Source organism: Microbispora sitophila (assembly GCF_014892245.1).
Classification (GTDB): domain Bacteria; phylum Actinomycetota; class Actinomycetes; order Streptosporangiales; family Streptosporangiaceae; genus Microbispora; species Microbispora siamensis.
Window position 1 is genome coordinate 115344 of sequence record NZ_JADBGC010000012.1, and the last position, 57671, is coordinate 173014.

Sequence of the window (57671 nt, forward strand, 5' to 3'; positions counted from 1 at the left end):
ACGCGACGGCGTGCTGTACCACGAGCACCTCGTGCTGTACCGCGAGCGGCCCACCTCCTGACGACGCCGATGAGCCGACCGGCTCAGTCGCTGTCGCGGACCTTGTCGTACAGCAGGCACAGTGCCCCGCTCGCGGCCTGCGTGATGGAGACAGGCCGCCAACTGGTGGCGGGAAGACCGTCGGCGAACAGGCGGGGCCCGTCGCCGACCAGTTCGGGCGCGAGCGTGACGCTCAGGCGGTCGAGCTCTCCGGCCCGCAGCAGGGCCTGGATGACGCTGGTGCTGGCCAGTACGACGATGTCGCCGCCGTCCTGCTGTCGCAGCTCCTTGACGACCTCGGCGGGGCCGGCGGCGACGATGCGGGAGTTCTGCCAAGGGGCCTCGGTGAGCGTGGTGGAGAAGACGACCTTCTCGACGGTGTTCAGCCACTGGGCGAAGGCCCGGTCGCGGGGGTCGGCCGACTCGTCCTCGGCCACCGCGGGCCAGAAGCCGCCGAAGCCCTGGTAGTTCTTGCGGCCCAACAGCGCGGTGGTGGCCCCGGCGGTCACCTCGACCATGTGGTCGCGGGCCACGTCGCTGACGGCGTGGGGGACGATCCAGCCCATGTCGTACTCGCCGCCGGGGCCGTGGATCCGGCCGTCGAGGGAGAGGGTGATGTTGCCGATTACGGTGCGGTTCGTTGTCATGAGGCAAGTCTTCTCGGGGCGGGAGTGGCTAACATCGGCCAGATGGCTGATATGCCAGATTCAGACCTGGCCGACAACGGCGCTCCGCCGCTGGAGCTGACCTCGTTCGTCGGCCGCCGGGCCGAGTTGCACATGATCGGGGCCGCCCTGGGCGAGGCCCGGCTGGTCACCCTGGCCGGCGCGGGAGGCTGCGGCAAGACCCGCCTGGCGGCCCGGCTCGCCAGGCGGCCGGTGCGTCCGCCGCGCGACGGCGTGTGGTGGGTGGATCTCGCGCAGGAGACCGACCCGGCGGCGGTGCCGCGCCTCGTCGCGACGGTCCTGCGCGTGCTCCTGACCGGCGACTCGGACGGGACCGCCGCCCTGTCCAGGCAGCTGCGCGAGCGCGAGCTGCTCCTGGTGCTGGACAACTGCGAGCACCTGCTGGGCGGCGTCGCCGACGTGGTGGCGAGCCTTCTGCGCCACTGTCCGCAGGTCACCGTCCTGGCCACCAGCCGGGAACCGCTCGGCCTGCCCGGCGAGCTGGTCTGGCGGGTCCCACCCCTGGACGCGAACGACGGAGTCGCCCTTTTCCTCGACCGTGGCCGCGACGTGCCGCGTACCGAGGAGGCCCTGACCGCGGTGCGCGGCATCTGTGCCCGGCTGGACGGCATCCCTCTCGCGCTGGAGCTGGCCGCCGCCTGGACCGGCACGCTGACGCCTCAGGAGATCGACGCCGAGCTGGACGACCGGTTCTCGATCCTGGTCACCGGCCACCAGGGGGCTCCGCCGCGGCACCGCACGCTGGCCGCGTCCATGGCCTGGAGCCACGACCTGCTTCAGGAGCGCGACCAGGTGCTGTTCCGCCGGCTGGGCGTGTTCGAGCCGGGCTTCACCCTCGCCGCCGCCCAGGGCGTGCTGGACGGCCATGACCGTGTGGAGCTGCTCACGGGGCTGCGCCGATTGATCGACAAGTCGCTGCTGCTGGCCGAGACCCGCGAGGGCGTCACCCGCTACCGGATGCTGTCCTCGGTCAGGCGGTACGCGTGGGAGCGGCTCGGCGAGGCGGGCGAGCTGGACGCCGTGCGCGACCGGCACCTGGCCGTCTGCCTGGCCCTGGTCCGGGAGGCCGCCCCGCTGCTGGACAGCGACAAGGACGCCTGGCGGGCCAGGATGCGCGAGGAGTACCCCAACCTGCGCGCGGCGCTCGAATGGGGCCTCGCCGGCGACCGTCCGGGCCGGGCTCGCCACATGGCGGCCGAGCTGGCCTGGCTGTGGCACCTGGATGGCCGGCTCGGCGAGGGCCTGGGACTGCTCCGGCTGGCGGCCGAGCGGGGCGCCGGCGAGCACAGCGCGCTGCAAGCCCGGGTCCTCACCGGCCTCGCGCTCGTCGCCGACACCACGCACCCGGCCGGGCTGGAGTTCGACGCGGCCCACGCCGCCCGTGTCATGGCGCTCGACCACGGCGATCTGCGGACCGCCTGCCTGGCGGGGTCGCTCAGCGCCATCGGCATGCTGCTCACCTCTCCGGACGAGGCGCGGGTCAGGGCCGCCGCCGTCGGCGAGGAGGCCGTCGCGGCCGGCGACGCCTTCGTGGCCGACGCCGCGCGCGTCCTCGTCGGCCTGGTCCACCACATGAGGGAGGAGCATCGCCAGGCGCTGGCGGAGTTGGAGACGCCGGTCCGCGGCCTGCTGCGGCGAGGCGACCGCGGTGTGGCGGCGCTGGCCCTCGGCCTGATGGCCCTCGGCAGCGCCTATCTGGGCGAGCTGCCCCGGGCCAGAACGCTGGCGGAGCAGGCGGTCGAGGTCGCCACCCCTCTCGCCGACTACCACCGTGCCGGTACGGCGCGCGCCGTCCTCGCCCGCGTGTGCCACCTGCAGGGCGACGACAAGGCCGCCGAGCTCGCCCTCGACCCGGTCATCCGGCTGGTGGACCAGGCGCCCTCGGTTCCCTTCGTGCCGAGGCTCGCGTTGACGATCGGGCAGCTCTGCCTGAGCAGGGGCGAAGCGGTGCGGGCGGCCGAATGGTTCAGGAGTGAGACGGCCTGGCGCGGCGGCGAGCAGCCGGACGAGCTGCTGACCCCGGAGACCCGCATCGCCCTGGCGGCGGCGCTGCGACAGGCCGGCGACCCGGAGGGCGCGGCCCGCGCCTGCACGGCCGGCCTCGATGCCGCCCGGACCCTGGGGATGCCGCGCCTGATCGCCGACGCTCTTGAGCAGCAGGCGTTCCTCGACGAGGCGCGGGCCGTCGCTCTGCATCTGGAGGCCCTGCGCCTGCGCGCCGCCAACGGCCTCCGCCTGGCCTGCGTGGACAGTCTCGAGGCCCTGGCAGCGCTGGCCGACGCCACCACCGGCGCCCGGATCATGGGCGCGTGCGATCGGGCCAGGGAGGAGCTCGGCTACCCCCGGCCGCACCGGCCCAGCGTCCCGGCCGCTCCGGAAGGCCACCGGATGGAGCTGGAGGAGGCCATCGCCTTCACCCACCGCGCGCACGGCGGACGCCGCCGTCCCGCCACCGGCTGGGCCAGCCTCACCCCCGCAGAGCAGGAGGTCGTACGGCTGGCCGTGGCGGGCCTGTCCAACCCCGAGATCGGCGGTCGGCTGTTCATGAGCCGCAGCACGGTCAAGACCCACCTGGCGCACGTGTACGCGAAGCTCGGCGTGGCCAACCGCACCGAGCTGGCGGCGCTGCACCGCGAACACGACCGCTGAGACACAGGCCGGCGCCGGCCCGGGAATCGGACACGCGGTCCCGGCCAGGCCGGCGCACACCATCACCCCCCGTGACCGCTCGATCTCCGCGGCATGACATGGGCGGCGGAGGTCTGGCATGCCGACGTACGCCCTGTGCACCGCAGTGTCAATTTGTCTGACTTACCGACCCAATATCACTTATTTTCTCTTTATGTCAGCAACATGACTCGAATCCTTTATGGGCGAAAAGAATTCATTGACAGGGGGTGACGGTAAACGTTTAATGTGTGCGATCTTGCGGATTTCGTACGGGAGATAACCCATGTTTAGGTTTCCCGGACTGCGGAGTTGGCGTGCGCTCACTGCCGTGGTCGTGGCGGGTGTACTGGTGGGAACCGGGGCACCCCCGGCCGCGATGGCGGCACAGGAAAGTCGGACGGGGTCCGACGCGGGCCGGCTCAGCGGCTGGCAGCAGGCGCTGAAGCGCGCTGCCGAGACCCGGGAACCGGTCGAGGTGACCGAGGCCCGGACCGAGTTCACCACCACCTATGCCAACCCGGACGGCGAGTCCTTCCGGCTGGAGCAGTCGACCACCCCCGTCCGGGTCAAGGGAGCGGACGGGGCGTGGGTGTCACCCGACGCGACGCTGCGGCGGCGCGCCGACGGAAGCGTGGGGCCGGCCGCCGCCGCCGTGGGCATCTCCTTCTCCGGAGGCGGTGACGGCGGAAACCTCGTCACGATGACCCGGGACGGCCGGACCCTCGCGCTGGGCTGGCCGGGAGCCCTGCCCGCGCCGGTGCTCGACGGCCCGAACGCCACGTACCAGAACGTGCTGCCGGACGTGGACCTCAGGATGACCGCGACGACCGAGGGGTTCCGCCAGGTCCTGATCGTCAAGACTCCGCAGGCCGCGGAGAACCCCGCGCTCGCCCGGATCCGGTACGCCGTGAGGTCGTCCGGGCTCAAGGTGGAGGAGACCGCGGACGGCGGCATGTCCGCGACCGACGGCAACGCCACCGAGGTCTTCACCTCGCCTCCCGCCGCGATGTGGGACTCCACCGGGAACCCCGCCGCCGGGCAGGTCACGGCGGCGGACGCCGCCGCGACCCCGTCCGCCTCGGTCCCGGACGCATCGGCCCCCGCGGCCAAGGGCGGCGCTCCCCAGGGCGCTCCCGCCGCGGGGGAATCAGCGGCCCCGCAGACGGCCCCCGAGACGACAGCTGAGACGGCACCGCAGGCGACGCCGGAGACGAGCGCCCCTTCGGACGAGGGTCAGGCCGCCGATGGTCCCGCCCCCGGGGCGGGGCACGCCGAGCTGCCGATCGAGGTCGGCAAGGACACGCTCACGCTCGTCCCCGACGCCGGCCTGCTGAAGCAGAAGGACGAGTCGGCCTACCCCGTCTACATCGACCCCACCGTCACGTGGGGCGAGACCGACAGGACGCTGCTGCGCTCGGACGGCTACAAGTCGTACAACTGGGGCAACGGCAGCAACAACCAGGGTGAGGGCGTCGGCCACTGCGGCACCTGGAACGGTTACTACTGCGGGCCCGGATACACCCAGCGGCTGTACTTCCAGTTCTCCCCCGCGAGCCTCAAGGGCAAGCAGGTGCTGAGCGCGGCGTTCCGCGTCACCGAGCCCTGGGCGTTCCAGTGCGACCCCCGGTGGGTCGACCTCGTCCGTACGAACAACTTCACGTCGTCCACCACCTGGTCGGGCCGCCCCAAGGAGCTCGACTGGATGGTGGACCGGTACGTGTCGGCGGGCCGCGGCTCGGCGTGCGATCCCGACCAGCCGACGGCGCCGATCGAGTTCAAGGACAACCCCGAGGAGACGAACGAGAACCTGACCCCGACCGTGAAGGACTTCGCGGCGGGCAAGTTCTCCAAGCTCACGCTGGAGCTGCGGGCGCACGACGAGGGCGACACCTCCGCCTGGAAGCGGTTCAGGAACGACGCGGTGCTCGTCGTCGACTACGTGGGTATGCCGGGGGTGCCGACCGGCGTCGGCCTGGTCACCGGCTCGGGCACCGTCTGCGAGACCAAGGAGTCGGCGCCCGCGATCGTCTCCGACCCCACGCCCACCATGGCGACCACCCCGCAGACCCTGGCGGGCGGCGAGTCCGGGGCCATGCTGCGGGGGGCGTTCTACGTGCAGAAGAAGAACGCCGACGGGACCTGGACGCAGGCCTTCTCCACCATCGAGCGGCCGACGACCGGGCACGTGGGCGACAACGTGAAAGTGACCGCCGACGCGCCGACGCTGTCCGAGGGCGTGCTCTATCGCTACGACTCGTGGACGCGGTCGTACTACAGCAACTACACCAAGTGGCTGGCGGGGACCAGCAGCTACCTGAGCGCCGGCTGGTGCTACTTCAAGGTCGACCCGACCGCGCCGAAGGCGCCGGTGGTCACGCTCGGCGCGCCGTACACCGCCTGCACCACCACGAGCTGCGCGCCGGCCGGCGGGCCCGGGCAGAGCACCACCGTCACCTTCGGCCCGGCGTCCGGTGACGCCAACAACGTCGCCTACCAGTACCGCGCGTCCACCAGCTCGACCTGGTCGCCCGACCTCGCGGGCGCCACGGCCAAGGCAGTGATCACCCCCCCGGCCGCCGGGACGTACAGCCTGTACGTCCGGGCCAAGGACAACGTCGGCAGGTATGGCGCGACCACGGTCGTCGACTTCCTCGTGGCCGCGGGCGCCGGCCCGGTCGGCAGGTGGCACTTCGACGAGGACTCCGGCGTCGCCGTCGACCGGGGCACCGGACACCACGACGCCACGCTCTCCGGCGGCGCCGTACGGGACACCCGGGGACGCCGCGGCGAGGTTTGGTACGACGACGCCGGCACGGCGCTGGACACCCCGAAGGTCGACAAGGGGCTGGGCCTGAACGGCACCTCGGCGTACGCCGCGACGTCCGGGCCCGTGCTGGAGACCCGGTCGGCCTACACGGTCGCCGCCTGGGTGCGGCTCGACAAGGTGAGCGACGACGGCATCGTGCTGTCGCAGGACGGCTCGGGCGGCTACAGCCCCTTCCTGCTGTGGCACGAGAAGGACTACGGCGCCTTCTGCTTCGGCGTCAAGGAGAAGGACGAGGCGACGGGCAAGGCCTACTACGGGGTCTGCTCGAAGAACGGCACGTCCCGGGCGAACGTCTGGACCCACCTGGCCGGCACCTACGACCCGGCGACGCAGAAGCTGAGCTTCTACGTCAACGGCGTGCCGCAGGGCACCGCCACCGTGCCCGGCATGTGGTCGGCCACAGGACCGTTCGAGATCGGCCGCTACAAGTGGGCCAACGTCTTCCAGTTCTACTTCCCCGGCTCGATCGACGAGGTCGCCGCCTGGCAGCGGATCCTGACCCCGGAGGAAGTCGCGACGGAGGCGCGGTCGGAGTCCCCCGTGTCCGGGCGCAACGACGTGGAGCTGGTAGCCGACTGGGACCCGGCGGGCGCCGCCGGGGCGCAGCTGCCCGACTCGCTGTCGGGCTACGGCCGGGCGCTGGCGCTGGCCGGCGGGGCGTCGCTGGACGGCGAGGGCCTGGTGCTGGACGGCGTTGACGACGCGGCCACCACCGCGGGCCCGGTCGTGGACGACACCGGCTCGTTCACGGTGACCGTGAAGGTCGAGCTCGACCGCGACAAGGTTCTCGCGAAGCCGATCGGGACCGTCGGCCAGGTGGCCGGGCAGCGTACGGCCGACGGCTCGTCGTGGGGCCTGTGGTTCGAGCTGACCGGCAAGGAGACGCAGCTCGACGACGACGGCAACGAGGTCAGCGTCCCGGTCGGCTTCTGGCGCTTCGGCCGGGTCAACAAGGACGGCACGAAGACCTGGGTGAGCTCCGACACCCCGGCCAGCCTGGACAGCCCGGTCCGCCTGACCGGCGTGTACGACGCGCTGGCGGCGAACGGGCGGGTGGTGCGGCTCTACGTCGGCCACGAGCAGAACGACCTCGACATGGCCTTCACCGCCGTGCCCGGGTCGGGCGACTTCGCGGCCGGCAAGGGCTTCAGCGCGACCTCCTGGGGCCACTTCCTCCCCGCGAGGATCACCGATCTGCGGCTGTGGGCGGGCGCCATGGCCGATTCCGACCAGATGGACGCCGTCATCGGCGACTGACGGCGGTGCGGGGACCGGCTCACCGGTCCCCGCACCTCCCGCATCTTCCCCCGGTTGATCCGCGGGTTCTCTCTTTCCTCTCGAGGAGGTTGGGTCATGCGTCGGCCCGGAATTCGTGCTGCCCTGATGGCCGCGTTGGCGGTGGTGATCTCGTTACCCGTCGGGGTGACGGCGGCCTCGGCCGCGGAGGGACCACCCGGCGCCCCTCCCGTGCAGAAACAACGGTCCAGCAAGGTCAGGGCCATGGACGCGAGCGGCGCGAAGGCGGCCAGGGAGCGGGTCGCCGCGTCCAGGGCGCGCAACGACGCCGCCGCCGACCGGGCCGCGAAGGAGCGCGAGGCCGCCCGGTGGCCGGGAGCCGGCGAGGCCGACGTGCCGATCGGCGGCGATCGGAGCGTCAGCGTGGGCGGGCTCCCGGTGAGCCTGAAAGCCGCCGCCCCGGCACCCGGCGCCTCCGCCTCCCCGCAAGCCCCGGACACGCAAGCCCGGGACACGCAGGCCCCGGACACGCAGGCCCCGGACACGCAGGGCGCCGCTTCGCAGACGGCCCGCGTGCGGGTGCTCGACCGCGCCGCCGCCGAGGCGGCCGGGGTGGACGGGGTGCTGCTGACCGCGTCGGCGCAGACCCCGGGCACCGCGACGCTGAGCGTCGGCTACGCCGCCTTCGCCTCCGCGTACGGCGGCGGGTGGAGCGGCCGGCTGCGCCTCGTGCGGCTGCCCGCCTGCGCCGCGACCACCCCGGAGCGGGAGGAGTGCCGCACGCGGACCCCGCTGGACACCGACAACGAGGCCGCGGCGCAGACCCTCTCGGCGCCGGTCGCGTTCGACGCCGCCCCGGCCGTGCTGGCCGTGACCGCCGACACCCCCGGTGAGGGAGGCGAGGCGGCGGACGGCAGCGGCAACTACGCGGCCACCCCGCTCTCCGCGTCGTCCACCTGGGAGGCGGGCGGCAACTCCGGCTCCTTCACCTGGTCCTACCCGATCGCCCCGGTGGAGCCGGCGGCGGGACCGGCGCCCGCGCTCGACCTGTCGTACGACTCGGGCAGCGTGGACGGGCGCACCTCCACCACCAACAACCAGGGCACCTCGATCGGCGAGGGCTTCGACACCGCCGCCACCTCCTACATCGACCGCCAGTTCGGCACCTGCCGCGAAGACGGCCACGACAAGCAGTACGACCTGTGCTGGAAGTACGACAACGCCTCGCTCGTCCTCAACGGCAAGGCCACCGAGCTCGTCAAGGACGACACCAGCGGCAAGTGGCGGCTGAAGAACGACGACGCCTCCACCGTCATCCACTCCACCGGCGCCGACAACGGCGACGACGACGGCGAGTACTGGACCGTCATCACCGGCGACGGCACCAAGTACGTCTTCGGCCTGAACAAGCTGAGCGGCGCGGGCAGCCAGCGGACCGACTCGGTGTTCACGGTCCCGGTGTACGGCGACGACTCCGGCGAGCCCGGCTACGACAAGGGCGACGCCTTCGCCGACCGTTCCGTCACGCAGGCGTGGCGGTGGAACCTCGACTACGCCGAGGACACCCACGGCAACGCCATGACGTACTGGTACACGGCGGAGACCAACTACTACCGGAAGAACAAGTCGGCCACCGCGACCACCTCCTACGTCCGCGGCGGCTACCTCGACAAGATCCTCTACGGGCAGCGGTCCGACACGCTGTTCACCGTGGACGCGCCCTACAAGGTCGCCTTCTCCTACGCCGAGCGCTGCACGGCCTCCGACTGCGGCAGCCTCACCAAGGACACCGCGGAGAACTGGCCCGACGTTCCTTTCGACGCCATCTGCAAGAAGGACGCCGACAAGGACGACTGCCACGCCGAGAGCCCGGCCTTCTTCAGCCGCAAGCGCCTGGTGAAGATCGAGACGAGCGTCCTGTCGGGCACCGCGTACAAGCCGGTCGACTCGTGGGCGTTCACGCAGAAGTACCTGGACGGCGGCGACATCGGCAGCTCTGCCGACCAGACGCTGTCGCTGATGTCGATCGTGCGGACGGGCTCGGCCGGTGACACGCCGCTGACGCTCGACCCCGTCTCGTTCACCTACGCCATGCGGCCCAACCGCGTGGCGGGCGGCACCCAGCCGGGAGGCGGCAACATCCTGCCGCTCACCAGGCCGCGCGTCGAGACGGTCACCTCGGAGACCGGCGCGATCACCACGGTCAGCTACAACGAGCCCGAGTGCGTGCGCGGCTCGAAGATGCCGAAGGCCGAGGACGACAACGCGCTGTCCTGCTATCCGCAGTTCTGGCACATCAACGGCGCCACCGACGCCTCCATCGACTGGTTCAACAAATACCGCGTGCTCGCGGTGAACCTCGCCGACCCCGCCGGGCACAACCCGCTCGTCGAGTACGCCTACGAGTACGCCACGCCCGGCTGGCGCTACAACGACAGCCCGTTCACCCCGGCCGACGAGCGCACCTGGTCGCTGTGGCGCGGCTACCAGAAGGTCACGACGTACGTCGGCGACGCCGACGGCACCCGCACCACGTCGGTCACGGTCTACCTGCAGGGCATGAACGGCGACCGGCTGCTCAAGTCCGCCGACCCGAGGACGGTCGATCCCGACAGGCGGCGCGCCGTCACCGTGCCGGGCCTCGACGTCGCCGGTCTCGACGTGCCCGACCTCACCGACTCCGAGCAGTACTCCGGCCTCACCCGCGAGGAGGTCACCTACGACGGGGCCGACCCGGTCGACGTGACGGTCAACGACCCCTGGTCGGCGAAGACCGCCACCCAGCACAAGTCGTACGCCGACACCGAGGCCTACTACGTGCGCATGGGCAAGACGTCGGAACACACCTACCTGACCGTCCCCAAGACCTGGCGCACCGTCACCACCACCACGACGTACGACTCGTACGGCATGGCGGTCCGCGAGGACAGCACGGGCGACACCGCCAAGAGCGGCGACGAGACCTGCACCCGCACCTGGTATGCCCGAGACGACGCCAAGGGCCTGAACTCGCTGGTCTCCCGCACCCGCGTGGTCGGCCGCGCCTGCTCGGTCAAGGAGGCCGACCTGTCGCTGCCCGCGGGCTCCGACACCTCGGGCGACGTGCTGTCCGACACGGCCACCGTGTACGACAACACCGCCGCGTCCGGCTGGTCGGCGAGCCAGAAGCCGGTGAAGGGCGACGCCACCTGGACGGGACGGGCCACCGGCTACCCCTCGGCCGTCACGGGCGACGACCGCCCGCCGACCGGCTGGCAGCGCACCGAGTCGACCACCTACGACACGCTGGGCAGGCCGCTGACCGTGACCGACGCGGGCGGCAACCCCGCCACCACGGCCTACACTCCAACCGGTGCCGGGGTCCTCACCAAGAAGGTGGAGACCAACGCCAAGCAGCAGAAGACGACGACGTTCCTCGACGGGACGCGCGGCCTTCCGGTGCGCACCTACGACCCCAACAACGGAAAGACCGAGCAGACCTACGACGCCCTCGGCAGGCTGACCGGCGTGTGGCTGCCGGACCGCAGCAAGGACGGCGGGCAGACCCCCACCTACGCCTACTCCTACGTGTACGAGCGGGGCAAGGCGCCCGCGATCGGCACCTCGACCGTCAAGTCGTCCACCACGGCCAGCTGGTCGTACGAGATCTTCGACTCGCTGCTGCGGCCGATGCAGACGCAGAAGCCCACCCCGAACGGCGGGCGGCTCCTGACCGACACCCGCTACGACTCGCGCGGCCTGGCCTACGAGACCTACGCCGACATCTTCGACTCCAAGCAGACGCCGAACGCCACCTACACCCGGGAGGAGTACGGCGAGGCGCCCAAGCAGACGAACATCGTCTTCGACGGCGCCGGACGGCAGATCCGCAGCACGTTCCTGTCGTACGGCGTGGAGAAGTGGACGACCACCACGACCTACACCGGTGACTCCACGGCCGTCAGCGCGCTGACCGGCGGCACGGCCACCCGGACCATCACCGACGCGCTCGACCGCACCGTCGAGCGGCGCGAGTACAACTCGCCCTCCCCCGCCGACACCCAGTACGGCGCGCTGTCCTCCAGCGGGTACACCTCCACGTCCTTCGCCTACCGGCCCGACGGCAAGGAGCTGACCGTCACCGGTCCCGACGGCGCGAAGTGGTCCTACACCTACGACCTGTTCGCGCGGCAGACCGGCATCAGCGACCCGGACAAGGGCGCGAGCACCGTCCGCTACACCGCGCTCGACAAGACCGACACGGTCACCGGCGCGAACGGCACGGTCCTGCTGTACGGCTACGACGAGCTCGGCCGCAAGACCGGGCTGTGGTCGGGGTCGCGGACCGACGCGAACAAGCTGGCCGCCTGGACCTACGACACCGTGGCCAAGGGGCAGCTCGCCTCGTCCACCAGCTACGACGGCGGCGTCTCGGGCAAGGCGTACACGAAGAAGATCCTCGCGTACGACGGCCAGTACCGCGCGACCAGCACGGAGATCGACATCGACCCGAACGACCCGATGGTCCTGTCCGGGGCGGCGAAGACCAGCTACACCTTCGGCAGCGACTACAACCTCGACGGCACGCTGAAGAACTCCACCGAGCCCGCGGCCGGCGGCCTGGCCGAGGAGAAGATCAGCCTGACCTACACGCCGACCGGGCAGGTTATCGGGGTGACCGGCACCACCGACTACCTGCAGAAGGCCGACTACAACGCGCTCGGCAAGCCCCTGCAGTTCACCCTCGGCCTGTCGGGAGCCACGGAGGCCAAGAAGACCTTCCTCAACAACAGCTACGAGGAGGGGACCGACCGGCTGAAGCGGTCCTTCGTCACCACCCAGTCCACGCCGGTCAAGCCGCAGGATCTGACCTACCGCTACGACGACGCGGGCAACGTCACCGAGATCGCCGACACCCCCACCCAGGACGGCGCGGGACAGAGTGACATCCAGTGCTTCGCCTACGACGGGCAGCGGCGGCTGACCGAGGCATGGACGCCGGCGACCGACGACTGCACAAGCAAGACGCTGGGCGGCGCGGCGCCGTACCGAACCGCCTACACCTACAACACTTCGGGCCTGCGGGCGACGGAGACGAAGTACACCGGCTCCACCGCCACCACCTCGGCGTACTGCTACGGCGACACCGCCAAGCGGCACGCCCTGACCGCGGTCGTCACGGACTCCTGCACGGGCGCGTCCGCCACCTACTCCTACGACAAGTCCGGCAACACGACCGGGCGTAACGGCCAGGTGCTGACCTGGGACGCGCAGGGCCGCATCGCGACCCTGACCCAGGGCACGCAGAAGACGGCCTACCTGTACGACGCCGACGGGGCGCTGCTGATCCGCCGGGCGGTGGGCGACGGGGAGAGCGTGCTCTACCTCGGCGCCACCGAGATCCACTCGAAGAAGACCGGAAGCACCGTCACGACCTGGGCCAGCCGCTTCTACGCCGCGGACACGCAGGTGATCGCGGTGCGCACCACGCAGGCCGGGAAGAACGCGGTCTCCTTCCTCGCCGGCGACCAGCACGGCACCTCCTCGCTGTCGGTCGACGCGGCCGGTCAGGCCATCAGCAAGCGCTTCACGACCCCGTTCGGCGCGCCGCGCGGGGACACGGTCGGCGGCGCCTGGCCCGACGACAAGGGGTTCCTCGGCAAGCCGGCCGACGCCGCCACCGGGCTCACCTACGTGGGGGCCCGCATGTACGACCCGGTCGCCGGCAGGTTCCTGAGCGTGGACCCGGTGCTGTCCACCGACCAGGCCCAGTCGCTCAACGGGTATTCGTACGGCAACAACAACCCCGTCACGTTCAGCGACCCGACGGGTGAGGAGATCGGGTCGCGGCCCAATTCCTGCCAGTACGACCTGAAGTACTGCTCGAAGGAGGAGCAGGGGAAAGTCGGGTACGACCCCAAGACCGGCAAGGTCGATCCGTACAAGCATCACAAGAAGCCCAAGAAGAGCCACCCGACGCCGCGGCCGTCCCCCGGCCCGTCGCCCAAGCCTCCGGCGGGCGGCTGCTACTGCAAGCCGGTCCACCGCGACAACGGCGTCAACCTGTTCAAGGCCCTGCTCATCCACCCGTTCCACTGGAACAACAACTTCAACGGAGCGAACGCGCTGGCGCTGACGTACGAGATCTTCGCCAGCGAGGGGTGTGAAAAGCGGGCCCTGCAGTACGTCTGCTACGGCGGCTCTCCGGGCGGCGACCAGCCGATGACGGTCGGGGACGTCCACTTCTATCCGCACTCGAAGAAGGAGTTCCAGAACCAGCTGCGAGACGAGAAGCAGCGCCGGGACGACATCGCCCGGGTGGCGGGCCGCGAGACGGCGGACAAGTACGGGCCCAACATCGAGAAGCACGAGGCGGTGCACTCCGAGCAGTGGGCACGCTACAGGAACGCCAGCGAGTTCATCGCGGCCTATGCCGGTCAGTCCTGGCGTTCGCAACACGACTGGGGCGATCCCGCTGCCGCCAACGCCTTCGAGGTGGAGGCCAACCTGTGGTGGGGAAGCTACACCGAATGGCAGCCGCTGCACTGGGGCCCGGCAAACTAGAAGTCGGATAGAAAGGACCACGATGACGCGCAGAAGAAGGCCGGGGGCCGGGTACGCGGCCGCCGCCCTGACCGCCCTGGCCTTCTTCGCCGCGGCGTGCGACAGCACGCCCGCGCCCAAGGGCGTCCTCGCCGTCGAACGCGCCGATGACGGCGGTGTCAGGCTGCTGCTCGCCGACTGCCCCGGCTACGCCGCCCGGGACTTCTCGGTCCTGGAGGACACCGAGGGCGGCGACACGGTCGCCTGGAGCGTGCACAACGGCGGCGCCGGCGCGGCGGCGCGGGACGTCCGGGCGTTTCAGGCGCCGCCCGAGGGCTGGCGGTCCACCGACGACAGCCTCACCGCGTTGCGGGATGGGGTCCCCTATGTCGCGACCGTCAACGGCTTCGTGAACGGCCGGAACCTGCGGGGCAGGGTGCCGTTCACGGCGGCGGACCTGGCGGGTCTCGGCGGCGGGCAGGTGCTGGCCTGGGCGGGAGGCGACGAGACCGTGAAGACGGGCCGGGACGCCTTCCTGCGCGCCGACCCCGACCGCTGCCGTCCGTGACCCGCGCCTGCGCCCGGCGGGACCGGGCGCAGGCGCGGGAGGCTCTCGTCAGGCGAGGGTCACAGGCCGTAGTACGGGAACAGGTCCGTGGTCGGCCAGGAGGTGACGTTGTCGGCCGCCACGTGCAACGGGTAGTCGATGTCATCGGTGAAGCTCTGGCCCAAGGCGTCGTTCCACCGGTTGAAGAGCACGACCCAGCTCAACCCGTCGAACCGCCGGACCATGAGCGTGGAGGTGCCGGGATACGTCCCGTCGTGCCAGGTGCTCAGGCCGCCGCCGATGGGGCGGACAGACCAGCCCATGCCGTAGTACCAGCCGTCCCACTCGACGTCGGGCGCGGCGAACGCCTGCGCGATCGTCGACGAGGTGAGCAGGCCGGGAGCGTCGAAGATCGTGGTGAACTTCGCCATGTCGACGGCCGAGGAGAGCCAGGCGCCGTGCGCGGCCATGTTCTCGAGGTTGAACGTCCCGTACGGCATCGGCACCTGAGCCCCGGAGTTGTCCAGCACCGTCGTATCGCTGTACTGCGAATGGTAGGGAACCTCCGAGGGCCGCCGCAGGCTCTGTGCCGTGCGGCCCTGCACCATTCGGGTGATCTTCACCGGAGCGAGCACGTTCTGCTGGACGTAGGTCGCGTACGGCAGGCCGGTGACTTTCTCGATGACCTTGCCGAGCAGCATGTAACCGTAGTTCGAGTAGGCGTACCTCGAGCCGGGGTCGACGTCCAGCCTGCGCGTCGACATGTAGTCCATGATGTTCGCCTGCGTCACCGGCAGCGGCACGTGGAGTGCGCTGCTGACAGTGAAATCCCCGCGGTACATCGGATCGAACTTGGATGCGGAGCGATCCCAGCCGCCGAGGTGTTGCAGCAGGTGAAGCACGGTGACCTTACCGAGGCGGTCGTCGGCGGCCGTGCTGAGCCCCAGCATCGGCGCCACCGTGGCCGACAGGCTGAGCCTGCCGTCCTGGACAAGCTTCATGATCGCGGTGGCCGTGACCGGCTTGCTCATGCTGGCCAGGCGGAACAACGACGTCGGCTGGGCCAGGACCGGGCCCGACGTGGAGTTGTATCCCCGCGCGAGCACCAGCTTGCCCTGCCGCACCACGGCGAGCGAAGCGTACGAGATGCTCCGCGCCTCCATGAAGCTTCTCAGCAGGTCGTCGAAGGGCTGTAGCGACGGCGAACTCGCGCCGGTGACCGTCCAGGGCGGAGGAGTGTCGGCCGCGATCGCCGAGCGGGCGGGCAGTGCGGCGGCTCCCACGACGGCGCCCGCGAGCAGGCGCAGCGAATCCCTGCGAGTCAGCATGAATCGATCCCCGTTCTCCGGTCAGATGACACTATGGACGGCAATAAAGAGCGAAGATCGGGCTTTAGTGTGACATCCACATTGAGCCTTCTCGATTGTGAGTAGCGGTCGTCTTCGATGGCCTGCAGGACGAGGACGCGTCCTCGGTGAGAAGATCTGGCCTGGTCAGGCACCGGCTGAGGTCCTGCGGTCTGCGTGAGCACTCGCGACCCCTCGGGCTCCTCGTGCCGGGACGGCGGCCTCGCGGGTCATTCGTTCTCCTCGTAGACGACGTGGTAGCGGCGGGTGTAACGGTTGAGTGCCGCGGCGTTGAAGCGGCCGCCTTGGCTCACCTCGGCGCGATGCTCGATGAGGGCCTCCACCACGCACTCCCAGCCGCCCGGCGAGGAGACCTGGATGACTTCGGGGGGCGGGGTGGAGCCGGGAACGGATCGCGTGCGGAACGCCGTGCGGCAGCAGGACGAACTGCCCCTTGCCGATCCGGTGCGTCACACCGTCGAAGTCGATCTCCAGGACGCCGTCGACCACGTAGCTGCACTCGTCGGCGACGTGGTGGGTGTGGCGCGGACGGACTGGGCGACGGTCACCTCCAGCAGGGAGATCAGGCCATCGGTGTCCTCACTGCGCGCCTTGACGCCGAACGCGGGCGGCACTGCGATGCGCCCGGGCCTCGCCTGCTCTTGTCGCAGCAGGTAGAACCGGCTCTTGTCGCCCCACTCGGCGGGGCCGTCCTGCCCGAGGTGGTAGCGCATGCCGTACGGCTTGCCCAGCTCGTTGAGCTTCTGCCAGTCGCGCTGCCCGTCGAGGAGCATCAGCCCGTCGGCCTCGCCCGCCTCGCACACGTCCTCGATGTAGCGCTCCCAGCCGCCCGGCGCGGACAGCTGCAGGGCGTGCACGGCGGATCCGTCCGGCCCGAGGTTGCGCATCGCGTGCGTGACGCCGCGCGGGACCAGCGCGAACATCCCGGCGGTGAGGTGGTGGGTGGCTCCGCCGAACTCGATGCCAGGTCACCGTCCAGCGCATACACCAGCTCATCGAAGGTGTCGTGGACGTGGTGCGAACGCTTCGCCGTGATACTCCTGGTGCGTCCTGTCCGACTTCCCCGAGGCCCGTCATTGCTGTGCACATACTGCGGGGGCGACACCGTTCCCGACTGGGTCGTCTGCCCCCTGTGCGGGGCGGAAGGAAGCGACGCGCGCCCCGCCCCGACGGCCACCGCTCCCCCACCGCTGCGTCCGGGCCGCATCGTCGACCTGGTCGTCTCTACAGGTCTGCTCGTGGGTGCCGCGGTCTTCATCGCGGGGATCGTGGCCGCTCCCCTCCTACGGGACGACTGGTACGCCGTCCTGTTCGCCTCCTCGCTGTCGCCTCTCCCCCTGGCTGCCGCGGCCGGCCTGCTGTGGTTCACCCGGACGGCGGCCACGGGAGCCGGCATCGCAGTCGCACACCTCGTCGTTGCCTTCTCGCCCAGTGCCCTGCCGGCGCTGTGGAAGCCACCGCCGAACGCGCTGATCATCGACAGTCTTCCGCTCCAGCTGGGCTGGTGGATCATGCTCGTCGTCCTGGCCGCCTCTTCTCTGGCTTGGCACCGGACCGGCCGGTTCACCTGGCGCAGGGGCGGCAGGGCCCGTGTCCTCCTCGGGGTGCTGCCGCTGGTCTACCTGGCCGGGGAATGGCTGCCGGAGACGGCCACCCCGGTCGTCGGCTTCGGCGGCCGCGACTACGCCGCCTGCTGCTTCATGTTCAACGACCCGAGCCGGGCCTTCTCCGACTGGATAGTCGTCGGGATGGCCATCGGCGCCGTGGTCATGACGGCGCTGGCCGGGCTCGTGGCGAACCGGCGCCTGGCCGGCGGTCTGATCCTCGGGGCGGTCTCGGCGGTCATGCCACCGCTTGTCGCGTCCCGAGAGGAGGGAACGATGCCGCTCCCGGGATTTTGGATCGCGCTCGCCGCCGTCGCCGCGATGACCGCCCTCGCCCTGATGCTCCTCGCCAGGAAGGAGACGGACCATCCCTCATCGCAGCCTCTCCCCGGTCACTCCCCAAGGGGGCTTTCGGACCGCGCCGTTGCGTTCTTTCTGCGGCGATAGCGTTCTTCGCACCTAGCCAGCAGTGTCGCCGCGACGGAGTCGCCGGCATCGGCCTGGGCCCGCAGCTTCGCGATCGCCGCCTCATCACCCCGCTCGGCCAGCAGCCGGGTCAACTGCTCCTCCTCTATGAACGCCCAATCCTCGGGGTCGTCGTCTTCGAGCCGTTCGTAGGCGTCCAGGCTGTCCAGGTACTCCTGACGAAGACCTTCCCGGTTCTGCCACACAGCGTCCGAAACCTGCCACGCCGACACCGCGCCTTCCAGATCACCGTCCTCGGCCTTCAACTCAGCCAACCGCTTCGTCGTGGGTGAGGAGTCGCCGTAGGCTCGAGCCCACACCCACAGCGCGCCTTCCCGATCGCCGCTCCTGGCGAGCAACTCCCCTAACCGCCCTGCCGCGTCCTGGTCGCCGGCATCAGCCCGAGCCCGCAACTCCGCGACCTCATTCGGGTCCGGCACGCTGCTTGATCGATGTTCCATTGCCGGGTCACCTCATTCGTGAGCCCGAGGAGCGCCGGTAAGGGCCACCGGCCCACTCAGGGTACGTCCGCGCGCGGGCCCCTGCCAGCGGTTGACGGCTCTGCCGAACGGCAGGGCCGATACCGGAACGAACACCAGTCTCGGCGCTCGAAATGCTCGGCGACGCTCTCGCCGGTAGTCGGCAAGGACCGTCCGGCAATACGGCAGTGCGCCGTGGCACTCGTCAAATGGACCACCTCACGCCGTGACGTGGGCGAACCCCAACGGAACGACTCCGCCGCAGCCGCCGATGTCGGAGAACGTCACCCGATGACGCACCGGAAGTCGCGCTCACGCCTGCTCCAAGCCCGTATGCCGCGCAACCTGAGCGAATGGATCGCGGCACTGTTCGTCGTGGTCATCGCCGCCGCATTGCTGGTCCAGGGAATACGCGCCCTCATCGGCGTGATTTTCGGCCATTGGTATATCGCGGCCGCCCTGGGATCGGGTCTCACAATCGCAATCGCGGCGGCACTGTGGTGGCAGGTCGCCGCCGTCCGACGGCGCGCCGCCCGGCTACGGCACCTTCGGTTGACCCTGCACGACTTGGACGCCATGAACCCGCAGGCCTTCGAGTTCGCCGTACACGATCTGATGCTGCGCGACGGCATGAACGCCAGACACGTCGGCCGCCGGGGAGACAGGACGGCCGACGTCATCGCCCTCGACGAGCGCGGGCATCGCATCGTCGTGCAGTGCAAGCACACCACGACCGGCGGCAAGGTGAGGGTCGACGTCATCTACCAGGTGAACGGGACCGCGGGGCCCGCTCATGGCGCCGACGTCGCCGTGGTCGTCACCAACGGCTCCTTCACACGCGGCGCAAGGGAGAGCGCTGCCGAGTTCCGGATCCACCTCATCGGCCGGCAGCACCTCGCCCGCTGGGCCGCGGACGGTGAGTCTCTCCAGCGTCTGCTGAGGCTGACCACCCCGCTGCGGCGACGGCGGCGCCTGCGCCACACCGCAGCCACGCGCCATCGCAACCCATCACCCCTCGGAGCAGACCCGCAGGAGGCCACGTGAGCACGAACGACGGTGGCAGGTGAGCCGCCTCGCCGCCCCCTTCCTAGTGCGGCTCGTCGAAGACCCGGCCACCTCGAACTGGCCTGGTTCCCGGCGGACGAGGCGGCCATCGCCGCGCTCCGGGAGATCCCGGCGTCCGCCGCCTGTGTAGTGGCCCGGGCGAGCGCCAACCTCACCTTCGCCCACTTCCCTGGGGCCGACCCGGACGTGGACCGGACCTGACCCGCCAGCCGGCTTCCGGCTTCTACGACGTCAGGCTCACCGCTGCCGTCGCGCCGGCCTTCAGGCCGGGCGACCACGTGCCGGAGTCCGCGGTGCAACCTCCCACCGAGGCGCGCGACCGTGCTTCCGAGATCTCCGCGGACTCCTCGCGCCGCCCTGGAACCGGTCCCTGCTCGGCTTCGCCTGGCTGGCGTTGCGCCGGATCGGGCTCGCCCCGTAGCCCGCCACTACTGGTCCTGGTTCTTCTCCGCCTGACGCTGCTGCTCAAGGTAGGCGCGGCGCTGCTCCTCGGCCCGCTCCCGGCAGCGGCGGAGGAACTCCTCATCGTCGTCGGGGTTGGAGGGGACGAACCGGCCCGGCCGGTCGTACTCCGGGAAGCGCCCGGTGTTGCCCTTGTACGGCAGCCCGCCGGGCCGCGTCACGGTCTGCGGCCGGCCCGCGACCAGCCACAGGATCGACCCGACCTCGGGGAGGAACAGGACGATCATGATCCATAGCCCCTTGGGCAGGTTGCGGCAGTCCTCCTCCGCCGTGACGATCACGTCGAACAGGCAGAAGATCCATAAGGCGAGCAGAACCAGACCGAACCCGCCGTAGATGAGGGGCATCCCGAATCCTCCCAGTTTCAGACGCGCAGAGCGTAGTGGATTCGATCTTCGCCTGACGGGACTTCCCCGGTAAGTGATCTTTCCCGATGCGCCGCCGACTCCGACGGCTCGCGGCCTGAGAGGAAAACCGCGAGGGAGAGGGGTACGCCGCGCAAGGTCCTGCGCGTTTTCGGGACCGCCGAGGCCGACGACGAATGTTAGCGTTAACAAATCGAGCTCGTCTTCGTCTTCCTCCACTTCGAGAGATCGACCGGTGGTGGTGGAGCGGAGCAAAGCCGAGGCGAGGGCACGGTGTCAAGTGACGCAGTACGTCCGGACGTGAGCACGGGAGGGTGCGAACGCAACCCAACTGCCGCATCAGGGAACTCTCCGGGCTCACCGGCGGCGACGACGGGGTGAAACGTTCATCCGATGACTACGCACCGAACGCGGCGGTTCCGCGATTACGAGGGTGATTTACGCGGCGCGGAATTTTCGCGGCGGCACCCTGCTCTTGACACATTTCGGTGAGGTTTCCACACTGAGCCCCGAGGCGGTCTCCCGCTGTCCGGTGGTGGTGCGCGGGGCGGAGGCCCGCCGTTCGCGACGCCCTCGTGGTGTGCGCTCCCTTGCCCGGGAGCACGGCGTCCAGCGCTGAATGCCCCCGCGTTTCCCCTTTTTCTGGATGCAGTCATGGAGGCTCAAGCATGGGCGTACACGCCGTTCCGCCGCCGGGAACCCGGCGGCCACCCACGGACCCGTCCGCGTCCGGGCCCGGCTCGCGGAGCCGGTCGCTCCGGCGTGCGATGGGCCGGGCGATGGCGGCGGCAGTGGCCGTCCTCGGGCTGCTCTCGGCGGCCATCGCGACTCAACCGGCGTCGGCTGCGGACAATCCCTTCCAGCGCGGGCCGAACCCCACCGTGGCGAGCGTCGCGGCCACCAGGGGGACCTTCGCGACCGCCCAGACCAGCGTGCCGGCCGGCAACGGCTTCGGTGGCGGAGTCATCTACTACCCGACCGACACCAGCCAGGGGACGTTCGGCGGGGTCGCGATCGTGCCGGGCTACTCCGCCCTGTTCGCCAACGAAGAGGCCTGGATGGGTCCCTGGCTCGCCTCGTTCGGCTTCGTGGTGATCGGCATCGAGACCAACAGCCGCACCGACAGCGCGGACGCCCGGGGGACCCAGCTGCTCGCCGCGCTGGACTACCTCACCCAGCGCAGTCCGGTACGCGACCGGGTCGACCCGGGCCGGTTGTCGGTCGTCGGCCACTCGGCGGGCGGCGCGGGGGTCCTCAGCGCGCTGCTCCGGCGGCCCTCCCTCAAGGCCGGGGTCGGGCTCGCGCCCGGCTCTCCCGTGGGCAACTACGACCTGTACAACGACCGGGTGCCGACGATGTTCATCTCCGGGCAGCGGGACACGACGGTCACGCAGTCGTACCTCAACGGGCTCTACAGCACGCTGCCGGCCACGACGCCGAGCGCGTGGGTGGAGATCACCGGGGTGGACCACCTGTTCGCGACGCGGGCCAACACGACCGAGATGCGGGTGCTGATCCCATGGCTGAAGATCTGGGTGGACAACGACACCCGGTACACCCAGTTCCTGTGCCCGCTGGCGGACTCCACCGGCATTTCGATGTACCGCAACAAGTGCCCGTACGTGCCGCCGGGCGGGTCGTCGCCGTCACCGAGCGCCTCCCCCTCTCCCAGCCCCTCCCAGTCGCCGTCACCGAGCGCCTCCCCCTCTCCCAGCCCCTCCCAGTCGCCGTCCACCAGCCCGTCGCCCCCGCCGCCGGGCGCCTGCGTGGCCGAGTACCGCACGATGAACTCGTGGCCCGGCGGCTACCAGGCAATGGTCACGGTCACGGCGGGCGGCTCGGCGGTCAACGGCTGGACCGTCAAGTGGACGCTCGGCAGCGGCCAGACGATCACCCAGCTGTGGAACGGCACGCTGAGCACGAGCGGTTCCGCCGTGACGGTGAAGAACGCCTCCTTCAACGGCTCGATTCCGGCGTCCGGCTCGGCCACCTTCGGGTTCCTCGCCACCGGCACGCCGTCGACCCCCTCGCTCACCTGCACCAGCCCGTGACCAATCGCGGCACGTCGTGCCGGTCGATGTCCCGTTGACTCCGGAGAGGGCCGCACACACGACCCTCTCCGGACTCCGGCAGGGCCTCTCACGGCGGTGGGAAACCCTGCCGGAGAACACCCCGCCCGCGCCGGCAGGTTGGACGAGATCCGCACCGTGCCCCGTCTCACCGCCCAGCCGAGCGTGATGCCGGGCGGCGCTTGTAAGCCGGCACGTCCAGAGCACTGCGAGTCACGCTGCCAATAGCTCGGCCGCAGAGCCACACACCGCAGCCCTGCACGTACGTGTCGCCGGGCTAGGAGCGGCGCGGATCATAGTTCTGGAACTCGACCAGGCGGATGTCGCTCTGCGGCAGCAGGGGCACCCCGCTGCCGGAGTCCAGCACCACCCGGCGGCCCAAGGGCTCCCGCAGCGTGACGCCGATCCGGTCCGTCTTCCCCATATCGTTGCAAACCTCCACGTTGTCGTCGCGCCGGACGTCGACGTCCACGACCACTGCCTCGGGCGTCTCGTGGACGCGCGAGCCGTACGTCGTGTCGCAAGTGCCGTGCACGTAACTCAACTGGAGCCCAGTCGGCGTGCGAACCTCGTAGGTGTGCACCTCCTGGATCCCGTCGTCCAGGGGCCGGGGCGGTCCGCCCATCACGGCCGGGTCCACCGCCACCCGCCGAAACGGTTCCGGCACGCCCTTCACGGTGAAGTCCCACGTCGGGACATGCACGTCCCCGCGGCTGCTGGGCATCGTGGCCTCGCCCCGCGCCACTGCGATCACGCGCAGTGGCCGGCAGCCCTTGGCCGGGCACTTCTCGTCGACGAAGGACTTGGGCTTGCTGAGCCCGGCGTAGGCGGCTGTGGCCGTGAGCACCGGGACGCTTAGCGTGCTCTCATCGGCCCAGCGCAGCTCGGCCGGGTCGGGCACCTCGGCCGGGAGTTCGGTCTCCAGCTTCCAAGCGCTGTTGATCACGCTTCGTCCGACCCAGCGGGGCATGTGTTTCCAATCGGGCTCCAGGGTCAGGTTCCGCAGCGGGACGAACCCCACGATCCAGGGCTCTCTCTCCGCCGAGCTCTGCCAGCGTTCGGCGACCTCATGAGCGCGGTCCGTGAACTCGTCGGCAGTGGCCGGCGCTCGGGTGGAACCGCAGGCCGTCGCGAGCACGATAAGCAGTGCGGCTGGAAGCATCCTCATGATCGGTAGACGTGCCGGGCGGCGGCGCGGTTCGCTCAGCCGCGCGTCAGGAGGCACATGAGAGCCCCACAAGTTGTGGCCCGAACTCGTCCAGGCAGATCACCGCCCATCAGCGGGCGGGTGATCGTATAACTCCAAGACGCGCTGCATCTTGGCGATGGAATAGGGGTCGGTGGAGGCTATCCACGTCGTGGTGGTCTGCCGGCTCACCCCGCCCGCGCGCAGGCTCCAGGTGGAGTGCCCGCTGATGCCTCATTCGGCGGGGCGACAAGCCACTAGTACTCCAGCCGTAGATCGTGATCTTGTGAGTGGGGGCGCCGCTGATATGGCGCGGCCACCATTGACCATCTCGACGAGACCGGCCGCGCCATCGGCGGCGTCCATCCCTCTCTGCCTACTTGAGTCCACCGAGACGAAGGGCATCCTCGATCTCGCTGAGCTTCGCGGACGGCAGGACGCCCGCCTGCCCGATCAGGTCTTCCCTGGCCAGGGTGACCAGCCAAGTGCAAGGGATGAGGTCGGGACGTGGAAGTGCGACTCTCAGGACGCCTTCGAGAGGCAGTCCTTCGGGGGCACCTACTGCCACCTCAACGGCCACGCCGCTGAGATCGGTGCCCGCGGGAGCGACGATCTGCATCGCCAAGAAACCGGACGCCTCTTCTCCCGACAGCAGTACGACTGCCCGCTGCTCGTTGAAATCTGCCCACCAGACTTCGCCACGTCGCATATGTCCTCCTGATACGGGACGGCGCGCCTGCGTCGCCCCTTCGACCGCCGCCTACTCCAGGCACAGATCGTAATGTTGGCTGGTCAGGGCCTGTGAGAAGACGGCTGCGGCCACCGATGATCATCGTGAGCTGTGTGGACAAACGAAGATCATGCGGTGGCCGCAGCTCACAGCGTAGACCCTGCCCGGTGGCAGGAGGCGTTCGAGGGTCTGATGGTCCGGATAGCGGCGAGGTTCGCGCGGGTCGAACGACGCCTTCGGGCGCGGGACTTCGGGCGCGGGACTTCGTGCGCGGGCTGCTGGCGGACCTGCCGCGGAAGAACTGCTGGACAATCGCCGAGTGGGCCGGGGAGGCGAGTCCTGATGGCATGCAGCACCTGCTGGGCCGGGCCAAGTGGGATGCCGATGCGGTACGCGATGACGTACGGGAGTACGTGGTGGAGCATCTGCACGACCCAGATGCGGTCCTGGTCGTCGACGAGACCGGGGACGTGAAGAAGGGCACGCACACCGTCGGGGTGCAGCGCCAGTACACCGGCACCGCCGGCAGGATCGAGAACTCCCAGGTCGCCGTCTATCTCGTCTACGCGGGTCGCCGCGCACGCGCGGCAGTGGACCGCGAGCTGTACATTCCGCGCTCGTGGACATGCGACCCGGACCGCTGCCGGGCTGCGGGCCTGGACGAGGACACCGTCTTCGACCAAGCCGGAGCTGGCCGCCCGCGTGATCGGCCGGTTCCTTGACTCCGGGCACCGCGCGGACTGGGTGGCGGGGGACGAGGTCTACGGCGGCAACCCGAAACTGCGGTCCGCGCTGGAAGAGCGCGGGGTCGGCTACGTGCTCGCCGTCGCCTGCTCCCACGAAGTCACCACCGCGGCCGGGAAGTTCCGAGCGGATGCCCTGGCCGCCAAGGTGCCCAAGCGGGCCTGGCAGAAGCTATCGGCAGGGGCCGGCGCCAAGGGGCACCGCTTCTACGACTGGGCCGTCATCAACCTGGCCGAACCCCGGCCCGGCAGCCACCAGCTCCTGATCCGCCGCAACCGCACCACCGGTGAACTGGCCTACCACCGCTGTTGGTCGCCCGCCCCGGCGCCCCTGACCACGCTGGTCCGCGTCGCCGGGTCAAGATGGCGGGTGGAGGAAACCTTCCAGACCGGAAAGGGCCTGGCCGGACTGGACGAGCACCAGGTTCGCCGCTTCACCTCCTGGTCCCGCTGGGTCACCCTGACCATGCTCGCTCACGCCTTCCTCGCCGTCGTCCGCGCCGACGCACACGCCCGCCATCCCGCCCCGGACGAGCTGATCCCGCTCACCTGCAACGAGATCCAGCGACCGTTCACGACGCTGATCGTCCGGCCCGTGCACGATGCAGCCCGCCGGCTCCGCTGGTCCGCCTGGCGCCGCCGCCACCAGGCCCGAGCCCAGGCCAGCCATTACCGCCGACAAGCCGCGAATCAGACATGAAGATCACGATCTACGGCTGGAGTACTAGCCGATGCCCGGCGCACCCCTACAGGAACACCGGGCGCACGACGGCGACGTGCGGCAGCACCTCCGGAAGCTGCGCGGGAGTCACGGTCAGTGTCGCCTGCATGCGTCCAAGATTCGCAAACCGCCCCGATCGGCCGCGCCTCGTCAAGACGCGTCAGCGCGGCTCCAGGGGATCCGGAGCATCCGGGACCCGCAGGGCGGCCAGCACTTCCGGCAGGGTGTGCGGGGCCGCCGACAACTCGGGGGTCCGGGTGACGTGGAGTTCGACGGCCGTGACACCGGGGTGGATATATCGGGCGATGTGGGCGCGGCACTCCTCGGGCGAGCCGTGCACCCACAGCTCGTCCACCACCGAGTCCGGCAGCGCCTCGGCCGCTGCCCGCCGATCCCCCGCGTCCCAGGCCGCCCGCGAGGCGGTTAGCGCCTCGCCCCGGCCGAGCCAGTCGTGGAACGCGCGGTAGGGCGGCTGGTTGAGTATCCAGCCGAGGAAGGCGCGCCCGGCCGCCCTGGCATGCCCGGCGTCCTCGGTCGGCGTCACGAAGATCTTGACGACGAGTTCCTGGCCCTCGGCGCGCGGCCCGGCGGCCTCGACGATCCTCGGCACCTCATGGGCGGCCAGCACATTGGTGATCGCACCGTCCCCCTCGGTGAAGGCCAGTTTCAGCATGCCGGGCCGCAGCGCGCCGACGATGACCTTCGGCCGCACCGGGGGACGCTGCCGGAGCGTGAAGTCGATGGAGAACGTCTCGTACGTCTCGGCGACGCGTTCCCCGTCGAAGGCCCGGCGCAGGAAGCGCAGCAGGTCTCGCACGTGCGCGTACGGCCGGCCGTGCGGGCGGCCGTTGAGCGCCGTGACGTGCGCCGGAACCGACGAGCCGATGCCGAGCAGCACCTCGGCCTGGCCCAGCTCGGCCATCGAGGCGGCGGTCTGCGCGAGCACCCCCGGCCCCCGGGTCTGGGCGGGCAGGATCCCGGTGCCCGCCCTCAGGCCCGGCGACCAGGCCAGCGCGGCGGTCAGCGCGGTGAGGCCGTCATAGCCGCCGCCCTCACCGGTCCACACGTCGCCGTATCCCAGCGAGGGCAGCGCCTCGACGATCTCCCTGTGCCGGTGTAGCCCGCGCCCCGCGAGCGGCAGGGTGACCCCCCAGCGCACGCCGGTGCCGGCCGCGGCGCGGCGGGTGGTCACCCGCGCTGTCCGGTCAGCGCCGCGCGCCCGTGCGGCTCGTCCCAGTCGGCCTCCCGGGGCTCGACGGCGATCCGCACCGGCCCGTCGCCCACGTAGGCGGGCCGGGCGGTGAGCCGGAAGGCGGCGAAGTCGGTCGTGTCCCGGAACGCCGGAAGCCGGTAGAGGTCGCGGGCGTACGACCAAAGGTTGGGATAGTCCGTCAGCGGCCGTTCGCCGATCCCGGCGAGCGGGTTGTGCAGCAGGTCATACCTGACGAGGACCACCCAGAGCTGCACGTCGGACTCGGTGAGGCGGTCCCCGAACAGGTAACGCCGGTCGGCCAGGCGGGCGTCGAGGCGGTCAAGCGCGGCGAGCACCTCGCCGCGCCGCCGCTCGTACTCCTCCTGCGTGGCGGCCCTGGCCACCAGGTGCACACCGTGGCCGAGGTCGCGGGCGATCTCCTCGTCCAGGGCCTCGATCTCGTCGCGCAGGTCCTCCGGATAGAGGTCCACGCCCGAGTCGGCCCACTCGGAGAACCGGGTGCCGAGGTCGACCGGGATGTCGGGGTAGTTGTTGCTCACGATCCGGTTCGTCCGCAGGTCCCACAGCACCGGCACCGAGATGTGGCCGGGATAGCCGGGCTCGGTGGCGTCGTACACCTCGGCGAGGAGCGCGAAGCCGTTCACCGGGTCGGGACCGCGCCGCTTCCGGAACGCCCAGCCGCGCGCGTCGCGCTCGTCGTCGACGTACGACAGCGAGACGACGTCCTTCAGCCCCGCCAGGTCGCGCACGATGGCCGCCCGCTGCGCCCAGGGGCACACGTACGAGACGTACAGGTGGTAGCGGCCGGGCTCGGCGGGGTATCCACCGGAACCGTCGGCGGTGATCCGGCCCCGGAACGGGTAGAGGGGTCCCGGCCGGTCGGTCCTGCCCGGCCCGTACGGGCCGAAGGCGGCGACGTCGGCGGGGCTCGCGTACGCGGGAGCGTGGATGGTCATTACGCGGTCGCCCTCCTCTCCAGCGCCGCGGCCACCTGCGCCGCGACGCGATCCGTCCAGTCGGTGAGGACCCGGTCGAGGTCGGGGATCTCGGCCTCGAGCAGCGCCAGGCCGGGGCTGGGCACGAGCGCGCCCAGCTCGACCAGCACGGGACGCAGGTGCAGCTCGACGGCCAGCGCGTGCCGGGGGGAGCCCATGACCAGCAGCGGCAGCGCCACCGTCCCGGTCAGCGCGCCGCCGGGGAGGCGGTCGAGGAACGCCTTGAGCAGGCCGGTGTAGGTGGCCTTGTACGTGGGGCTGGCCACCACGAGCACCTGCGCTCCGGCGACCAGTTCGAGCGCCACCTCCACGGTCGGCGAAGGGCCGGGGGTGAACAGGTGCGGCCCGATCGCGGACAGGTCCACGACCTCGGGCGGCGCCTCGTGCCCGATCCGGCGCCCCACCGCCTCGGCCGCCGCCACGGCCGCGAGGTGGGTCCGGGAACCGCCGCGCGGATTGCCGACCAGCACCACGAGAGAGCTCACGAGGCCACCGCCTCGTGCCGCTCGGAGTGTCCTGCCTCCGCGTCGAAGAGCTTACGAGTGGTCAACAGACGGTCCTCCAGATCGGGACGGGGTTCGTGGGGAGCGGGAGCGGGATCACGGGTGGGCGATGAACCGGCCGAAGCGGCCCTGGTGGTACAGCAGCGGACGCCCCGGCCCGCGCACCTCGGCCTGGGTGACCAGCCCCACGACGAGGACGTGGTCGCCCACGCCGACCCGCTCGTAGGGCAGGCAGATCAGATGCGCGGAGACGTCCTCGAGCAGCGGCGCCCCGAGCGGTCCCGTACGCCACCGGGTGGGCTCGGCGAACCGGTCGACGCCCTTGCGGGCGAACCGGGCGGCGAGATCGGCCTGGTCGCTTGCCAGGACGTTGACGGCGAAGTGGTCCGCCGCGCGCAGCGACGGCCAGGTGGTGGATGACTGGTCCACGTAGAAGGAGACGAGGGGCGGGTCCAGGCTGACGGAGGAGAACGAGGTCGCGGTCAACCCCACCGGGTCTCCCCCGCTCCGCGCGGTGATCACGACGACTCCCGCCGCGTGCACCGCGAGGGCGCGCTTGTAGCCCTCGGCGTCCAGCGCGCGCTTGTAGTCGTCGGCGTCGAGGTCGGGGCCGAGCAGAGTCTCCGTCATGGCAAACCTCCGGAAGGTCGCAGCTGCTCACAGGGTCGATCCCGCCCGCCGCAGGCAGCACGGCACGCGGGATCGGGGATTCGGATGGAGGCGGGACCGTACGTGACGCGGTCGCGCACGGCTCGCGAGGAGGGCGGCCAACGCTCTCGGCCGGCCCCTCATCGGCACGAAGACGACGGAAAATTCACTATCAACGACACTGCGCGCTGGCGACGTGGCCGTAGTCCACGCTCGAACGCCGGGTCAGACGAACGCCCTGGCTCATACCACCGAACGTACGATCACAGGCGAGAAAAGTCAATATTTCCTACTAGCTTTACAGGAAAATCCACGCGGCGGGGGCGCCTCTGTGGCGCCGGTCAAGTCACGACGACGGGGTGGCGCACCACCGCGTCGAAGCCGTAGCCGAGGACGTTGTACGCCGCACGGCCGGGCTGCACGGCGCCCGTCTCGTCGGCGGCCCGGGCGAGCAGCCGGAGGTTCCCCGCCTCGCGCGGCGTCCAGGGGAAGGTCCAGCGGACCCAGCCGCGCGGGTGCGGGTCGTCGCGCAGGCGGGCCGGCCGCCACGACACGCCCTCGTCGTCGCTGATCTCGACCCGGACCACGCGCCCGCCGCCCGACCACGACCGGCCGCGCAGCAGATGCTCGCGCCCCGCCTCGAGACGGGCCGGCCAGGGCAGTTCGAAGGCGCTCTTCACTCCCACCCGGGTCAGCGGCGGACCGCCCCCTGGCGGGTGGCCGGGGCCGTGCATCCGGTACAGCCGCGTGCTCCACGGCGACTCCAGCGGCTCCGCCGACACCTCGATGTCCCCCAGCCACTTGATCGAGGCGGCGCCCACCCAGCCCGGCACCACCAGGCGCGCCGGATGACCGTGGTCGGGCGGCAGCGGGCGCCCGTTCATCTCGTAGGCCACCAGCACGTCGTCCAGCGCCTTGGCCACGGGAAGCGGGCGCCGCACCCTCCCCAGGTTCTCCCCCGCCTCGACGTAGTCGGCGTCGAGCCCGCGCGGCATCAGCGCGACGGCCCTGCCGCTCATTCCCGCCCTCTCCAGGAGCGTCGCGAGGCGCACGCCCCGCCAGCGCGCCACCCCCACCGCGCCCAGCCGCCAGGGGGTGCCCGTCACCTCCTGGTTCTGCTGCTCGCCGTACAGGCGGCGTCCGTTGCCGGCGCACTCGATGAACGCGGTCACGGTCTCGGCCGGCATGCCGAGGAGGTCCCGGTAGGTGAACGCGACCGGGGCACCGCGCAGGGCGTCGCCCCACAGCGTGAGCCGCCAGGTGGCCGCGTCGATCAGCGGTGTCGCCGTGTGGTTGCGGACGAAGAAGTGGTCGTCCGGCGTCAGGTAGTCCTCGCCGCGCAGCGCCTCCCAGCGGGTCTCCGCGTTCGTGCCGTGCACGGCGAACAGGCGGGACGGCAGCGGCTTGCGGATGCCGGGCGTGGTTCCCGCCTCCGGGGCCGTACGCCGCGCTCCGAGACCGTCCTCTGTGAAAGTCATGGGCCTCCTCACCTGCCGCTGTCAGCCGGCCGGCCTCCGCAGGGCGACGGCCGGCATGGGAATGGGCGGGAAGGGGTTGTCGGGCAGCAGGATCACCCGGCGCGGCCGGTCCGCCTGTCCCGCCGCGTCCAGGTGCAGCAGGGCCGCCCCTATCCCCGCCGCCCCGGTCAGGTAGCCGGTGTCGGCCGACACCTCTCCGGGGCGCTGCCGCCGGTACGCCTGATACCAGCGGTATCCCCTGCCGTCGTAGCCGGTCGCCCGGCCGATCAGGTGGTCGGCGAGCCTGCGGGCGAACTCCAGGTGCTCCTGCTCCCCCGTCGCCGCCCACAGTCCCACGTACAGCTCGATCAGCCCGGCGGTGCCGCAGCACTGGCAGGCGACGTTCCACAGCCCCGCGGTCTGCCGGAACGGCGCGCCGGACTCCCTGACGCCCCCGGCCAGGCGCTTCACCCACGCCAGGTCATCGCCGTCACCGGTCACCCGATACAGCTCGTAGAACATGCGCGCGATCCCGGCGGAGCCCGAGCAGTAGCCCAGGTGGTCGGTGACCATCGCGCTCCGGCCGGTCAGGACGCCCGCGGCCCGGACGAGGCCCGCGCCGCGGCGTGCCGCGTCGAGGAACGCCTCCTCGCCCGTCGCGCCGTACAGCCGGGCGAGGAGGAAGGCCGTCCCGGCCGTCCCGGCCAGGAAGCCGGGCGGGGCCGCCTCCGCGGACAGGGCCGGGCACGCCGCGGGCCGCTCCCGGGGCGCGGACAGCCGCGCGATCCGCCGTCCCGCCTCGACGGCCATCTCCTCGTAGGCCGGCACGCCGAGCGCTGCCGCGGCGCGCAGCAGCCCCAGCACCACGCCGCCGTCACCGCGCAGCGTGGGATCTCCCGACCAGCCGATGCCGCCGTCGTCGAACGCGCGGGCGCTCCTGACGATCCTGTCGGCGACCGCGACGGCGGCGCTCTCGAAACGCTCCTCGCCGAGCGCCCAGCCGGCCTCGGTCAGCGCGAGGACGACGCCCGCGAGGCCGTGGTGGAGCGACACATCGGACTGCCGCTGCCACGTCGACGCGAGGTAGCGGGCGCCCGCGCGGGCGTCCTCGAGGTAGGCGTCGTGCCCGGTCCCGGCGGCGAGCTCCAGGAAGAACAGCACGATCCCGGCCGCCCCAGAGTGAAGGGACGCGGGTCCTCCGGGCGTCGCCGGCCGGCCGTACGGGTCGGGATTGGCCCGCCATCGCCTGCCGCTCTCGTCGTCGACGGCGGCCGTACGGATCCACCGTCCCGCCATGATGGCGGCCGTCAGCGGGGTCTCTGCGCGCTCACCGGATGAGCGGATCGGGTCCGGGCCCATGGACCAACTATCCCACAAACCTGGTAGGTAATAGCAACTATCTGCCGGCGCTTTCCCTGCAATCCCTATTGACTTGATGGGTATTCCCATCCCACAGTCGAGCCGAACACTCGCACTCCCGAGAAAGGCGTCCGGCGTGAGCAACGAAGACCCCCCGACCGTCGGCGAGCACACCCGTGCCGCGATCAACGAGGACTGGGCCGCCACCATCGTCGGCCTCGTCCTCCTCGTGCTGGTCATCACCGGCGTGATCCCGACGGGGCTGGTGCCGTGATGAGCAGCGAAGCGGCCGTGCCCACAGCGACGAGGGCCACGGCGTGGCAGTGGCCCGCCCTGGGCGTCCTCACCGTCCTCGTCCTCGCCGCGGGCACCAGAGCCCTGGAGAAGGGCGTGCCCGAGTGGTTCGCGGGCTCCGGCCTGGCCAAGGCGATCGAGTACCCCGTCTACGCGATCGCCCTCGGCCTGCTGGGCAACGCGGTGCTCACCGCGGCCCGGCTGCGCGACCGCCTGGCCGCCGGCTTCCGCACGGAGTTCTTCATCAAGACCGGCCTCGTGCTCCTCGGGGCGTCGATCAACCTGAAGGTGATCGTCACGGCGGCCGGTCCCGCGGTCGTCCAGGGCATCGTGCTGATCAGCGCGGTGTTCCTGTTCACCTGGTGGCTCGGCGGCCGCCTCGGGCTTGACGACAGGCTGCGGGCGCTGCTGTCGGCCGCGGTGTCCATCTGCGGCGTCAGCGCCGCGATCGCGGCGGCGGGAGCCGTACAGGCCAGGCGTGAGCAGCTCGCCTACAGCGCGAGCCTGGTGATCGCGTTCGCCCTGCCGTCCATCTTCGTCCTCCCGGCGCTGGCCTCGGCCCTGGGGCTGAGCCCGGAGGTGGCGGGCGCCTGGATCGGCGGCAACATCGACACGACGGCGGCGGTGACCGCGGCCGGCACCCTCGCGGGCGAGAACGCGCTGGCCGTCGCCACCATCGTCAAGGTCACGCAGAACGCCCTGATCGGCGTCGTGGTGGTCGCGCTGACCGCCTGGTTCGCCTTCCGGATCGAGCGCCGTCCCGGCGCCGAGCGGCCGGGCGCGGGCGAGCTGTGGCGGCGGTTCCCGAAGTTCGTGCTCGGCTTCGTGGCGGCCTCGGTGGTGACCACGTGGTACCTCACCACGGTCGGCGCGGCCGAGGGCAAGGCGGTCGTCGGCGTCGCCAACGACCTGCGCACCTGGTTCCTCATCCTGGCCTTCGTCAGCATCGGCCTGGAGTTCCGGGTGGCCTCGCTCCGGGAGGCGGGCTGGCGTCCGGTCGCCGTCTTCGCCGCCGCCACCGTGGCCAACGTGCTGCTGGCCCTGGGGCTCGCCACGGTCCTCTTCAGCGGTTTCACCGTCGCCTGAGCCGTCGGCCGAACCATCTGGACACGCCGCCCTCGTCCTCCTCCGGCGCCGCGTCGTCGTCCGGCAGGTCGTACCAGTGTGTGTCCCCCGGGAAGGGGTCCGGGGACGTGCCTGGTTCACCCGCGGAGAACCAGGCGGCGCCGGGCGGAAGACGGCCGGGCGAGCTCATGCCCGGGCCCCCGCCGGGACCGCACTCGAGCCTTCGGCCGCCTCGGCGTCCAGCGCCCTGCGGGCGTAGGCCCTGACGTCGGCGTCGGAGTCGCCGAGAGCGCCGTGCAGGGCCGCGGCGACCTCCGGCCGCGCCGCCCACCCGGACAGCGAGAGCACCGCGGCCTTGCGCACGTCGAGGTGCGGGTCGGCCAGCGCCGCCACCAGCGGTTCCACCGCCAGGGCCGGGTCGGCGGCGGCCAGTCCGCGCGCCGCCCCCACCCTCGCCTGCCAGGCCGGATCCGCCAGGGCCCGTACGGCCGTCTCCGCGAAGCCCGGCTGCTGATGCAGAGCCTGGCCGAGCCCGGCGAACGCCTCCAGGGCCGCCGCCCGGACGAGCGGGTCGGGGTCGGCGGCGAGGCGCGCGACGGCGGGGACGCCGCCCGGCAGGCCGATGACGCCGAGCCCCCTGGCCGCCCAGACGCGTACCTCGCGGTCCCGGTCGCCGGCGGCCAGCGCCACCCGCTCCGCGTCGTCGAGCGCGACCAGGCCCCTGACCGCCTCGATCCGCACCCGGGTGTCGGCGTCCGCGAGCGCCGCCTCGAACAACGCGGCGTCACCGAGGCGCAGCGCCCGCAGGACGTCGAGGACGGCGGCGCGGACGAGCGGATCCCCCGCCGCACCCCCCGCCCCATCGGCCCCGGCCCCCGCCCCATCGGCCGCGGCCTCCGCTCCGCCCGCTCCCGCGTAACCGGCGACGGCGCGGAGCGACGCGCCGAACTCGGCGGTCGCGGGCAGCACCTCGACGAGTTCGCGCAGGCCGGTGGCCGCCGCCCGCCGCACCGTGCCGTGCGGATCGGCGAGGGCCCGGGTCAGCGCGGTCTCCACACCCCGGGGCGCGGTCTCGGTCAGCGTCGCGACGGCCGCCCTGCGGACCTTGGGGTCGGCCTCCGCCAGGTAGGGAGTGATCTGGTCCAGCGCGGGCTCGCCGTCGGCGAGCCGCAGGAGTTCGAGGATGCGGGGCGAGCGCCCGATCGCCTCCACCGCGAGCCGCCCGCCCGCCCTGCGCCGCGCCGGGACCGCCGTGCCGTACGCGCCGAGCAGGACCGGCTCGGCCGGGCGGGGGGCGAAGCCCTCGACGGGCACGAGGTAGGGCTCGACCGGGCGCTTGACGAACTCCATCGCCCCTGCGGCGTTCTTGCGCAGGTTGAGGTGGTAGAGCCACTCGTCGTCGTCCCGGCGGGGCAGGTCGGCGCGGTCGTGGTAGAGGCCCCACCTGCTCTCGGTCCGGATCAGCGAGGACCTGGCGGCCATCTCGGCGCAGTCCCTGATGAACGTCACCTCGGCGCAGCGCATCAGCTCGTGCGGGGTCCTCGCGCCCATGACCGCGATCTCGTCGCGCATCCGCTCGAACGTCTCCAGCGCGATGTCCAGCTTCCTGGCGGTCTTCGGCGGGGCGACGTAGTCGTTGACGAACCTCCGCAGCTTGTACTCGACCTGCTGCTGCGGCGGGCCGTCGGGGTTGCGCAGCGGGCGGTAGATCAGCTCGTGCGCGTCGGCGATCTGGTCCTCCGGCAGGCCGTCCGGCGGGCGGTGGTGCTCGGCGGCGTGGGCGCCGGCGAGGTCGCCGAACACGAACGCCCCGATCATGTAGTTGTGCGGCACGCAGGCCAGGTCGCCCGCGGCGTACAAGCCGGGGACCGTGGTGGCGCCGTTCTCGTCCACCCAGACCCCCGACGCGGAGTGGCCGCCACACAGGCCGATCTCGGAGATGTGCATCTCGACGTCGTGGGTGCGGTAGTCGTGCCCGCGTCCCGCGTGGAAGGTGCCCCGGGTGGGGCGCTCGGTGGTGTGCAGGATGTTCTCGAGCGCGGTGAGCGTCTCGTCCGGCAGGTGGCTGACCTTGAGGTAGATCGGCCCGCGGGCCGACGCGATCTCCCCGGCCACCTCGGCCATCATCTGGCCCGACCAGTAGTCGCAGTCGACGAACCGCTCCCCCTCGGCGTTGACCTGGTAGCCCCCGAACGGGTTGGCGACGTACGCGCAGGCCGGGCCGTTGTAGTCCTTGATCAGCGGGTTGATCTGGAAGCACTCGATGCCGCTGAGCTCCGCGCCCGCGTGGTAGGCCATCGCGTAGCCGTCCCCGGCGTTGGTCGGGTTCTCGTACGTGCCGTAGAGGTAGCCGCTGGCGGGCAGGCCGAGCCGCCCGCAGGCGCCGGTGGCGAGGATCACGGCGCCGGCGGCGACCGTGACGAACCCGCCCGAGCGGGTGTCGAACCCGGCGACGCCGACGGCCCGGCCCTCGCTGGTCAGCACGCGGACCGGCATCACCCGGTTCTCGATGCGCACCTTCTCGCGGATGTCGCGGCGGCGCAGCACGCGGTAGAGGACCTTCTTGACGTCCTTGCCCTCCGGCATGGGCAGGACGTAGCTGCCCGAGCGGTGGACCCGGCGCACCGCGTACTCACCGTGCTCGTTCTTCTCGAACTTCACGCCGTAGCGCTCCAGCCGCCGGACCATGTCGTAGCCGCGCGTGGCCGTCTGGTAGATCGTGCGCTGGTTGACCACCCCGTCGTTGGCCCTGGTGATCTCGGCGACGTAGTCCTCGGGCGTGGCCTTGCCGGGGATGACCGCGTTGTTCACGCCGTCCATGCCCATCGCCAGCGCGCCGCTGTGCCGTACGTGCGCCTTCTCCAGCAGGATCACGTCGGCGCCGCGCTCGGCGGCGGTGATCGCGGCCATGGTCCCGGCGGTGCCGCCGCCGACCACCAGGACCTGGCATTCCAGATGCGTGCGGTCCGCCGGGGCAGGGATGTCCATTCAGAGCTCCTCGATGATGCGGGCGCGCAGCCCGGCGCGGTCGATGTCGGGGGTGCGCGGGTCCGGCACGCGCAGGACGCGTCCGATGCCGCCGCGGCCGAGCACGACGACCCGGTCGGCGAGCAGCAGCGCCTCGTCCACGTCGTGGGTGACGAAGACGACCGTGGCGAGGGTGTCGCGGAGCACGTCCAGCAGCAGGCGCTGCATCCCGGCCCGGGTCTGCGCGTCCAGCGCGCCGAAGGGCTCGTCCATGAGCACGGCGCGCGGCGCGCCCGCCAGGGACCTGGCGAGCTGCACCCGCTGCCGCATGCCGCCGGACAGCTCCCGGGGCAGCCGGTCCTCGCAGCCGGCGAGGCCGACGCGGGCGATCCAGCTCTCGGCGGCCGTCCTGCGCTCGCGCCTCGGCACGCCGCGGATGCGCAGCGGCAGCTCGACGTTGCGCAGGACCGTCCGCCAGGGGAGCAACGCGTCGTCCTGGAAGACCATCGCGCGGTCGGGTGAGGGCCCGGTGACCGGGACGCCCTGGGCCAGGACCCGGCCGGCGCGCGGCGCCAGCAGTCCGGCGATCGCCCGCAGGACGGTGGACTTGCCCGATCCGGACGGGCCGACGATCACCAGGACCTCGCCGGGGGCGACGTCGAGACGCAGGTCCTCCAACACGGCGTGCCGCCCGTAACCGAGGGACACGCCCTCCAGCCGGATGGCGAGCCCCGTCTCCAGGGCGGGCGCGACCGGGGCGCTCATCGGATGTCCCCTTCCGCGCTCTCGCCGGCCCCCTCATCGGCACGGGGCGAAGCCCCCTCATCAGCACTGGGCAGCCAGCGGGTGAGACGCCGGCCGAGCAGTTCGACGGAGGCCGAGGCGACCCAGCCGAGCACGCCGATCGACGCCATGCCGACGAGCACCGCCGGGTAGTCGACCACCGTGTAGGCGTGCCAGGTGCGGTAGCCGACGCCGAACTCCCCGGAGATCATCTCGGCGGAGATCACGCAGATCCAGGCGACGCCCATGCCGACGGACAGCCCGCCGAATACGCCCGGCAGCGTGCCCGGGATGACGACGTTCCACAGCACGTGCGCGCGCCCGCCACCCATCGTGCGGACCGCGTCCTCCCACAGCGTCGGCAGCGCCCGTACGGCGTGCCGCGTGCTCACCATGATCGGGAAGAACGCCGCGGCGAACGTGATGAACACGATGCCCTGCTCGTCGGTGGGGAACACCAGGATCGCGATCGGGACGAGGGCGATCGCCGGGATCGGCCGGACGACCTCGACGGGCGGCAGCAGCACGTCACGGGCCCACCGGGACCGCGCGACCAGGACGCCCAGGGCGATGCCGGCCACGGCCGCCAGCGCGAACCCGGTGAGGATGCGGATCATGCTCTGGGCCAGGTCGAGGTAGTAGATCCGGGTGCCGAGCTGCCGGCCGAACTCCGCCGCCACCTCGGCGGGCGAGGGCAGCCGGTCGAAGCGCAGTCCGGCACGGACGTCCGCGGTCGTCAGCCACTGCCACAGCGCGACGACGGCCGCCAGGGAGCCGAACCTGACCGCCCACCTGCGCAGGCCGGCCGCCGTTCTCGTCCGGCCCGTTCCCGCCGCGACCGGCTCGGAGGCCGGAGCGCCGGCGGCGAGCGCGTCCGTGGCGTCCAGCGCCGGGGTGCTCATCGCGACGCACCTCCCGCCGCGGCCTTCAACGCCTCGTCGTAGCCGACGATCCGCGCCCGGGGGTGCTCCTTCACGTACGCCTGCGCGCCATCCCCGGTGGTGAAGGGCTTGAACCGCTCCTTCTCGTCCGCCGAGGGGTCGCGCACCCAGACGGACCTGTCCGCGAACCAGTGCGTCCCGGTGGCCGCGTCGGCCACGTAGGCGGCCCGTACGGATCGGCCGCCCGAGGTGGCGGCGGCGATCTGGCGCAGCAGGCAGGTGGGGGTGGCCGCGGGACGGAGCCGGTCCTCCCCCGCGAGCCAGAGCTCGCCCGCCTTCGCCGGGTCGCTCACGGCGGTCCCGCAGGCCTCGTCGGTCCCGGTGATCCTCGCCGCGTTGACGGTGCTCGCGGCGCCGGCGTCGTAGGAGGCGCCGTACGCCTTCCTGATGTAGGAGTCGTTCGCGAACTTCGTCACGTCGACGTCGGTGAAGTCGGTGCCGATGATTTTCAGGTACTTCTCGTCGTGCTGCAGCGCGGCCAGCAGTTGCGGCTTCACGGTCACGTCGAACGAGGCGATGCCGTCGCGGCCGTTGTAGAGGTAGACCACCTCGGGCGGCAGGCCGGTGGCCTTCGCGACCGCCTCGGCGGCCTCCACGGGATGCTCGTGGAGGTAGTTCGTCGCGTCGATCTGCGCCTGGAGGAACGCCTGGAGCACGTCGGGGTGCTCCTTCGCGTACGCCTGCCGTACGACGACGCCGTGGAACGTCGGCACGCCGAGCGCCGACCCGTCGTAGACGAGCCGGGCCTGGTTCTTGAAGACGAGCAGTCCCGGCCAGGCCACGAACTGGGCGTATCCCTGCACGTTGCCCGACTGCAGCGCGGACGCGCCGACCGGCGGCTGCTGGTTCACGACCTCCACGTCCGTCGCGGGGTCGAGCCCGGCCCGCTCCAGGGCCTGGATCAGCGTGCCGTGCCCGGCCGACCCCGAGCTGGCCGAGACCTTCTTCCCCTTCAGGTCGGCCAGCGTCCGCACGTCCGACGACGGGGGCACGACGACCGAGTTCAGCCCGCCACGCAGGTTGTAGCCGGTCACCGAGACGAGCTCGGTCCGCGCGGAGGGCACGCCCTGGGTGCGGGAGGCGTTGATGAGGAGCGGGTAGTCGCCCATCGACCCGATGTCGATCTTCCCGGCCACCATCTTGGCGGTGATCGGGGCGCCGGTGTCGTAGTCCTGCCACTCGACCCGGTATCCGTCGCCGAGGCGCTTTTCGAGGTAGCCGAGGCCGCGCAGCAGCGTCCCGGCCGTCACCGTGTTGATGGTCTTCGACTGGTATCCGACGACGACCGTCTGCCTGCCGTCGTCGGCGCCGGCGGACACGGAGCACCCGGCCGCGGCCAGCAGCGCCGCGGCGGCGAAGAGCTTACGCATGGGGGTGTCCTTCTATCGGAGCAAATAGGGGATGTTCACCGTGACCGCGTCCGCGGGGCACCGGTCGGCGCAGGGGCCGCAGTACCAGCACTCGTCCACGTGCATGTACGCCTTGCCGCTGACCTCGTGGATGGCCAGCGAGTCGAGCGGGCACACGTCCACGCACAGCGTGCAGCCCTCGATGCACAGCGACTCGTCGATCGTGACGGGCACGTCGACGCGGCTATTGACCAGGGTCATCGGTGTTCCTCCAGAGATGGCCACGCATGGTGAGGCGGTCGCCGCGGAACCTGACGAACTCCAGGTCGACCGGGCGGCCGTCGGACAGGTGAGTGAGGCGCTCGACCATCAGCAGCGCCGCGCCGCGCGGCGCGTCGAGGACGGCCGCGGTGTGGGCGTCGGCGTTCACGGCCTCGATCGTCAGCTCCGCCACGCCGAGCGGCTGGCCGGCGACCCGTTCCAGCAGCACGAACACGTCGTTGTGCACGAGGTCGGCGTCGAAGAGCGGCTCCCCCACCTCGCGTACGAGGTAGGTCAGGTCGAGCGAGAGCGGCAGCCCGTTGAGCCTGCGCAGCCGCTCCACGTAGACGACGGACTCGCCGGGTGGCAGGCCGAGCCGTCCCCGGACGGCGGCCGGAGGCGGGATCAGCCCCATCGCCCGGACCTCGTTGGTGACCTCGCCGTGCTCCCGGAGGGTCTCGGCGAGGCCGAGAAGCCGGTGCAGGCCGTGCGGGTACTTCTCCGCGGCCACCGTGGTGCCGACTCCCGGGCACCGCTCGATGAGGCCCTCGTCGCGCAGCAGGTCCAGGGCGTCCCTGATCGTGTTGCGGGAGGTCCCGAACTCCCGGGCGAGGGCGGACTCGAGCGGCAGGTGACCACCGCCGAAACCGCCGTGCACGACCTCCCGCCGCAGCAGGTCGGCGACCTGGCGGGCCCTGTCCGCCCGGCGCCGTCTCGCGTCCGCCAACTCCATGAGGCCAAAGACTACCTTCCAGGTAGGAATACCTGGATAACGGCGGGATTACGCCACTCCGGAGGGTTGTTGAACGCCTCCGACCTGCGGGTTCCTGCCGACAGGGCCGACAACCGCCACCCTTGCGTACGTGCCGGCGACCCCCGGGAAGGTCAGGCGGCGAAGAACCGGTCGGCGAAGGCCTCCCACTGGGCGAGGAAGTCGATGCCGGCGTCGCGCAGCCAGTTGAGCTGCAGGCCGTCGAGGAAGGCGAGCAGGTCCACGGCCGCCGGACCGGGCTGGGGATGCCAGGCCAGCAGGTAGCGCTCCAGCATGGCGCGGCCCTCGCGGAGTCGCGTCCGGAAGTAGGCGTGCGCGGGGTGCGCGGGGTCCAGCGCCTCGGCCGACAGCACGGTGTACAGCTGCACGAGTGAGCGCTGCGCGAGGTTGCGGCGGACGAATCCCGACATGACCGCGCGGGCGGTGGCCGCGTCGGGCGCCGGTTCCAGCGTGTCGACCACGCTTGTGAGGTCGAGCGTGTCCCGGCGTTCGAGGACCGCGATGAGCAGTTCCTCCCGGGAACGGAAGTGATGCAGCAATCCCGCCTTGGTCATGCCGCAGGCCGCCGCGAACGCCTCCAGGGTGACGCCCTTGAATCCGGAGGCGGCGATCAGCTCGGTGGCCGCCTTGAGGATCTCCTCTCGGCGTTCCGCGAGCGGCAGCCGGCGCCGTCGCGGTGAGGCGGTCATGCCGTCCTGGCTCCTCCGAGGCGGGGGTTGATTTCGATCACGATACCAGCCTAGTTTATCTACCGTTTGGTAGATAGCGTGGTAGACAGCACTGTCGCGCCTGTTCAGAGAGTTGTGTGCACATGTCGACGCCCTCTTCTCCGACCGCCTTCTCCGCCGCCGTCACCGCAGTGCGTGCCGGGCGGCCCCTGGACGAGGTCGTCGACGAGCTGCTGGCGCAGCTGACCCGGGAAGAACGCCTGTGGCTGCTGGACGGAGACCTGCCGTTCTGGCCGGGCATGGCCGACATGATGACCAACGGCTACAACCTCACCCCCATCCCGATGGGCCGCGTCGAACGGCTGGGCATCCCCGGCCTGTTGTTCTCCGACGGCCCGCGCGGCGTGGTGATGGGTCAGTCGACCGCGTTCCCGGTCTCCATGGCCCGCGGCGCCACCTGGGACGTGGACCTCGAGGAGCGCGTCGGCACCGCCATCGGGCGCGAGCTGCGCGCCCAGGGCGCCAACTTCTTCGGCGGCGTGTGCGTCAACCTGCCCCGCCACCCCGCCTGGGGGCGGGCGCAGGAGACGTACGGCGAGGACCCGATCCTGCTCGGCGAGTTCGGCGCGGCGCTGACCCGGGGGGTGCAGCGCAACGCCATGGCGGTCGTCAAGCACTTCGCGCTCAACAGCATGGAGAACGCCCGCTTCACGGTCGACGTCACCGCCGACGACGCGGCCCTGCACGAGGTCTACCTGGCGCACTTCCGCCGGGTCGTGGAAGAGGGCGTGTCGGGGGTCATGACCTCCTACAACTCCGTCAACGGCGAGTGGGCCGGGCAGAACGAGCACCTGATGGAAGGCGTGCTCCGCGGGATGTGGGGCTTCGAGGGCGTCACCGTCTCCGACTTCATCTGGGGCCTGCGCGACGCCGCCGCCTCGCTGCGCGCCGGGCTGGACGTGGAGGAGCCCTTCCGCCAGCAGCGCGCCGAGCACCTGCCCGCCGACCTGGAGGCGGGCCGGGCGAGCTGGGACGACGTCGACCGGGCGGCCCGCCGCGTCCTGCGCACCCAGCTGCGCCACTACGCCGCCCTCACCGAGCCCGAGCCCTCGCTCGACGTGGTCTTCGGCCCCGAGCACCGCGCGCTGGCGCGCGAGGTCGCCGCCCGCGGCATGGTGCTGCTCAAGAACGACCCGGTCGGCGACGCGCCCCTGCTTCCCCTGCATCGGGACGCCCTCACCTCACTGGCGGTCATCGGGCGCCTTGCGGACGTGGCCAACACCGGCGACAACGGCTCCTCCGACGTGCGCGCCCCGGAGGTGATCACCGCGCTGCGGGGTCTGACCGAGGCGCTCCCGCAGGCCCGGATCACCCATGTGGCCGACGACGACCCGGCGGCGGCCGCCGCCGCGGCCGGGCAGGCCGACGTCGCCGTCGTCGTCGCCGGCTACACCGCCGCCGACGAGGGCGAGTGGGTCGGCGGAGACGTGCTGTCCAACTCCGAGCTGCTGGCGTTGTTCCCGCCTCCCGGCGACGACCCCGCCGGGCTGTCGTTCGCGTCCTTTCTGGCCGAGCCCGGCGCGGTAGACTCCATCAGCGGGGGAAGCGCCGGCGGCGACCGCGCGAGCCTGCGGCTGCGGGCCGTCGACGCCGACATCATCCGGGCCGTGGCGGCGGCCAACCCCCGCACCGTCGTGGTGATCGTCACCGCCGGGGCCGTCATCACCGAGGAGTGGCGCGACGCCGTACCCGCCGTGCTGGTCTCCTGGTACTCCGGCTGCGAGGGAGGCCGGGCCCTGGCCGACGTGCTGCTCGGCGACGCCGACGCCGCAGGACGGCTGCCGTACTCGATCCCGGCCGCCGAGGAGCACCTGCCGTACTTCGACCGCGACGCCACCGCCATCACCTACGACAAGTGGTTCGGCCAGCGACTGCTGGACCGGGACGGCCACGCACCGGCATTCCCGCTCGGCTTCGGGCTGTCCTACACAAGCTTCGCCCTCGCCGACCTCACCGTCGGCGCTCCCGACGGCGACTCCTTCACCGGCGTCGTGACCGTGACCAACACCGGCTCCCGCGCGGGCCGCCACGTCGTGCAGCTCTACGGACGGCCCACCGGCATCGACGCGGCCGCCGACGACTTCCCCACCCGGGTCCTGCTCGGCTTCGCCACCGTCGACCTCCCGGCCGGAGCATCGGCCCGGGTCACCGTGCGCGCTTCGACCCGGCCCCTGCAGAGGTGGACGCCCACCGGGTTCGTCCCCGCCGCTCCTACGGCCGTGATCGAAGCCGCTTCCCACGCCGGCGACCCCGACGCCGTCATGTCGACCGTCACGCTGTGACTGCGGTGGCCGGATCTCGTCGCGACCGACGGGTGCGACGAGATCCGGCGGTTTCCGTCACGGCCGAGGCGACAATATGGCCTAGAAATAGCCGTAGGTGATACGGACACCTGGGGGCAGCGGGCCGGAAGCCTGCCGCTTTCCCGCCGTTCAAAAGAGCGCGGTCTCGAGTTCGCGAGGCCGCCGCGGGCCGGCCGGTCGGGCGGCGCGCGACGCGCGCCGCCCCAGCCTTCTGAAGGTCCCGTCGCGGACGTCCACCTCGCAGTCAGTCGCTATGGGAGATCAGAGGCACAGCGATCAGCTGTGGAGCCGGCGCGGACGTCACGCCACCAATTCGGCCAGGCGTCCACCAGATAGACGACGAACGGGATCCACCACAATGCGAACGCGGCCGCCCTGTCCACCTACAACCTGACCATGAAATTCACCCCCCGTATCGACAGGGCGGTTACTCTCCCCAGGGGGAGGCGGCGGCGGCGAGTTCCAGGCCGGTCACACCGTCGGCCCGGCGTTCGCGCAGCAGTTCGCCGCCGATCGAGTAGCGGGGGGCCGCGGCGGCTGACCGGGCGGCTCGCTCCACAATCGCATCGACGAGCGAACGGGCCAAGGCGAGGCGGGGATAGGCGGCGTGGATCCGCTTCTCCCACCCGGAGACGATCTCCGCGTTCCACCCGAAGTCGATGGCTACGCCCTGTCGAGTGAGGTAGGCCAGCAGGCCTCGGCGCTCGGCGATGCCGGGCGAGGCGTGCAGGGCGATCGCCTCCCATACGCGGTCGATGTCTGCCTCGGCGACGCGGTGCTCCCGCAGCAGGTCCGCCGCCAGGTCCGCGCCTTCCACCTCGAAGCGGGCTTCGCCCTTGGCGAGGTCGCCGGTGCCCAGATCGTGCAGGACGGTCGCGGCGAACAGCAGGTCACGGTCGTAGGCGGGGTCTTCCAGGCATCCCTCGTGGGCGGCGAGGAGCTGGGCGAACAAGAAGCTGCGCACGCTGTGATTGGCCACCGACGGGGTCTCGGAGGTACGCACGGTGGAGAGGATGGCCTCGGCCAAGGGGCCGGTGGGCAGGTCGAGCGAGAAATCCATGTGCGCAGGCTACGAATCAGACCGCCGTCCCCGGCAGTGGCACGCGAGCCATTGATCGCTATGATCGTGCCATGTGGGAAGGAGAGGCACACCGCGTCGCGGTGCTGGCACTTCCGGGAGTCCTCCCGCTCGACCTCGGTATACCGGCGCAGGCCTTCGGGACGGACCCGCACTACCAGGTCACCGTCTGCGCCGATCCGTCGGCGGGACCGGTCCGCAGCGGCGGGTTCACCGTATCCACGCCTGCCGGGCTGGAGGCGCTGCAGGACGCCGGCACCGTCGTCGTCCCCGGCTACCAGGCTCCGGACGCCCCGCTTCCCGCCGCGGTGCTGCAGGCGATCCGCTCGGCGCATGCGCGCGGAGCGCGGCTGGTGTCGATCTGCACGGGGGCCTTCGCGCTGGCGGCTGCCGGGCTGCTGGACGGGCGGCCCGCAACGACCCACTGGCAGCAGACCGCTCTGCTCCGGCGCCTGTACCCCCGGATCGACATCCGGCCGAACCGGCTCTTTGTCGACGACGGCGACATCCTCACCTCGGCGGGAGTGACCGCGGGCGTCGACCTGTGCCTGCACATCATCCGAAGGGATCACGGTGCCGCGGCCGCCAATGCCCGCGCGCGGGCACTCGTCGCCCCGCCCCAGCGCTCCGGCGGCCAGGCGCAGTTCATCGAGCGCTTCCGGCCGGACGCCCGCGGTGAGGGCCTCGCGCCGGTCCGCAGCTGGATGCTCGGCAACCTCGCTCGCCGTCAGACCGTGGACGAGCTCGCCCACCGCGCGCACATGTCCCGCCGGACGTTCATCCGGCGCTTCCAGCAGGAGACGGGCACGTCGCCGATGGCCTGGCTGACCGCCGCCCGCATCGACTGGGCCCGCGAACTGCTGGAGACGACCACAGCCCCCGTCGAACAGATCGCCCGCCTCAGCGGTCTCGGCAGCCCAGCGGCCTTCCGGGCGGCCTTCCACCGCCACGTCGGCACCTCCCCCGCGAACTACCGAACCACCTTCCAGCGGACGACCTAGGCCGGCGAGAGAGTCGGCTCGGGCTCGGGGACGTACCCCGCCAGGTCGTCCTGCTCGATGACCTCGTCGGCGGGCGGGGCGGTGATGACGAGACGGCATCCCCAGCCGGTGTAGCGCGTGTCCGTCCGCGCGAACACCGACGTCTTCGCCGCCCCCAGGGTGTCGGTGGTGACCAGGCGCGCGACCAGGCCGTCGTGGCCGGTCCAGAGCCGCCAGGAGATCTTCCCCTTGCTCTTCCTGGCGGACAGTCCCGAGAACGGGTCGACGTAGTGGCCCTTCGTGACCCTGCCCATCTCCTTGTGACTCATCGTGCCCTGGTAGAGGCGACCGCCGGAGACCGGCGTGCTCCTCGACCGCTTCAGCACCGCCTTCAGGATGGACGGGTCGTAGACGTTGACGGGCTGCAGGCTGGCGGCCGGGGCGAGATAACGGGTCATGCCCGCCGCGTGGTTTCTCCGGATCCACTTCTTGCCGCCGGGGACCGGCCCGGGATACTGCGCGACGTCGTAGTACACGTCCTTGCCGACCCGGATGACCCGATAGGAAGGCGGCTTCTCGGACGGCTTCCCGCCCGTGCCGGTCCCAGGCTCGGGTACGTCGCGCCAGGTCAGGTCGACCGCCACCGCGCCCGAAGGGCCGAACTGCACCGTGCCGCTGATCCGGAACGCGCTCCTGGACCTCACGCCGAAGAACACGCGCGCCGTCTCCGACGTACGGACGCCGCGCTCCTTGCGGAACTGCCGCTTGAGCGCGTCCACCGGATCGGGGAGACCTCCCTGCGCGACGGCGGCGGGGCCCGCGGCGACGGATGCGGACGTGATCAGTACGGCGACTGCCAGGGCAGTCCATCGTCTCATGGGGGGTTCGTCCTTGTTGTCGAGCTACTGCGGCATCTCACGGCATAAGCGGTCCATGCATGAAGTGGTCATCTTCCCAGAAGGAAGCAGCCCTGACCACGACGGCGACGATCCCGGCCGGGAACGCGATCTGACATCCTGTGCGGATGCGACAGGTCACCGTGCTCGGCAGTTGTGGTGCCTTCCCCGAACCGGGCCGGGCCTGCAGTGGTTTCGCGGTGGACTGGGACGGCTACCGTCTGGTGCTCGACCTCGGGTACGCCACGCTGCCCCGGCTGCTCGCGCACTGGCCGGACGGTGCGGTGGACGCCGTCGCCATCACGCACGAGCACCCCGATCACTGCATCGACCTGCACGCGCTGTTCCGGATGCGGTTCTACGGCGACCCGGGTGGACCGCGGCTGCCGTTGTACTGCCCGCCGGGCGTGCTCGACCGACTCGGCGGTCTGGAACCCGACGTCGACCTTCACGCGGTCTTCGAGGTGCATCCGCTGCCCGGCGGCCACCGGGTGGGGCCCTTCGAGCTGACGGGACTGTCGCTTCCGCACTACGTGCCCAACGCGGGCGTCCGCCTGGAGGCCGACGGGATCGTCCTGGCCTACTCGGGGGACACCGGCCCGACCCCGGTACTGGCCGAACTCGGCCGCGGCGCCGACCTGTTCATCGTCGAGGCCACCGACCGCGACGGCGAGACCGGCCGCTCCACCCGCAATCTGATGACGTCCGCCGAGGCCGGTCATTGGGCCCGGCGGGCGGGCGCGCGCCGGCTGATGCTCACCCACTTCTGGCCGGGCAACGACCGGGCCGCCTCCGTGGCGGCCGCTCGGCCGGCGTTCGGCGGTGACGTGCTGGCCGCCGAGGAGGGTCTCACCGTCGAGATCGGGGACGCCACATCGTGAAGGCGTGATCGTGGAGGACGTCCCACGCGGTAGCGCGGGACTCCGGATGCCGCACGCCGGCGCCTGACGGGCCGAGCGAGCCCGGTTCAGGCCGCCGGCGTACGGCCGAGACCCCCATCCGGTTGCGCGAGTCCGCGCCGGGGTGGGTCAGTCCTCGCTGTGTCCCGGGTTCCGGCGCGCGACGTACAGGCGGTTGCCCTCGGGCCCGGTCCACTCCAGCCGTACGACACCGGGCACGGCGGCGTCCCCGATGCGCGACGGGTCGGCCCAGTAACCGAAGTTGGGGTTGCGGAAGAACGTGGCCCACAACTGGCCGCTGCGGTCCACGAAGATGTTGTTGTGGCCGGCGCCGACGCCCAGGGTCCACCGCTTGGAGTACGGCCCCTCGAACTTGTCCGCGACGGCGATGATCGCGTCGTACTGGTACTGCACGCGGCCGGCGGCGGCCGTGTCGTAGGCGTACCGCGTACTGCCGTCGGCGTTGACCGACGAGCGGTCCCACGCGGCGTGGATGAGGTAGTACTTGCCGCCGTACTTGAACACGTACGCGCCTTCGAGATACGGCTCGGGCGCGTAGGGCGTCTGCTGGAACTTCGGCAGGTTCGTCGTCGGGATGATGTCCTCCATGTCATCCCGGAACTTCGCGTACAGGTTGTTGTGCAGCACGAGCCACGCCTCGTCGCCCTCGCTGTAGAGGCCGCCGTCGATGTGGTGGTAGGCGCCGGGCTTGATGAAGGCGGGCCCGCCGATGAAGGAGTCGCCGAAGGGCTTGTCGTAGTTGCCCTGGACGAGCCGGTACGGGCCCTCCACCCCGCCCTCGCTCACGAGCATGAACGAGCCGACCTTCTGGGAGTGGTCGCCCATGCACGCGACGATGTACCACTTGCCGCGGAAGTAGTGCACCTCAGGCGCCCACGCGTTGCCGCGCTTGCCGAACTGGTCGTCGTACCAGTACTCCTGCCACGGAGCGACGACCGTGCGCCCGGGCCGGTTCTCGCCGGCGAACTCGGGCGACCACACCTTGCCCTTCTCGGCGTCCGGCCGGATGCCGGAGGTGTCGGCCAGCCGCCACGGCCCGTGCAGGGACGGGGCCGTCCACACGAAGATGCCGTCATTCCACGGGCCGGCCGCTTCGAGCCCGGGCACCCGGGTGGTGCCCGTGGCGACGTAGACCGGACGACCGCCGACGTCGAAGCAGTTGACGTAGGTGTCCCGCATCCAGACCCGGCCGAGCTCCTCGTCGCGGGGGCGCAGCTCCAGCGGGAGGATGAAGGAGTTGTCCTCACGCGGCCACAGGTCCGCCCGCGTGTCCGCGAGGCCGTAGGGCGCGAGCTCGGGCCAGTTCGACGGGTATCGCCCCTTCGGCGCGCCGCCGTTCGGCAACTCCTTCGGGTCCGCGTGCGCGGCGGCCGCGGGCAGCGCCGCCGCTCCCAGCAGCCCCGCCACACCGGCCAGCACGGACCTCCGGCCCACGGACAACCCGTTATCGGAACCAGTCATCGGTAGCGTCCTCCTTTCTCACGCAGGGCGCGGGCGCCCTGCCGGGAGGACACGGTAGTGAGACTTATTTCGACAGTGAACACACGACAAAAAGGTTCTCGACGCGCCTGCGCCGGGCCGGACGTCGCGTCCCACCGGCCGTGGAAGTCCCCCTCCGCCATTTCGGGGCCCAGGGAGGAAAGCAACCGGTGGCGAATCCGTGTGGAGCGTCAAAGGGACGCGGAATAGCCGGCGATGCCATTCCGAATCGCGCTCCACATCAATCGCGAATTCGAAATCCTCACAGGTCGATGTTGCTCATGACGTGCTTGATCCGGGTGTAGTCCTCGAATCCGTACATCGACAGGTCCTTGCCGTATCCGGAGTGCTTGAACCCCCCGTGCGGCATCTCGGCGACCAGGGGGATGTGCGTGTTCACCCACACGCACCCGAAGTCGAGATTGCGGGCCATGCGCATCGCGCGGCCGTGGTCCTTGGTCCAGACGGAGGACGCCAGTCCGTACTCCGTGGAGTTGGCGATCCTCAGGGCGTCGGCCTCGTCGGTGAACGGCTGCACGGTGATCACGGGGCCGAAGATCTCCTTGCGGACGATCTCGTCCTGCTCCCGCAGGCCTGACACCACCGTCGGGGCGTAGTAGAAGCCACGGTCGCCGACCCGGCCGCCGCCCGTCTCGACCACGGCGTGCGCCGGGAGCCGCTCGACGAACCCGGAGACGTGAGCGAGCTGGGCAGCGTTGTTCAACGGCCCGAAGTCGGGATCGGCGACGCCCGGGCCGGTGCGGTGGGCGCGCGCCTGCTCCACCAAGGCTGCCGTGAGCGCGTCGTGCACGCTCTCCGCGACCAGGACCCTGGTGGCGGCCGTGCAGTCCTGCCCCGCGTTGTAGTACGCGGCCCCGGCGATCTTCCGGGCGGCGGCCTCGATGTCGGCGTCGCCGAAGACGACGACAGGCGCCTTGCCGCCGAGTTCCAGATGCACGCGCTTGAGGTCGGCCGCGGCGCTGCCGGCCACCTGCATGCCGGCCCGGACCGAACCGGTGATGGAGACGAACTGCGGGATCTCGTGCTCCACCAGCGCGCTGCCGGTGCCGCGGTCACCGCACACGACGTTGAAGACACCCGGCGGCAGGAACTCCGCCGCGATCTCGGCCAGCAGCAGGGTCGAGGCGGGAGTGGTGTCCGACGGCTTGAGCACGACCGTGTTGCCTGCGGCGATCGCCGGAGCGAACTTCCACACCGCCATCATCATCGGGTAGTTCCACGGCGTGACCTGGGCGCACACCCCGATCGGCTCGCGCCGGATCATCGACGTGTGGCCCGGCGCGTACTCTCCGGCGGACAGTCCGGACAGGTGCCGGGCGGCGCCGGCGAAGAAGCGGACCTGGTCGGCCATCGGCGGCACCTCGCCCGACGCGGTCGCTGCACGCGGTTTACCGGTGTTGCGGCACTCCACGTCCACGAGCCGGTCGGCGTTCTCCTCGATCGCGTCGGCCAGCCGCAGCAGCGCGCGGGCGCGCTCGCCCGGGGTCGTGTCACGCCAGGTCTCGAACGCGGAGGCCGCCGCGCGCATCGCGACGTCGACGTCCTCCTTCGCGGACACGGGCGCGAGGGCGTAGGGCTCGCCGTCGCACGGATCGATCAGCTCGGAGGTGACGCCGTCGGCCGTGTCGGTGTAACGACCATCGACGAAGTTCTTCAGTACCGGCAAGTCAGACACTGGTGGAAATCTCCTGAAATTGCGCTTTGTTCGGCCGACAGGGCCGGAGAGACCAGGGGGAACGGAAGAGTCACAGACGCGTGGTCACGTACGTCTTCCGCACGGTCTCCTGGACGCGCCACTCACCCCGCCAGCCGGCCGGCATGACCAGGGTGCTGCCGGGGCCGGCCTCCTGCTCCGTCCCGTCGGCGGAGACGACGGTCACCCGCCCGGAGAGGATCTGGCAGATCTCGTGGTAACCGTCCCGTACGGCGGTGAACCTGCCGGGCGTGCACTCCCACACACCGGCGCTGGTCCTGCCGTCCTCGGAGGTCCACACCGCGAGGGTCGCCTCGCGCTGGTCGCCTTCGACGGAGGTCGGCTTGGGCGCGGCCGGGCCGAGGACGGCCGTGCTCGCGTCGGGTACGACGATGCTGGTCAATTGATCTCCTGCTGGTCCGGTGGGTGTTCGTACGAATGGGTCGCTCAGTGCCGACGGGCTCAGTGCCGGCGGGCCACGGCGTCGGCGATCCTGGCGATGGGCGACGTCGTCGTCCGGCCGCCCACGATCTCGGCCCGGTCGGCCGCGCGGTAGGCGGCGTACATCCCGCGCACGCCGATCCAGCGCAGCGGTTCCGGCTCCCACCTGCGCACCTTCCTGCCGACCCAGGGCAGCCGGGTCAGTTCGGTGTCGGCGCCGAGCACGAGGTCGCGCAGGGTCCTCCCGGCGAGGTTGGTCGTGGCGACGCCGTGGCCGACGTAGCCACCGGCCCAGCCGAGCCCGGTCCGGCGGTCCAGCGTCGCGGTCGAGCACCAGTCCCTCGGCACGCCGAGGACACCGCACCAGGCGTGCTCGACCGCGGCGTCCCGTACGGCGGGGAACAGCCGCACCAGTGCGTCACGCAGGGCGCGCACCGTCGTGGCGTGCGTGCGCCCGTCGTCGTCCGTGCGGGAACCGAACAGGTAGGGCACCCCGCGTCCGCCGATGGCGATGCGGTCGTCTGCCGTCCGCTGGGCGTAGATGTAGGCGTGGGACATGTCGCCGAGCAGTTCACGGCCCTCCCAGCCGATCCGCTCCCACACCCGGTCGGGCAGCCGCTCGGTGACGATGAGCGAGGAGTTCATCGGCAGCCAGGTCCGGCGCTCGCCGGCCAGCCCGGCGGTGAACCCCTCCGTGGCGCGCAGCACGTAGTCCGCCCGCACGGCGCCGTACGGCGTGCGCGCCTCGTGCGGCACGATCTCCGTCACGGGGGTGGACTCGTAGATGCGCACCCCGAGCCCCTCGACGACCTTCGCGAGCCCCTGCACGAGCTTGGCCGGCTGAACCCTGGCGCAGTGGGGGCTGAACGACGCGCCGAGGGCGCCGTCCACCCGGATCCTGGCCGTGGTCTGCTCGGCGTCGAGTTGCTCCACGTCGGCGTCGCCCCAGGCGCGGGCCGCGCGCACCTGGGCGGTCAGGCGCGGCAGGTGGGACGGGGCGTGCGCCACCCTGAGGATGCCGCCCTTGACGATGTCGGCGTCGATGCCCTCGGTGCGCGCCACCGCGATGACCTCGTCGACGGTCTCGTTCATCGCCCGCTGGAGGGCGTGCACGCCTTCGCCGCCGTGGGTGCGGGCGAACCTGCGGGGCGACCCCGCCAGCGCGCCGGTCAGCCAGCCGCCGTTGCGACCGGAGGCGCCGTAGCCCGCGAACTTGCGCTCGAGCACGACGACGTCCAGGCCCGGCTGCGCCTTCTTGAGGTAGTAGGCGGTCCACAGGCCGGTGTAGCCGGCCCCGACGATGCAGACGTCCGCCCCGATCGACCGGTCCAGGGGCGGGCGTCGCGCGGGCAACCCCGTCTCGCGGTACCAGAACGACACTCCGCCGTTGACGGTCACGTGAAGATCCTTTCGGTGGTGGGGTCGTCGGGCAGCAGGACGCAGTCGTCGGGATGCCAGCACAGGCGGGCGCGGTCGCCCACCCTCAGGTCGCTCGGCGTGCCCGCCTGCTCGCGTACGAGGCCGCGCCCGCCGCCGGGCAGCAGCACCTCCAGCTTGCGGGCCGACCCGAGGTAGATCTCCTCCACCACCGTGACCGGAACCGCGTTCGCGCCGGTCCCGGCGGTGCCGGGCCGGTCGGGCTCCAGGCGGAGCCGTTCCGGCCGCACGACCAGCGCGGCCGGTCCGCTGCGCACCCCGCCGGAAGCCTGCACGGCGAAGCCGTCCAGGTCGAGCCGCGAGCGGTGCCCGTCCGGCGTCGCGGTGCCGCGCAGGATCGTGGACTCGCCGAGGAACCGGGCCACGAACAGCGTGGCCGGCCGCTCGTACAGCTCCCGGGCGGTGCCGACCTGCTCGATGCGGGCGTTGTTGAACACCGCGATGCGGTCCGAGAGGATCAGCGCCTCCTCCTGGTCGTGGGTCACGAACACGAAGGTGGACCCGACCTCCCGGTGGATGCGTTTGATCTCCAGTTGCAGGAACTCCCGGAGCTTGCGGTCGAGCGCGCCGAGCGGCTCGTCCATGAGCAGGACGCGGGGGCTGAACACGATGGCCCGAGCGAGCGCGACCCGCTGCTGCTGCCCCCCGGACAGCTCTCGGGGGTAGCGGGAGGCATGACCCGGCAGCTGCACGGTTTCCAGGGCGGCGGCGACGAGGCGGTCGCGCTCGGCCCTGGGCACCTTGCGCTGCCGCAGCGGGAAGGCGACGTTCTGGGCGACCGTCATGTGCGGGAAGAGCGCGTAGTGCTGGAACACCACGCCGATGTCCCGTTTGTGCGCGGGCACGTCGCCCACCGGCCGGTCGTCGATCCGGAGGGTCCCGGCCGTGATGTCGGTGAAGCCGGCGATCATGTTGAGGGTCGTCGTCTTGCCTGAGCCGGACGGCCCCAGGAACGTCATGAACTCCCCCGGCTCCACGGTGAGCGTGACGTCGTCGACGGCGGCGGAGCCGCCGTAGCGCTTGGTCATGCCGCTCAGGTCGATGCGGGCGCCCTTGCCTGCGGGCAGGGCCGCCCCCTCGGGCCGGTCAACGGGCACGGTTCCTCCTTGCGGCCAGCGTGAGCCCTCCGCCGACCAGGACCGTGGTGAGGACCAGGATCATGGTCGCGGCGGCGGCGAGCGTGGGATCGGTCTCGCGGGTGACGCTCGAATACATCTGGACGGGCAGGGTGACGAGGGTGGGGCTCTGGATGAACAGGGAGACCACGACCTCGTCGAACGAGGTCACGAACGCGAACAGGGCGCCCGAGACCACACCCGGCATGATCAGCGGCAGGGTGACCTGCCGGAATGTCGCCCACCGCCCGGCGCCCAGGCTCACGGCCGCGGTTTCCAGCCGGACGTCGAACGTGCGCAGGGAGGCCGTCACGGAGACGACGACGAAGGGCATCGCCAGGACGGTGTGCGCGGCGACGAAACCGACGAGCGTCCCGGCGAGGCCGAGCTTCAGGAAGACGGCGTAGATCCCGATGGCCAGGATGATGCCCGGGACGATCATCGGGGCGAGCAGCAGCACGCTCGCGGCGGCCGCTCCCCTTCCGTTCGTCCAGCGGCTGAGCCCGAACGCCGCCGCTGTGCCGAGAGTGGTCGCGACGACGGCGACGAGCACGCCGACCAGCAGCGAGTTGGCCAGTGCGACGGTCCACGCCGGATCGCCGAAGAAGTTGGCGTACCACCTGGTCGACCAGCCGGTCGGCGGGAACGTCAGCGACACCTTGTCGGTGAAGCTGAGCGGGATCACCACCAGGGTGGGCGCCACCAGCCAGGCGGCGACCAGGACGCCCGCGGTCCACAGGGCGGCGCGGGCGAGCCGGGCGCTCATCGGGCGCCCGCCTTGCTCCGGCGGCCGGCCCGCATGGCCAGACCGAGCAGCCCGACCAGCAGCAGGGTGGCGGCGAACAGCACGACCGCCATCGCGCCGCCCCTGCCCCACATCAGCATTCCACTGACCTGGGTGTACATGAACTGCGAGATCAGCGCCTCACTGGGCGAGCCGAGCAGGGCCGGCGTCACGTAGAAGCCCAGCGAGGTGATGAAGACCATCGTCGCCCCGGCGGCGACTCCCGGCAGGGACAGCGGCACGAAGACGCGCAGCAGCGCGACCAGCGGTCGGGCGCCGAGGCTCTGGGCGGCGGTCAGCAGCCGCCGGTCGATGCCGCTCATCACCGAGTACAGCGGCAGCACCATGAACGGCATGAGGATCTGGACCATCCCGATGAGGACTCCGGCCTGCGTGCGGACCAGGCTCACCGGTCCCAGGCCGAGCAGCCCGAGGAACCCGTTGACGACGCCGGTGTCCTGGAGCAGCACGAGCCAGGCGAAGGTGCGGACCATGAGGCTGGTCCAGAACGGGAGCATGACGATCAGCAGCAGCGCCGCCCTGGCCCGGGGGGAGGCCACCGTCATCAGGTACGCGTAGGGATAGGCGAGGCACAGGCAGATCACGGTGGCCCACAGGGCCGTCGAGAACGTCCTGGTCAGCACGGCGACGTTGGCCGAAGAGCCGAAGAACCAGGCGAAGTTGCCGGTTCCCGGCGAGGGCGTGGTGAACGCGCTGACGAACGTCTGCGCGACCGGGTACGCGAAGACCGCGAGCAGGACCAGCAGGGCGGGGACGATCAGCAGGAACGGCCAGTTCCGCGTCCCGCGCCGGGAGCCCGCGCCCTTCTCCGCGGGCGCGGCGGCCGTCGCCGGGCCGCTCGGGGACAGCGGGCTCAGGAGAGCAGCCACTGCTGGAACCTGTCGTTGACGGAGTCGCGGTTCTTGCCCCACCACTCGTCGTTCACCTTGACCTGGGTGTCGAGGTGGGTGGTCGGGAGGTTCTCCTTCGCCGAGGGGTCGACCTTGTCCTGCGCCGCCTTGCTGACCGGTCCGTACGGCTGATACTTCGTGAACTCGGCGGTGGGGCCGGCCGAGGTCATGAAGGCGATGAGCTTCATCGCCTCGGCCTTGTTCCTGCTGCCCTTGACCACGACCCAGTACGCCTCCTGCGACAGCCAGGAGTCCCAGGCGATCGCGATGGGGGCGTTCGCCGCCGAGAGAACGGCGCGGGCGATCCACACCATGCCCATGACCGCCTCCCCGCTCTCGAGGTACTGCTGGGCCTGGGCGCCGGTCTCCCACCAGATGAGCTGGTCCTTGATCGTGGACAGCTTCTTCAGTGCCCGGTCCACGTCGATCGGGTAGAGGTCGGCCGGGGCGACGCCGTCGGCGAGCAGCGCGATCTCGAAGATGCCGCCGCCCACCGACTTCCAGGCGGTGCGCTTGCCCGGGTACTTCTTCAGGTCGAAGAAGTCCGCCCAGGGGGTGGGCGCGGCGCCACCGGTCTTGTCGGAGCGATAGGCGAGGACCGTGCCCTCGATGTCGGCGGCGACCCGGTACGTCTGCGCGTAGCCGTCGACGATGGACGACTTGTCGACGACCGAGTAGTCGATCGGCTCCAGCCACTGGGCGTCCGACTCGCTGCCGAAGTCGTTCCCGACGACCACGATGTCCCAGGACGGGTTGCCCGACTCGGCCTGCGCCTTGATCTTGGCGTTGTCCGTGGGGCCGTCCTCCTTCACGGTGATCCCGTTCTTGGCGGCGTACGGCGCCCACATGGTCTTGGCCTGCGCCTTCTGGTAGTCGCCGCCGAAGCTCACGACGGTCAGGGTCGTGCCGCCACCGCCACCGCTCGACGACGAGGCGGAGAAGCCGCCGCCGCAGGCGCTGAGCACGCCGGAGGCCGCGAGGAGGCCGAGCCCTTGGCCACCGCGAACGAGCAGAGTCCGGCGGGAGAGCATCCCGTGCGCGCCGGTGTCAGTCACTGGTTCCTCCTGAAGGAGACGGCCGCCCGGCCGCGCCGGGCGAGAGAGGGGTGAGGGGAAGGTCGCTTCCCGGCTGCCATCGGGACAGGCGGCGGCCCGCCTCGGCGCCGTGGGACAGGGCGGCGGCGGGGTCGGTCGTCCCCGCCGCGCCGCCCGCGACCGCCACGCCGCCCGGCAGGGAGTACTCCCCGTCCGCCTCGTCACGGATGACGTCGAGCGTGACGTCGCCGTGGTAGAGCCGCTGCAGGAGCAGTTCCTCGGCCGGTCGCCGTCCCGCGGCCACCACCACCGTGTCGCATGCCAGCCGCACGACCGAGCCACCCGCGAGCGGGGCGACCACCAGCCGGCGCACGCCACGATGCCCCGTGGCCTCCCGCACGGCGTGGCCGGGCAGGTACGGCACCCGCGCGGCGGCGAGCGCCGCCGGGAACGCCCCGGCCGGGATCTCCCGTTCCGGCCGGGGGTCGACGACGGCCGTGAGCGCGACGCCGACGGCGTGGAGTTGCTCGGCGAGGCCGTAGCCGTACGGCTCGGCGGCCACCACGACCGCGCGTTCGCCGGGGCGGACGTGGTCGACGTTGATCAGGCGCTGGACCGGACCGGCCAGCATCACGCCGGGGATGTCGTTGCCGGGGAACGGCATCGGGACGTCGTAGTCGCCGGTCGCGACCAGCAAGCGGTCGGGGCGCAGCACCAGCAGGCCGTCCGGGGTGTCCACCGGCAGCACCCCGCCCTCGTACCAGCCCAGTGCGGTCGACGCGGTGAGCACCGTGATCGAGGCGTGCTTCCGCGCCTGGGCCGCGAGGCCGGCCACCAGCCGGAATCCGGGGACCTCCACGCCGTCGAGGCCGCGCACGTGACGCGTCTCCGCCCGGAGCGCGCCGCCCGGCTCGTCGCCCTGGTCCACCAGGACCACCTCCAGCCCGCTCTCGGCGGCGGCCAGGGCGGCGGCCAGCCCGGCCACGCCTGCGCCGACGACGGCGAGCGGGGTCCGCCGCTCCCCCAGCCCGGGCCGGAGCGCCCGCGCGGCGACCTCGGCCGCCACCGTGCGCCCGCCGCCCGCGATCACGCCCATGAGGCGTTCCGCCAGATGGGCCAGCCGAGGTGAGCCGCGCAGCAGCCGGAACTGGAAACCCGCGGGGACGAGCGCGGAGAACCGGTCGATCGCCCCGAGCAGATCCCAGTCGACGCCGGGCCAGGCGCGCTCCCGGCGCACCGACTCGCCCCCGCGCAGCGGAGTGGCGCATCCCGGCACGCCGTAGTGACCGTCGACGGTGAGCTGGCAGCCGGGGCACGAGGGGGTGCCGCAGGTCAGCCCGATGCCGCGGGGGCGGTGGTACTTGAAGCTGCGGGAGAGCACCCGCACCCCGGCGGCGTGCAGCGCCGTGGCGACCGGCTCGCCCTCGTATCCGTGCAGGGTGCGGCCCTCGAACGTGAACG

45 protein-coding genes and 1 pseudogene (2 of these 46 cut by a window edge) are annotated in these 57671 nt (G+C 71.5%); 14 read left to right on the forward strand and 32 right to left on the reverse strand.

The window, feature by feature from the left end:
* Positions 1-61, forward strand: the end of a protein-coding gene (locus IL992_RS22830; RefSeq protein ID WP_193205407.1) for an Atu4866 domain-containing protein. The gene continues 209 nt to the left of window position 1, outside the view; the window shows 61 of its 270 coding nt (coding positions 210-270); the start codon falls outside the window, past its left edge; it ends in the stop codon at positions 59-61.
* Positions 62-83: 22 nt separating this feature from the next.
* Here the strand turns inward: IL992_RS22830 and IL992_RS22835 are convergent, their stop codons facing one another.
* Entirely contained in the window at positions 84-686 is a 603-nt protein-coding gene (locus IL992_RS22835; protein WP_193205408.1) for a dihydrofolate reductase family protein, read from the reverse strand.
* Positions 687-728: 42 nt separating this feature from the next.
* On the opposite strand from IL992_RS22835, the gene IL992_RS22840 reads away from it, so the two are divergent.
* The 4 genes from IL992_RS22840 to IL992_RS22855 all read left to right on the forward strand — a co-directional run bounded on the left by IL992_RS22840 (position 729) and on the right by IL992_RS22855 (position 14548).
* The gene (locus IL992_RS22840; RefSeq protein WP_193205409.1) at positions 729-3374 is read left to right on the forward strand and encodes a helix-turn-helix transcriptional regulator; all 2646 of its coding nucleotides are present in this window, start codon (positions 729-731) and stop codon (positions 3372-3374) included.
* A gap of 370 nt (positions 3375-3744) precedes the next feature.
* Positions 3745-7479, forward strand: coding sequence for a LamG-like jellyroll fold domain-containing protein (locus IL992_RS48460; RefSeq protein WP_319018752.1), 3735 nt, complete (start codon positions 3745-3747; stop codon positions 7477-7479).
* Between the two features lie 126 nt (positions 7480-7605).
* Positions 7606-14001, forward strand: a complete 6396-nt coding sequence (locus IL992_RS22850; RefSeq protein ID WP_193205410.1) for an RHS repeat-associated core domain-containing protein — start codon at positions 7606-7608, stop codon at positions 13999-14001.
* A gap of 22 nt (positions 14002-14023) precedes the next feature.
* Complete coding sequence (locus IL992_RS22855; protein WP_193205411.1) at positions 14024-14548, forward strand: hypothetical protein; 525 nt, start codon at positions 14024-14026, stop codon at positions 14546-14548.
* Between the two features lie 59 nt (positions 14549-14607).
* Here IL992_RS22855 and IL992_RS22860 read toward each other — a convergent pair whose 3' ends face one another.
* From IL992_RS22860 to IL992_RS46420, 3 genes are all read right to left on the reverse strand, one after another.
* Complete coding sequence (locus tag IL992_RS22860) at positions 14608-15855, reverse strand: serine hydrolase domain-containing protein (RefSeq protein ID WP_193205412.1); 1248 nt, start codon at positions 15853-15855, stop codon at positions 14608-14610.
* 165 nt (positions 15856-16020) lie between these two features.
* Positions 16021-16383, reverse strand: a complete 363-nt coding sequence (locus IL992_RS48975) for a cupin domain-containing protein (protein WP_404804781.1) — start codon at positions 16381-16383, stop codon at positions 16021-16023.
* On the reverse strand, positions 16344-16817 hold the full coding sequence (locus IL992_RS46420; protein ID WP_226873603.1) for a cupin domain-containing protein: 474 nt from the start codon (positions 16815-16817) through the stop codon (positions 16344-16346). The genes IL992_RS48975 and IL992_RS46420 overlap by 40 nt, the downstream gene beginning before the upstream one ends.
* Before the next feature lie 153 nt (positions 16818-16970).
* Between IL992_RS46420 and IL992_RS22870 the strand changes: the two genes are divergently transcribed.
* Positions 16971-17945, forward strand: coding sequence for a hypothetical protein (locus IL992_RS22870; protein ID WP_193205413.1), 975 nt, complete (start codon positions 16971-16973; stop codon positions 17943-17945).
* On the opposite strand, the gene IL992_RS22875 is transcribed toward IL992_RS22870, so the two are convergent.
* Positions 17891-18424 (reverse strand): hypothetical protein, encoded by a 534-nt coding sequence (locus IL992_RS22875; protein ID WP_193205414.1) that lies wholly within the window; start codon positions 18422-18424, stop codon positions 17891-17893. The two genes, IL992_RS22870 and IL992_RS22875, sit on opposite strands and share 55 nt — an antisense overlap.
* 309 nt (positions 18425-18733) lie before the next feature.
* Between IL992_RS22875 and IL992_RS22880 the strand changes: the two genes are divergently transcribed.
* Positions 18734-19486: a restriction endonuclease gene (locus IL992_RS22880; RefSeq protein ID WP_226873604.1), complete on the forward strand. Its 753-nt coding sequence runs from the start codon at positions 18734-18736 to the stop codon at positions 19484-19486.
* Between the two features lie 449 nt (positions 19487-19935).
* Here the strand turns inward: IL992_RS22880 and IL992_RS22885 are convergent, their stop codons facing one another.
* Positions 19936-20316, reverse strand: a complete 381-nt coding sequence (locus tag IL992_RS22885) for a PLDc N-terminal domain-containing protein (protein ID WP_193205415.1) — start codon at positions 20314-20316, stop codon at positions 19936-19938.
* Between the two features lie 797 nt (positions 20317-21113).
* Between IL992_RS22885 and IL992_RS22890 the strand changes: the two genes are divergently transcribed.
* Positions 21114-22385 (forward strand): poly(ethylene terephthalate) hydrolase family protein, encoded by a 1272-nt coding sequence (locus IL992_RS22890; RefSeq protein WP_226873605.1) that lies wholly within the window; start codon positions 21114-21116, stop codon positions 22383-22385.
* 295 nt (positions 22386-22680) lie between these two features.
* On the opposite strand, the gene IL992_RS22895 is transcribed toward IL992_RS22890, so the two are convergent.
* Together IL992_RS22895 and IL992_RS22900 are read right to left on the reverse strand one after the other, a co-directional pair.
* Positions 22681-23571: a hypothetical protein gene (locus IL992_RS22895; protein ID WP_193205416.1), complete on the reverse strand. Its 891-nt coding sequence runs from the start codon at positions 23569-23571 to the stop codon at positions 22681-22683.
* A gap of 394 nt (positions 23572-23965) precedes the next feature.
* A complete protein-coding gene (locus tag IL992_RS22900) occupies positions 23966-24298 on the reverse strand; it encodes a type II toxin-antitoxin system PemK/MazF family toxin (RefSeq protein WP_139580846.1) in 333 nt (110 codons plus the stop codon).
* Between the two features lie 213 nt (positions 24299-24511).
* Between IL992_RS22900 and IL992_RS22905 the strand changes: the two are divergent.
* A pseudogene (locus tag IL992_RS22905) lies at positions 24512-25762 on the forward strand (IS701 family transposase).
* Between the two features lie 181 nt (positions 25763-25943).
* Here IL992_RS22905 and IL992_RS22910 read toward each other — a convergent pair.
* From IL992_RS22910 to IL992_RS22935, 6 genes are all read right to left on the reverse strand, one after another.
* Positions 25944-26975, reverse strand: a complete 1032-nt coding sequence (locus tag IL992_RS22910) for an LLM class F420-dependent oxidoreductase (protein WP_193205417.1) — start codon at positions 26973-26975, stop codon at positions 25944-25946.
* Entirely contained in the window at positions 26972-27952 is a 981-nt protein-coding gene (locus tag IL992_RS22915) for a glutathione S-transferase C-terminal domain-containing protein (RefSeq protein WP_193205418.1), read from the reverse strand. Before IL992_RS22915 ends, IL992_RS22910 begins: the two co-directional genes overlap by 4 nt.
* Positions 27952-28476: an NADPH-dependent FMN reductase gene (locus tag IL992_RS22920; RefSeq protein ID WP_079312966.1), complete on the reverse strand. Its 525-nt coding sequence runs from the start codon at positions 28474-28476 to the stop codon at positions 27952-27954. The genes IL992_RS22915 and IL992_RS22920 overlap by 1 nt, the downstream gene beginning before the upstream one ends.
* 114 nt (positions 28477-28590) lie before the next feature.
* Positions 28591-29124 (reverse strand): flavin reductase family protein, encoded by a 534-nt coding sequence (locus IL992_RS22925; RefSeq protein ID WP_193205419.1) that lies wholly within the window; start codon positions 29122-29124, stop codon positions 28591-28593.
* Between the two features lie 359 nt (positions 29125-29483).
* Complete coding sequence (locus tag IL992_RS22930) at positions 29484-30620, reverse strand: sulfite oxidase (protein WP_193205420.1); 1137 nt, start codon at positions 30618-30620, stop codon at positions 29484-29486.
* A 21-nt stretch (positions 30621-30641) separates the two neighbouring features.
* The gene (locus IL992_RS22935) at positions 30642-31958 is read right to left on the reverse strand and encodes a lanthionine synthetase LanC family protein (RefSeq protein ID WP_193205421.1); all 1317 of its coding nucleotides are present in this window, start codon (positions 31956-31958) and stop codon (positions 30642-30644) included.
* 136 nt (positions 31959-32094) lie between these two features.
* Between IL992_RS22935 and IL992_RS22940 the strand changes: the two genes are divergently transcribed.
* Positions 32095-32232, forward strand: a complete 138-nt coding sequence (locus IL992_RS22940) for a hypothetical protein (protein ID WP_193205422.1) — start codon at positions 32095-32097, stop codon at positions 32230-32232.
* Entirely contained in the window at positions 32232-33338 is a 1107-nt protein-coding gene (locus IL992_RS22945) for a YeiH family protein (protein WP_193205423.1), read from the forward strand. Before IL992_RS22940 ends, IL992_RS22945 begins: the two co-directional genes overlap by 1 nt.
* Positions 33339-33503: 165 nt before the next feature.
* Here IL992_RS22945 and IL992_RS22950 read toward each other — a convergent pair whose 3' ends face one another.
* From IL992_RS22950 to IL992_RS22980, 7 genes are all read right to left on the reverse strand, one after another.
* Positions 33504-36305, reverse strand: a complete 2802-nt coding sequence (locus IL992_RS22950; RefSeq protein ID WP_193205424.1) for a fumarate reductase/succinate dehydrogenase flavoprotein subunit — start codon at positions 36303-36305, stop codon at positions 33504-33506.
* Positions 36306-37049: an ABC transporter ATP-binding protein gene (locus tag IL992_RS22955; protein WP_193205425.1), complete on the reverse strand. Its 744-nt coding sequence runs from the start codon at positions 37047-37049 to the stop codon at positions 36306-36308.
* Positions 37046-37969, reverse strand: a complete 924-nt coding sequence (locus tag IL992_RS22960) for an ABC transporter permease (protein WP_193205426.1) — start codon at positions 37967-37969, stop codon at positions 37046-37048. The genes IL992_RS22955 and IL992_RS22960 overlap by 4 nt, the downstream gene beginning before the upstream one ends.
* A complete protein-coding gene (locus IL992_RS22965) occupies positions 37966-39378 on the reverse strand; it encodes an ABC transporter substrate-binding protein (protein WP_193205427.1) in 1413 nt (470 codons plus the stop codon). The genes IL992_RS22960 and IL992_RS22965 overlap by 4 nt, the downstream gene beginning before the upstream one ends.
* A gap of 12 nt (positions 39379-39390) precedes the next feature.
* The gene (locus tag IL992_RS22970; RefSeq protein WP_079312946.1) at positions 39391-39618 is read right to left on the reverse strand and encodes an indolepyruvate ferredoxin oxidoreductase subunit alpha; all 228 of its coding nucleotides are present in this window, start codon (positions 39616-39618) and stop codon (positions 39391-39393) included.
* Positions 39602-40351, reverse strand: a complete 750-nt coding sequence (locus IL992_RS22975) for a GntR family transcriptional regulator (RefSeq protein ID WP_079312944.1) — start codon at positions 40349-40351, stop codon at positions 39602-39604. Before IL992_RS22975 ends, IL992_RS22970 begins: the two co-directional genes overlap by 17 nt.
* Before the next feature lie 152 nt (positions 40352-40503).
* Complete coding sequence (locus IL992_RS22980; protein ID WP_193205428.1) at positions 40504-41079, reverse strand: TetR/AcrR family transcriptional regulator; 576 nt, start codon at positions 41077-41079, stop codon at positions 40504-40506.
* A gap of 122 nt (positions 41080-41201) precedes the next feature.
* Between IL992_RS22980 and IL992_RS22985 the strand changes: the two genes are divergently transcribed.
* Complete coding sequence (locus tag IL992_RS22985) at positions 41202-43400, forward strand: glycoside hydrolase family 3 protein (protein ID WP_193205429.1); 2199 nt, start codon at positions 41202-41204, stop codon at positions 43398-43400.
* Positions 43401-43848: 448 nt separating this feature from the next.
* Here the strand turns inward: IL992_RS22985 and IL992_RS22990 are convergent, their stop codons facing one another.
* Positions 43849-44481, reverse strand: coding sequence for an HD domain-containing protein (locus IL992_RS22990; RefSeq protein WP_193205430.1), 633 nt, complete (start codon positions 44479-44481; stop codon positions 43849-43851).
* 71 nt (positions 44482-44552) lie between these two features.
* On the opposite strand from IL992_RS22990, the gene IL992_RS22995 reads away from it, so the two are divergent.
* Complete coding sequence (locus tag IL992_RS22995; RefSeq protein ID WP_193205431.1) at positions 44553-45500, forward strand: GlxA family transcriptional regulator; 948 nt, start codon at positions 44553-44555, stop codon at positions 45498-45500.
* On the opposite strand, the gene IL992_RS23000 is transcribed toward IL992_RS22995, so the two are convergent.
* Positions 45497-46357: a hypothetical protein gene (locus IL992_RS23000; RefSeq protein WP_193205432.1), complete on the reverse strand. Its 861-nt coding sequence runs from the start codon at positions 46355-46357 to the stop codon at positions 45497-45499. The genes IL992_RS22995 and IL992_RS23000 overlap by 4 nt on opposite strands.
* A gap of 146 nt (positions 46358-46503) precedes the next feature.
* Here IL992_RS23000 and IL992_RS23005 point away from each other — a divergent pair, with 146 nt between their 5' ends.
* Positions 46504-47256 (forward strand): MBL fold metallo-hydrolase, encoded by a 753-nt coding sequence (locus IL992_RS23005; RefSeq protein WP_193205433.1) that lies wholly within the window; start codon positions 46504-46506, stop codon positions 47254-47256.
* 147 nt (positions 47257-47403) lie between these two features.
* Here IL992_RS23005 and IL992_RS23010 read toward each other — a convergent pair whose 3' ends face one another.
* From IL992_RS23010 to IL992_RS23050, 9 genes are all read right to left on the reverse strand, one after another.
* Complete coding sequence (locus IL992_RS23010) at positions 47404-48756, reverse strand: family 43 glycosylhydrolase (protein WP_193205434.1); 1353 nt, start codon at positions 48754-48756, stop codon at positions 47404-47406.
* Positions 48757-49036: 280 nt separating this feature from the next.
* Positions 49037-50470 carry a gamma-aminobutyraldehyde dehydrogenase gene (locus IL992_RS23015; RefSeq protein ID WP_193205435.1) on the reverse strand — a complete coding sequence of 478 codons (1434 nt, stop codon included), beginning with the start codon at positions 50468-50470 and terminating at the stop codon, positions 49037-49039.
* Positions 50471-50540: 70 nt separating this feature from the next.
* Positions 50541-50891 carry a cupin domain-containing protein gene (locus IL992_RS23020; RefSeq protein WP_193205436.1) on the reverse strand — a complete coding sequence of 117 codons (351 nt, stop codon included), beginning with the start codon at positions 50889-50891 and terminating at the stop codon, positions 50541-50543.
* Between the two features lie 59 nt (positions 50892-50950).
* On the reverse strand, positions 50951-52327 hold the full coding sequence (locus IL992_RS23025) for an NAD(P)/FAD-dependent oxidoreductase (protein WP_193205437.1): 1377 nt from the start codon (positions 52325-52327) through the stop codon (positions 50951-50953).
* Entirely contained in the window at positions 52324-53463 is a 1140-nt protein-coding gene (locus IL992_RS23030) for an ABC transporter ATP-binding protein (protein WP_319018753.1), read from the reverse strand. Before IL992_RS23030 ends, IL992_RS23025 begins: the two co-directional genes overlap by 4 nt.
* Positions 53453-54247 (reverse strand): ABC transporter permease, encoded by a 795-nt coding sequence (locus IL992_RS23035; RefSeq protein ID WP_193205438.1) that lies wholly within the window; start codon positions 54245-54247, stop codon positions 53453-53455. The genes IL992_RS23030 and IL992_RS23035 overlap by 11 nt, the downstream gene beginning before the upstream one ends.
* Positions 54244-55155, reverse strand: coding sequence for an ABC transporter permease (locus IL992_RS48465; RefSeq protein ID WP_319018754.1), 912 nt, complete (start codon positions 55153-55155; stop codon positions 54244-54246). Before IL992_RS48465 ends, IL992_RS23035 begins: the two co-directional genes overlap by 4 nt.
* Positions 55140-56231: an ABC transporter substrate-binding protein gene (locus IL992_RS23045; RefSeq protein ID WP_193205439.1), complete on the reverse strand. Its 1092-nt coding sequence runs from the start codon at positions 56229-56231 to the stop codon at positions 55140-55142. The genes IL992_RS48465 and IL992_RS23045 overlap by 16 nt, the downstream gene beginning before the upstream one ends.
* A protein-coding gene (locus IL992_RS23050) for an FAD-dependent oxidoreductase (protein ID WP_193205440.1) crosses the window boundary here: on the reverse strand, positions 56224-57671 show its 3' portion. It continues 58 nt past the right edge of the window; the window shows 1448 of its 1506 coding nt (coding positions 59-1506); its start codon lies off the right edge, out of view — the gene reads right to left on this strand; its stop codon occupies positions 56224-56226. The genes IL992_RS23045 and IL992_RS23050 overlap by 8 nt, the downstream gene beginning before the upstream one ends.

What these genes read in the sequence shown, in the direction of transcription:
- IL992_RS22835 (WP_193205408.1), bottom strand. Translation starts at nt 686, where the DNA reads ATGACAACGAACCGCACCGTAATCGGCAACATCACCCTCTCCCTCGAC.
- IL992_RS22840 (WP_193205409.1), top strand. Translation starts at nt 729, where the DNA reads ATGGCTGATATGCCAGATTCAGACCTGGCCGACAACGGCGCTCCGCCG.
- IL992_RS22850 (WP_193205410.1), top strand. Translation starts at nt 7,606, where the DNA reads ATGGCCGCGTTGGCGGTGGTGATCTCGTTACCCGTCGGGGTGACGGCG.
- IL992_RS22855 (WP_193205411.1), top strand. Translation starts at nt 14,024, where the DNA reads ATGACGCGCAGAAGAAGGCCGGGGGCCGGGTACGCGGCCGCCGCCCTG.
- IL992_RS22860 (WP_193205412.1), bottom strand. Translation starts at nt 15,855, where the DNA reads ATGCTGACTCGCAGGGATTCGCTGCGCCTGCTCGCGGGCGCCGTCGTG.
- IL992_RS46420 (WP_226873603.1), bottom strand. Translation starts at nt 16,817, where the DNA reads ATGTTCGCGCTGGTCCCGCGCGGCGTCACGCACGCGATGCGCAACCTC.
- IL992_RS22875 (WP_193205414.1), bottom strand. Translation starts at nt 18,424, where the DNA reads ATGGAACATCGATCAAGCAGCGTGCCGGACCCGAATGAGGTCGCGGAG.
- IL992_RS22880 (WP_226873604.1), top strand. Translation starts at nt 18,734, where the DNA reads ATGACGCACCGGAAGTCGCGCTCACGCCTGCTCCAAGCCCGTATGCCG.
- IL992_RS22885 (WP_193205415.1), bottom strand. Translation starts at nt 20,316, where the DNA reads ATGCCCCTCATCTACGGCGGGTTCGGTCTGGTTCTGCTCGCCTTATGG.
- IL992_RS22890 (WP_226873605.1), top strand. Translation starts at nt 21,114, where the DNA reads ATGGCGGCGGCAGTGGCCGTCCTCGGGCTGCTCTCGGCGGCCATCGCG.
- IL992_RS22895 (WP_193205416.1), bottom strand. Translation starts at nt 23,571, where the DNA reads ATGAGGATGCTTCCAGCCGCACTGCTTATCGTGCTCGCGACGGCCTGC.
- IL992_RS22900 (WP_139580846.1), bottom strand. Translation starts at nt 24,298, where the DNA reads ATGCGACGTGGCGAAGTCTGGTGGGCAGATTTCAACGAGCAGCGGGCA.
- IL992_RS22915 (WP_193205418.1), bottom strand. Translation starts at nt 27,952, where the DNA reads ATGACCATCCACGCTCCCGCGTACGCGAGCCCCGCCGACGTCGCCGCC.
- IL992_RS22925 (WP_193205419.1), bottom strand. Translation starts at nt 29,124, where the DNA reads ATGACGGAGACTCTGCTCGGCCCCGACCTCGACGCCGACGACTACAAG.
- IL992_RS22930 (WP_193205420.1), bottom strand. Translation starts at nt 30,620, where the DNA reads ATGACTTTCACAGAGGACGGTCTCGGAGCGCGGCGTACGGCCCCGGAG.
- IL992_RS22935 (WP_193205421.1), bottom strand. Translation starts at nt 31,958, where the DNA reads ATGGGCCCGGACCCGATCCGCTCATCCGGTGAGCGCGCAGAGACCCCG.
- IL992_RS22945 (WP_193205423.1), top strand. Translation starts at nt 32,232, where the DNA reads ATGAGCAGCGAAGCGGCCGTGCCCACAGCGACGAGGGCCACGGCGTGG.
- IL992_RS22950 (WP_193205424.1), bottom strand. Translation starts at nt 36,305, where the DNA reads ATGGACATCCCTGCCCCGGCGGACCGCACGCATCTGGAATGCCAGGTC.
- IL992_RS22955 (WP_193205425.1), bottom strand. Translation starts at nt 37,049, where the DNA reads ATGAGCGCCCCGGTCGCGCCCGCCCTGGAGACGGGGCTCGCCATCCGG.
- IL992_RS22960 (WP_193205426.1), bottom strand. Translation starts at nt 37,969, where the DNA reads ATGAGCACCCCGGCGCTGGACGCCACGGACGCGCTCGCCGCCGGCGCT.
- IL992_RS22965 (WP_193205427.1), bottom strand. Translation starts at nt 39,378, where the DNA reads ATGCGTAAGCTCTTCGCCGCCGCGGCGCTGCTGGCCGCGGCCGGGTGC.
- IL992_RS22970 (WP_079312946.1), bottom strand. Translation starts at nt 39,618, where the DNA reads ATGACCCTGGTCAATAGCCGCGTCGACGTGCCCGTCACGATCGACGAG.
- IL992_RS22975 (WP_079312944.1), bottom strand. Translation starts at nt 40,351, where the DNA reads ATGGAGTTGGCGGACGCGAGACGGCGCCGGGCGGACAGGGCCCGCCAG.
- IL992_RS22980 (WP_193205428.1), bottom strand. Translation starts at nt 41,079, where the DNA reads ATGACCGCCTCACCGCGACGGCGCCGGCTGCCGCTCGCGGAACGCCGA.
- IL992_RS22985 (WP_193205429.1), top strand. Translation starts at nt 41,202, where the DNA reads ATGTCGACGCCCTCTTCTCCGACCGCCTTCTCCGCCGCCGTCACCGCA.
- IL992_RS22990 (WP_193205430.1), bottom strand. Translation starts at nt 44,481, where the DNA reads ATGGATTTCTCGCTCGACCTGCCCACCGGCCCCTTGGCCGAGGCCATC.
- IL992_RS22995 (WP_193205431.1), top strand. Translation starts at nt 44,553, where the DNA reads ATGTGGGAAGGAGAGGCACACCGCGTCGCGGTGCTGGCACTTCCGGGA.
- IL992_RS23000 (WP_193205432.1), bottom strand. Translation starts at nt 46,357, where the DNA reads ATGAGACGATGGACTGCCCTGGCAGTCGCCGTACTGATCACGTCCGCA.
- IL992_RS23005 (WP_193205433.1), top strand. Translation starts at nt 46,504, where the DNA reads ATGCGACAGGTCACCGTGCTCGGCAGTTGTGGTGCCTTCCCCGAACCG.
- IL992_RS23010 (WP_193205434.1), bottom strand. Translation starts at nt 48,756, where the DNA reads ATGACTGGTTCCGATAACGGGTTGTCCGTGGGCCGGAGGTCCGTGCTG.
- IL992_RS23035 (WP_193205438.1), bottom strand. Translation starts at nt 54,247, where the DNA reads ATGAGCGCCCGGCTCGCCCGCGCCGCCCTGTGGACCGCGGGCGTCCTG.